The sequence below is a fragment of the Mesorhizobium sp. 8 genome (genome assembly GCF_006351905.1).
Lineage (GTDB): Bacteria > Pseudomonadota > Alphaproteobacteria > Rhizobiales > Rhizobiaceae > Mesorhizobium > Mesorhizobium composti.
Map to the genome: position 1 here is coordinate 3,965,120 of NZ_CP040914.1, position 57,671 is coordinate 4,022,790.

A 57,671-nucleotide genomic window follows, 5' to 3' on the forward strand; every position below is an offset into this window, starting at 1 on the left:
GACCGCGCGCTCGGCCTGCTGGCTATCGTGCGCCGCAATGCCGAAGCCGGCATCGGCCTCTCCGATATCCTGGCCGAAAGCGGCTTGAACAAGCCGACGGCGCGGCGCCTGCTGCTCGCCCTGATGCGGGCCGGACTGGTGGAGCAGGACGCGAAAAGCCGGCGCTACCATCTCGGCGAGGAGGCCTTCCTGATGGGCGCGCTGGCGGCAACGCGCCATAGCCTGCTCGAATTCACCGGCGAGAGCCTGCGGCATATCTCCGACAAAAGCGAGGATTCTTCGTTCTTCTCCGTGCGCCGTCAGAACCTTTCGGTGTGTCTGCAGCGCGAGGAAGGCCGTTTTCCGATCCGCACTCATGTGCTGCAGGCGGGCGCCCATCACCCGCTCGGCATTGGCGCCGGCTCGATGGCGCTGCTGGCGGACCTGCCCGACGAGGAGATCGACCACATCGTCGCCGAGAACGAGGCCGCCGTCGCCGCCCGCTTTCCGCGCTATACGCCACAGGTCATCCGCGAGCAGGTCGAGGCGACGCGCGCCCGCGGCTGGTCACTCAATCCGGGGCTGGTGCTGCCCAATTCTTGGGCGATCGGCATGGTCGTTCGCTATCCCGACGGCCGCACCGCCGGCGCGCTCAGCCTGTCGGCCATCGACAGTCGTATGGGAGCCGAACGGCAGGAAAATCTCGCCGCGCTTCTACGCGACGAGGCCGGCCGCCTGTCCGTGAAACTGCAACGCATTTTTGCGCGCCGCGACGGCCGCGCGAGGAAACCGACGGAGACGTAGAGTGGGGCAGCAAGCGCCATCCGCAAACGAGGCCCTGCCGCGTTCGACGCGGGTGTCCAACCTGGCGCATCTTTTGACGCGGTCGGCGCGCCGGCTCGGCGACGAAATTGCGCTGGCGTGGGGCGAGCAAAGCTGGACATGGCGCGATCTCGATGCGCGCGTCAGCGCCATGGCCGCAGGACTTCGCGACCGTTTCGGCGTGAAGAAGGGCGATCGCATCCTGGTCCAGTCGCAGAACTGCAACCAGATGCTGGAATCGATGTTCGCCTGCTTCCGGCTGGGCGCGGTCTGGGTGCCGACCAATTTCCGCCAGACCCCGGCCGAGGTCGCCTATCTGGCCGAGGCGAGCGGCGCGAAGGGAATGATCTGCCACGCCGCCTTTCCCGATCATGCCGCCACCTGCGCCGCGCTTGCCGCGCCGCCGGCTTTCACGCTTGCCATCGGCGAGGCCGGGTTCGGCGACAGCTACGACGCCGTGGTCGCCGAGTATCTGGGCAGGGCGGTTTCCAACGAGGCGGTCGGGCGCGACGATCCCTGCTGGTTCTTCTTTACCTCCGGCACCACCGGGCGGCCGAAGGCGGCGGTGCTGACGCACGGCCAGATGGGCTTCGTCGTCACCAATCATCTGTGCGACCTGATGCCGGGCACCACGCAACACGACGCCTCGCTGGTCGTCGCCCCGCTCTCGCACGGCGCCGGCGTGCATCTGCTGACCCAGGTGGCGGCCGGCGCCAGGACGGTGCTGACAACGTCGGAGCGCTTCGACCCGGCTGAAATCTGGTCGCTGGTCGAACACTGGCGCATCACCAACATGTTCACCGTGCCGACCATCCTGAAGCGCCTTGTCGAGCACCCCGCCGTCGACGGCGCCGACCACGGCTCGCTGCGCTACGTCATCTATGCCGGCGCGCCGATGTACCGGGAGGACCAGAAGCGCGCTTTGGCGAAGCTCGGGCCGGTCATCGTGCAGTATTTCGGCCTCGGTGAAGTGACGGGAAACATCACCGTCCTGCCGGCCGCGGAGCACGAGGCCGAGGACAGGCCCGGCATGCGTCTCAACACCTGCGGCTTCGAGCGCACGGCGATGGAAATCTCCATCCAGAACGATGACGGCGCCGAACTTGCGGCCAATGCCAGCGGCGAGATCTGCGTCACCGGTCCGGCCGTCTTCGCCGGCTATTACGACAACCCGGAAGCCAACGCCAGGGCCTTCCGCAACGGCTGGTTCCGCACCGGCGATCTCGGCTATCTCGACGAGCAAGGCTATCTCTATATCACCGGCCGGGCCTCCGACATGTACATTTCCGGCGGCTCCAACATCTATCCGCGCGAGATCGAGGAGAAGATCCTCGCCCATCCGGGGGTCGGCGAGGTGGCGGTGCTCGGCGTGCCGGACCCGGCATGGGGCGAGGCCGGCATCGCCGTGTGCGTGCCGGCGCAAGGCGCGACGGTGGGCGAGGCCGAACTGATCGCCTTCCTCGACGGCAAGCTCGCCCGCTACAAGATGCCGAAGCGCTTCATCTTCATCGAGGAGATGCCGAAATCGGCCTATGGCAAGATCACCAAGAAGCTGGTGCGCGAGGCGCTGGAGGCGCGCGGCCTGCTCGCCGAGACGACGGCATGACCGCCCGCCCGCCCATCGCCCATCCGGGGCCGGTGGCGCAACGGCGGCATGCGCTGGCATGGGCAAGGGCGGTGCCGCTCGATTTCACCCTGGCGCGCGGCGAGGCGGTGGAAACCGGGTTGGCGAAGGCGGTCGCCGCCGCCGGCTGCGACAGTGCCTGTGTCGGGATCGACGGCGGCCGCTTCGATCCGTTCCGCTACGTGCTGCCCGCGGCTTCGCCCGATGGCGAACATGCCGCCTGGTATTCCGCGACCATCGCACCTGAAGGTGGCGTCACGGTGGGGCATGCGACGGCGATCGTCGGCCGCCGCGACGGCGCCGGCTTCGTTCATTGCCATGGGCTTTGGCAGGACGAGAGGGGCTCACCTGCGCTCGGCCATATGCTGCCGTCCGAGAGCTTGCCGGCCGAGGCCGTGCGGGTGCGCGGTGTCGGGCTGCGCGGCGCGGTCTTCGAGTCGCGGCACGATCCGGAGACGAATTTCCGGCTGTTCACCGCCGAGCTGGCGCAAGGTGGCGAAGCCGGCGACAGGTCGGCGCTCGCCGTCACCTTGCGGCCGAACCAGGACATTTCACTTGCGCTGGAGGCGATCTGTCGCGACGGGGGCATCCGCCGGGCTACGATCCTTGGCATCGGCAGCCTGAACGGCGCACGCTTCGAGAGCGGCCCGGTGATGGAGTCCTACGCTTCCGAGTTCTTCGTCACCGAGGGGCGACTGGAGGAAACGCCGGCCGGCCCGGTCGTACGGCTCGACATCGCCATCGTCGACATGCGCGGCGCCATCTTCCATGGCCGTCTGGTGCGCGGCGAAAATCCGATCTGCGTGACCGCGGAGTTGGTCGTAGTACCCGATTGAGCCGCGCTCGCGCCACGGAATGCGCGCTGGTTCGCCAATCCGGCCGGTTTTTCAGGAACGCGGCGATCGGCTTTTCCAGAATTTCGTGGACGGCCGCGCCGGTGGCGACGCCAGTGACGATCGCGGCGATGAAGACGACCGGTCCCGGCAGGGAAAGCACGGAGCCGGCCTTGGCCACCACCGAGATCGCCACCATTCTTTGGATTGCCGGAAGGTGTAGTTTTCACCACTTCGGCTCGATCGCTCGTACACTGCAACCGCGTCAATGCTGCAGCGCCCTCATCGCGATGCAAAAAAGAAGACCTCCACTCTCGCCGAGTGTACGGCTGATCTCGAAATGGTTGTGGCCTTCCGCCAGCACGAGTTCACTTTGTTTGCCGGCCGCGCGCAGCGCGGCGTGAAACGTCGTCGCCTGGCGGCGGTATTCGTCGGTCTCGGCCGAGCCGTAAGCCACCACCATCGGGCAGGCGAGACGCGACAGATGGCGGATCGGACTGAATGCGTCGATCTCTGCGGCGCTCAGTTGCAGGTAGGCGCCCCGCGCGCTCAGCATAGTGCCCTGGAGATCGTAGGCCCCGCTGGCGCACAGAGCGGCGCGTACCGAGCCGGGGATGACATGCTCGGGCGTGTCGGCCGTCAGCGCTGCGGCGACCAGATGCGCGCCGGAAGAATGGCCGACGACGACGACACGGCCGCTGTCGAAGCCCAGTTCCGCAGAGTTGCGTAAAAGCCAGCCTATACCGCGCTGCACCTGCCTTACCATGTCCGGCAGTCGAGCGTCGGGAATGCTCGCGAAATCGAGCACGGCGAAGTCGATGCCCGCAGCAACGAACGCCTCGGCGGCGAAGGCGCTGTCCAAGCGGTCCAGCATGCGCCATGCGCCGCCGTGGACGTAGACGACCAGCGGTGCGCCCGGCCTGCCGGCGGAAAACAGGTCGATGCGCTCGAGCGGCGTCTCGCCATAGGCGAAGCTGCGGCAGGCGAGCCGTTCATGCGCGGCAATGCTGGCGCTGCGATACCAGGCGATGATGGCGTCGGCATTCGGCGCCCAGGCGCTTTGCGTGTAATTGAGGTCCAGCCTCGCCTGATCGTAGTCGAGGAAGACATATTCGGGTTTCGGTCGGCTCATGGCTTCCTCTCTCGGGTGCATCAGCGCCGGATCCTCGCTCACCGCTGGTGGACGACGCGGCCGTCAACGATGGTCAGGTCGGCGGTGATTCCGGCGATCCTGTCGGGCATGCAGGTCAGCGGGTCGTCCGACAGGACCGCCAGGTCCGCGAGCCGCCCGACCGCGATGCTGCCCTTGTCGTCCTCCTCGAATGTCAGCGCTGCGCCGCCGCGCGTCGCGCATTCGAGCGCTTCCGCGCGTGTCAGCGCCTGCTCGGGGGCGATTACCGCGCCATGCTTGTCGCGCCGGTTGACCGCGTGTCCGATCGAATGGAACAGGCTGAGCGGGGCGTTGTCGCTGCCGAACGAGATGGGTACGCCCGCCTCGCGCAGCGAGCGCAGCGGCACGATCTCGCCGGCGCGCTCGCTGCCGAGTTTTTCGACCAGTTCGCTGCCGCGCTTGTAGATATAGGCGGTCAGATGCGTGGTCACGGCAAGACCGAGATCCGCGACCTGCCTGACCTGGTCCGGTGTCAGGCTGACGATATGGCCGAGCACCCAGCGCTGCCCGGCGATCGGCGCGGTTTCGTTCACCTCAGCGAAGAGATCGAGCATGTTGGGCAGGATGCCGACGGCGCGGATGCCGTTGCGGGCGGCTTCGACCAGGACGGCCTTGAGGGCGTCGCGCGGCAGCGAGGAATCGTAGTGGAAGCCCGCCCAGCCGGTCTGTGGAAAGGCGGCGCTGCGAAGCGTGCGCTCGACAGAATTGTCGATCTCGCCATAGAGGCCTGCCATCCCGAGCCATTTGTCCCCGAGACCGCGGCCGGCCAGCCAATGGCCCCAGGATTTCAGCAGCGCCCGGCAATCGTCGGCGCTGGTGGAAGCCCATGGCGGGCTGAAAACCAGGGACGCCCGCACTGTCTGGCCCCCGGCCATGTTGACCTTCCGGTAAGCGTCGAGCACCTCGGCGGCGATGCCGTGGCCCTCGAACACGCTGGTCGTGCCGGCGCGGTTGTAGGCTCGCATCGAGGCGGCAAGTGCGGTGACGCGGTCGGCCGGCGCGAAATTCGGTGCGCGCCGCATCAGGCTGAGCTCAACGACGGGCATCTTGTTGGCTTCGATGAAGACGCCGGTCGGCTCGCCGTTGCGCGGATCACGGCAGATTTCGATCGACGGTGCAGGCGGAACCGTCGCGGCATCGATGCCGGCCAGCCGGAGCGCAGCGCTGTTGGCGATCGAAACCAGCGGCAGGTCCGAACGCCAGTAGCCCCATATCGAGCGGATGTAGACGGGATTGTCCGGCGCGGCGCGGTCGAGGTCGTGGCGGTCGGGGAAACGACCCTCGGCGATGCCGGCCAGCACATTCTCGTAACCCGGCGGCTTGCCGATCGGCATGGTGACGATCCATTCGCCGGGCTTCCGGGAACGCGCGATTTCGGCGATACGGCCGACGATGTCCTCGATCGAGCGGCAGTCCGCCAGCGAGGGCAGTAGGTCCTTCAACCCCTCCCGGTCCATGTGGGCGTGGCCGTCGACCAGACCCGGCACCACGGTCCGTCCCGCGAGGTCGATCGTTTCCGTCGCCGCCGTGGCGAGCGCCGAGATGGCCGCCGTCGAGCCAAGGGCGGCGATGCGCGCGCCAGACACGGCCAGCGCCTCGTGGCGGCCGTCGTCGCCGAGGACGTTGCCGTTGACGAGAACGAGCGTCGGATATGTGGATGCGCCGTTCATGATTGTCCGTTTTCCATGGATATTTCCTGCCGTTGAAATCCGTCGTCGGGGCGGGTCGATTGCCGTGTTGCGCCGGGCAGCGCTTAGCCGTCGCGCGCGCTCGCGCCGTTGAAATCGGCGGCAACGAAGACCTGCCGGGTCAATTCGATATGCGCGCCGAGCAATTCGACCGCGCCGTCGATATCGTGGTTAAGCGCCGCGTTCATCAATTCGGTATGCGGCGCCAGTGCGAGCGCGCTGCACAATGCATGGAAGGCGGCGCTGTCGCGCCATTTCTCGCCTCTTGTGGCCGAAAGGCCGGGCGCGATGGCGAGCACGCGGTGATGGCGGCGCAACTGGTCGCGAATCTGGATATAGAAGCGCATCAGCCAGGGCGACTTGCAGGCCGACAATAGCGCCATGTGGAAAGCTTCGTGCCGCTCCTCCCAATCGGTGATGACGAGGTCTTCCGGCCGTTCGGTGGGCGGTGCGCAGCGCGACAGGCGGAAATGGGCGGCCACGAGTTTGGTTTCCCACGCTTCGTCGCCGTTTGCGATGGATGCGGCCAGCATCGGCAGTTCCACCAGCCGCCGGGCGGCGGTCAGGTCGCCCAATTCCTCCAACGATACCGGCGCGACCGTATAGCCCTTGTTGGCGCTGGACGTGACGAGATGTTCGGCCTCCAGCCGCGACAACGCTTCGCGCAGGGGCGTCCAGCCGATGCCGTAGGCTTCGCGCATGGCACCCAGCTTCAGCGGGACGCCGGGCTTCAGTCGTGTTTCGAGAATCTCCTGCCGCAGCGTTCGGTAGGCGAACTCCGTCTTTGTGATCTCGTCCATTTGAGTCCCTTGCTCTTTCAATTTTATATATAATTCCCCTTGAGAAGCAATGTTATATATATCTATTGACATCTTCGATATTACATCGAATGATCGATGCAACCAAGCCACCCAGGTGGCCGTGGCCCACGGGGAGGCATCATGACACCGGTAATCACCAACGCCGCAGGCGTTGCCCTGGATATCGCGCGCCGCGACGAATCCGATCCGCTCGCCCGTCTGAAGCAGCGTTTCCATCTTCCGGCCGACATGGTCTATCTCGCCGGCAATTCGCTCGGACCGACGCCTGTTGCGGCCTTCGCCGACATGGAAGCCGCCATGCGCCGGGAATGGGCAGAAGGTCTCGTGCGCAGCTGGAACGACGCGGGCTGGTTCACACTGGCCGAGAGCCTCGGCGACCGCGTCGGCGCGCTGGCCGGTGCGGCCGCCGGACAGACGATGGTCTGCGATTCGGTGTCGGTGAACGTCTACAAGGCTCTGCAGGCGGGTCGCTCGCTGCGGCCGAAGCGTACCACGATCGTCGCCGAGGGCGGCAGCTTCCCGACCGACCTTTATGTCGCCGAGGGCGTCGTGGCGGGAGCGCCGGGCATGGAACTGCTGCTCGAGGGCGTCGACGGCGCAAGGATCGAAGACCTCGTCGACGAGCGGACCGCCGTCGTGCTGGTGAACCACGTCGACTATCGGACCGGTGAACTGCGTGACATGGCCGCCATGACGCGCTTCATCCACGACAGGGGCGCGCTTGTCGTCTGGGATCTATGCCACAGCATCGGCGTCGTCCCGGTCGAGCTCGACCGCGCGGGTGCTGACCTGGCGGTGGGCTGCACCTACAAATATCTCAACTGCGGCCCCGGCGCGCCGGCCTTCATCTATGCCGCCGCACGCCATCAGGCGACGTTGCGCCAGCCGCTTTCCGGCTGGTGGGGTCACGCCGCGCCCTTCGCCTTCGAGCGCGGCTACCGGCCCGACAACGGCGCCCGCCGCCTGCTTTGCGGCACCCAGCCGATCCTGTCCATGCGTACCCTCGACGCCGGTCTCGCCGCCATCGAGGATGTCGACATGCATGCCCTTCGCGCCAAGAGCATCGCCATCACCGATCTGTTCATGACGCTCGTGGAAGACGCCTGCCGGACCCACGGCGCGACGATCGTCACCCCGCGCGATCCGGCCCGGCGCGGCAGCCAGGTGTCGATCGCCTTCGAGCATGGCTATCCCGTGGTCCAGGCGTTGATGGCGCGCGGTGTCGTCGGCGACTTCCGCGCGCCGGACATGATGCGCTTCGGCTTCTCGCCGGCCTATCTCAGCTATGCCGACGTGCATCGGGCCGCGTCCGCGTTCAACGCCGTGCTGGAGGGGGGCGACTGGCGCGACGCGCGCTTTACGGCGCGACGCGCCGTCACCTGACGCCGGCCGCCGGGAGGGCGGCCGCAGCTGTAGGGATCCTTCAATCCGGGTGAAATGAAAGACAAGGGAGGAAATGCGATGAACCATCTGCTCAGAAACGGTCTTGCGGGCGCCATGCTGATGGCGACCTGCGCGGGCTTCGCCATGCCGGCGCAGGCGGGCGCCACCATCGACGGCATCCGCCAGCGCGGCGAAACCGCCTGCGGCGTCAGCACCGGCATCGGCGGCTTCTCGATCGCCGACAGTTCGGGCCAGTGGACCGGCTTGACCACCGATTTCTGCCGCGCGGTGTCGACCGCCATCCTGGGCGACGCTGCCAAGGAGAAGTTCGTGCCGCTCAGCCCGCAGCAGCGCTTCACCGCCCTGCAGTCCGGCGAGGTCGACATGCTGACCACCGTCGCCACCTGGACGCTGACGCGCGACGCTTCGCTCGGCCTGCTCTATGCCGGCGTCTATTTCTATGACGGCCAGGGCTTCCTGGTCCCCAAGTCGCTTGATCTCAAGAGCGCGCTCGACCTCGACGGCGCCAGCATCTGCACCGCCACCGGCACCACCAGCGAACTGAACATGGCGGACTATTTCCGCGCCAACGGCAAGACGTTCACGCCGGTGGTGTTCGAATCCCAGCAGGAAGCGCGCGCCGCCTTCTTCAGCGGGCGCTGCCAGGCTTTTTCCGCAGACATGTCCTACCTGTCCTCGGTCCGCGCATCCGACGCGCCCAATCCGGACGACTGGCAGATCCTGCCGGAAATGATCTCCAAGGAGCCGCTCGGGCCGGTCGTCGGCCGCAACGATCTCGACTTCTTCACCGTCGCCAAGTGGACGCTGATGGCGCTGGTGGAGGCCGAGGAAAGGGGCGTCACCTCTGCCAATGTGGACGAGATGAAGGACAGCAAGGACCCCGGCATCCAGCGGCTGCTCGGCTCGTCGGGCGATATGGGCGAGAAGCTCGGCCTCGACGCCGCCTGGGCCTATCGCGTGATCAAGCGGGTCGGCAACTACGGCGAGATCTTCGACCGCAATGTCGGACCCCGGACGCCGTTGCGCATGGAGCGCAACGCCAACGCGCTGTGGACGCATGGCGGGCTGATGTACGCCCTGCCGATACGATGAGATGAAGGCCGCCGCAGTCGAAACGGAGCGGCGTGCGGGAGGCTGGAACGAGCCGGCCTTCCGCGCTCTCGCCATTCAGGTGCTGGTGCTGGCCATCGTCGCCGGCGTCGTCGCCTTCCTTGGCCTCAACCTCGTCGGCAATCTCGAAGCGCGCTCGATCCGCACCGGATTCGGGTTCCTGTGGCAGGCGGCCAGTTTCGAGATCGGCCAGAGCTTCATCCCCTACAGCGCCGATGCCACATTTGGCACAGCGCTGCTGGTCGGCCTGCTCAACACGCTGGTGGTCGCGCTGCTCGGCGTCATCCTGTCGACCGTCGCCGGCACCTTCGTCGGCATCGCCAGCCTGTCGCGCAATCCGCTCGTCGCGCCCCTGGCGACGGGCTATGTCGAATTGGTCCGCAACGTCCCGCTGCTGTTGCAGCTCTATGTCTGGTACGCGGTGCTGACCCAGATGCTGCCGGCCGCGGCGGCTGCGCCGAAACTGCCGTTCGGCGTTTATCTGGCCAAGAGCGGCCTGCATTTCCCGATCCTGCATTCGGGTCTTTGGCTGGTGCTCGCCGCGCTTTTTGTCGGCATGGTCGCCGCCTTCGCCTATGGCCTTTGGGCGCGGCGTCGGGCCGATCGCTTCGGCGGCCCGCCGCCACTCTGGCCACGAGCCCTGCTGCTTGCCGGGCTGCCGAGCCTCGCGTTCCTGTTCGTCGCCATGACGACGCCCTTCGACGTGCCGCGCCCCACCCGCTTTGGCTTCTCGGGCGGCGGCCAGGTATCTCCCGAACTGACGGCGCTGCTGATCGGCCTGTCGCTCTACAACGCCGCCTTCATCGCCGAGATCCTGCGCGCCGGCATCATGTCGGTCGATCGGGGACAAGCGGAGGCCGCCGCGGCACTAGGCCTCAAGCGGGGCCAGACCATGCGGCTGGTCGTCATCCCGCAGGCATTGAAGGTCGCGGTGCCTCCGCTCGCCAACCAGTATCTCAATCTCGCCAAGAACACCTCGCTGGCGATTGCCATCGGCTATCCCGACCTGATGTCCATCGGCAATACGATCATCAACCAGACCGGCCAGGCGGTCGAGGTGATCGCCATCATGATGGCCGCGTACCTGGCGATTAGCCTGTCGATCTCCGCCTTCATGAACTGGTACAATGCGCGCGTGGCGCTGGTCGGTACGCAATGAACGCCGCCGTTTCCGGATTGCGCTACAGGTTGTTCGGCAGCATCAGCAATTCGCTGCTGACGGTGGCGATGCTTGCCGCCTTCGTCATGCTGCTGCCGCCGCTGTTGCGCTGGGCCTTCTTCGACGCCACGTGGACGGCCGCCTCTCCGGACGCCTGCCGCGCCAATGGCGGGGCCTGCTGGGCATTCATCCATGAGAAGTACCGGCTGATCCTGTTCGGCCGCTACCCTTATGAGGAGCAATGGCGGCCGCTTCTGGCGCTCGCGCTCGCCGTCGTCCTGGTGTTGGCGAGCTGCTCGCTGCGCTTCGGCTGGCGCATGGTGCTTGGAGGATGGCTGCTCGGCACGGCCATCATCCTCCTGCTGATGCGCGGCGGCACACTCGGCCTGGCGCCGGTGCCGACCGACCTGTGGGGCGGCCTGCCGCTGACGGTCCTGCTCGCCATCGGCGGCATCGTCTGTGCCTTTCCGCTCGCGGTGCTGCTGGCGCTCGGCCGCCGTTCGCGGCTGCCGGTGGTGAAATCGATCTGCGTCGCCACCATCGAGATGGTCCGCGGGGTGCCGCTGGTGAGCGTGCTGTTCATGGCGTCGTTCATGATACCGCTGTTCCTGCCCGGCAGGCTGCAGGTCGACGCCCTGCTGCGCGCTCTGGCGGCGATCACGCTGTTCAGCGCCGCCTATCTCGCCGAGGCTATCCGCGGCGGCCTGCAGGCCGTGTCCCCCGGCCAGGAGCAGGCGGCTGCGGCGCTCGGCCTCACCTACTGGCAGACGTCGCTGCTGGTGGTGCTGCCACAGGCGCTGCGGCATGCCATTCCGGCGATCGCCAACCTGTTCATCGGTCTGTTCAAGGACACCTCGCTCGTCGGTATCGTGGGGCTGACGGACCTGCTGCTCGCCGCGAAGCAGGCGCTGGCCGACCCGCAATGGCGGACCTTCATCGTCGAGGGTTACGTCTTCGTTGCCCTGATCTATGCGGCGTTCTGCTTTTTCATCTCGCGCTACAGCCGCGCGCTCGAGCGCAGGCTGCGGAATGAGCGGTAGATCAGATAACGATGGAACTCTCGGACGATTGCCGATCGGTCAAGTAGGTCCCTTGTGGCGGGTCAAATGGAGCGCGTCTGCATCTCGAAGTTCTGATTGCCCCAGATCAGACGGCTCTTGTCATCACAGGCTATGACGAACCTTCCATAATCTATGTAGCTACGAACATGGCGAACCTTGCTATCGCAGCTCATGCGTAGACGTCGATCTGGCTGAGACAGATCGCGTGGGGGCGATTTCCTTCCCTCCCTATCCATGATGCTCGCCGCCATCGCCGAGATCGCGCGCGTCATCGAACAGGCAGGCTGGCACCGGTCCTTGTCCGCCAGATTGACCGAGTTGGAAACCAGGCAGGACGGTCTCACCGCACGTCTGCAGGACATGCCTCCAGCCACGCCCAACATTCATCCGAATACAGCGGAGGCCTATCGCCGCAGGATCGAACGGCTGACCGAAGTGCCTTCGCATCCTGACGATGCGCTCCAAGCCACCGACGCCATCCGTTGGATCATCGACTTCCTGATGGTCACTCCCGGCGAAAAGCAGGGTCGCTGCACAATCACCATTCAGGGCGAGCTTGGCACGATCCTCGACTGGGTCGGCCGCAGCGACAAACTCGGCTCCAAATCCGAGCGTGGCCTGCCGGCCGTGCGGTCTGATCGGCGGCGGTACGACATGTTTCGATTCCCGGTTGCTTACGAAGGCGGTGCTGTGTTAGAAACCTCCCATTGGTCCTATTGTTGGACCAATGGGAGGTTGACTTGGCCAGAACGAGCGCGGTCCAAAGCGTCGTCTCGACGTTGCGGAGCGAAATTCCGGAAAACTACAAGCCCGGCGACCTGCTCCAGAACGAGCGGGATATCGCCGAGCGGCTGGATGTGAGCCGCAATACGGTCCGCGAAGCTCTTATCCACCTGGAAGCGTTCGGCATCATCGAGAAGACGCAGCGAGGCCCGCGCGTCTGTGCACCCAATATCGGCGCCGTCTTCCATGTCATGGACCAGTATTTCGACCGCAGTCCGAAGACCTGTCAGGATCTTCTCGATTTTCGTCGCATCATCGATCTCGGCCTGCTTCCGCAAGCGCTGGAGAACGCGACGGAAGATGACCTGGCCCTGCTGGAGAAACATGTTTCGCGCATGGAGCGGGCGCTCACGGCACGGGAAGCGGCCGAGGCCGACTATGCCTTCCACAACGAGATCGTCCGCGTTGCCGACAACCGCGTGGCGATGACGCTGTACACGGTGCTGACCCACACGCTCATCTTCTACATGGAGATCGGCAAGAACAGCCGCGAGAACAGCGAGCGCACGATAGAAGACCACCGCGCCATCGTCGCGGCCCTTCGTTCGCGGAATCTTCCGGACGCGCTTCGCGCCCTTTCCAATCACTACGAATACAGCGAGCAGGCCGTGCGGGCGGTTCTGACCCGCAGCGCGACGGCGGCCGAAACGCGGGACATGGCATCATGATCAGGGCATTGCGGATCGAAAAGGAAAAGGTCGCCCGCTTCCACGAAGTGCCGCTCGACGCACCGGCAGAGGGCGAGGTACGGATATCCGTGCATCATGTCGGCCTTTGCGGCAGCGACCTGAACACCTTCAGGGGATTGAACCCGCTTGTCGGTTTGCCGCGCATTCCGGGCCACGAGATCGGCGGGGAGATCGTATCGGCTGGGCCGGGCGTCGACGCGGCCTATGCCGTCGGAAGGCGCGTCATCGTCATGCCGTATACCAGTTGCGGCCGGTGTACGTCATGTCGCAAGGGCAGGGTCAACTCCTGCCGCTACAACAAGACACTGGGTGTCCAGCAGGACGGCGGTCTGGCCGAGGAGGTCAACCTTCCGGCCGAAAAGCTGATCCTCAACGAAACCCTGGCGCCACGCCACCTGGCATTGGTGGAGCCGCTTTCGGTCGGTTTCCATGCGGTCGGCCGCGGACGTGTCACGGCAGACGATACGGTGGCCGTGATCGGCTGCGGCATGATCGGCATGGGCGTGCTGATCGGTGCCGTTGCACGCGGAGCGCGCGTGATCGCCATCGATCCGAGCGAGGAAAAGCGCCGCCTGGCCGTCAAGTTCGGCGCTACCCACGCGTTGCCGGCGGGCGGGGATGAAGTTGTCGCCGAAATCAACCGGCTGACGCATGACGACGGCGTCGACGTTGCCTTCGAGGCGGTCGGCCTGCCCGCGACCTTCACCCAGGCGGTCGATCTGGCCGGCTTTTCGGGCCGCGTCGTCTATGTCGGCTACTCCAAGGCGCCGGTCACGTACCAGACCCAGTTCTTCAACCTGAAGGAACTCGACATCCTGGGCTCGCGCAATGCCACGCTCGACGATTTCCATGCCGTGATTGCGCATCTGGAGACGATCGGCGCGGCGGCCGACGACCTCATTTCGAAAGTCTTTCCCTTCGACCAAGCCGAAGCGGCGCTGCCCTATTGGGACGGCGATCGCGATGTCCTCAAGATCCTTGTCGAGCGTATCTGACACATGACTGAACCGACCCCACTCGAAAAGGCGTTCGGCCTCTCCGGAAAACACGCGCTGGTCACCGGCGGCGGCGGCGGATTGGGACTTGCCATCGCCAAGGCGCTTGCAGCCGCCGGAGCGCGCGTCACCGTCGCCGGCCGCCGCGCCGACGTGCTGGAGGCTGCGAAAGCCGAGATCGGCGGCGACGTTGCCTCCAGAACGATGGACCTTAGCGACTTGGCGTCGCTGAAGGATGCCGCGGCCGATATCGAGGCGAGCCGGGGGGCGGTCGATATTCTGGTCAACAACGCCGGCAACACCGTCAAGAAGCCGTTCGAGGAACAGACGGCGGAAGACTTCGACAGGGTGTTCGACGTCCATGTGCGCGGAGCGCTCGAGCTGACCCGCTGCATCATTCCGGGCCAGGCGGCGCGCGGCGGCGGATCGGTGATCTTCCTCGCCTCGATGACATCCTTCATCGGCCAGCCCCTTGTCATGGGTTACACGACCGCGAAATCGGCGCTGCTTGGCGCCGTGCGCGGCCTTTCCGCGGAATATGCGAACCGCGGCGTGCGCGTGAACGGCATCGCGCCGGGCTGGATCGACACCGCGCTGTTCCGCGCCGCCACCTCGAACGACGCTACCCGGCTGAACAAGATCCTCGGCCGCATCCAGATGGGACGCGTGGGACAGCCTGAGGATATCGGCTGGGCCGCGGTGTTCCTTGCCTCGCCGGCCGCCGGCTACGTCACCGGCCAGACGCTCGTCGTCGACGGCGGAGCCCTGGTCGGCTTCTGAAACCAACCACAACCGTCCAACACAGGGAGGACCCGCAAATGAACATTTTCAACAGATGCCTGCTTGCGGCGGGACTGCTGCTTGCCGGCAGCGCCGCCGGTTTCGCCGACCCGCTATCCATCAAGGTCGCCTATGAGAACAATCCGGGCGAACCTGTCGATCAGGTCATGCACTACTGGAAGGACGAATTGGAGAAGAAGAGCAACGGCGAGATCACGCTGGAGCTTTTCCCGAGTTCCCAGCTCGGCTCCAAGAAGGACGTCACCGAGCAGGCCATGATGGGCCTCAACGTCATCACCATCACCGATGTCGGCTTCCTGGCCGACTATGATCCGGACCTTGGCGTGCTGTTCGGGCCGTATCTCGCCGACGATCCATCGAAGCTGTTCAAGATCTATGACGGCGAATGGTTCAAGAAGAAGTCGGACGAACTGAAGGAGAAGGGCATCCACATCGTGATGCGCAACTACCTCTACGGCGTCCGGCAGTTGATCACCAAGAAGCCGGTCCGCACCCCGGACGACCTGAAGGGCATGAAGATCCGCGTGCCGAACAACAACATGCAGATCAAGATCTTCGAGGCGATGGGTGCCACTCCGACGCCGATGCCGCTGGGCGAGACGTTCCCGGCGCTCACGCAGGGCGTCATTGACGGCGTCGAGAATCCGATCGCCGTTCTCTATGGCCAGAAGTTCCACGAGGAAGCCAAATATCTGAGCAAGATCGGCTATCTGACGAACACGGCCATGTTCGTCGGCGGCGAGGCTTTCTTCAGCAAGATCCCCGCCGACCAGCTCAAGCTGATCGAAGATACGGCTTACGACGCAGGGCTCTACAGCCAGAAGCTGACCACCGATCTCGACAACCAGATGATCGGGAAAATGAAGGAGGCGGGCGTCGAAGTCATCGATGTCGATACAGCGCCCTTCAAGGCCCTGACCGAGAAGGTCTACACCGAATTTCCGGAATGGACGCCGGGTCTCTACGACCAGATCAAGGCCGAGCTGAACTGAAACCGCTCCCAGGCGAAAGGGGCGGCCGGATGCGGCCGTCCCCGATCGTCGCGAGCCGGCGCCCTGCGTTTGCAGGGATGGCCGCAGAGATACCAGGAGCATCGTCATGGAATCCATAGCGCGCCTCGCGCATCGGCTCGCAGCCATACCGCTGCTGATCCTCCTCGTCGTGTTCAACGTCGCGGTGGTGATGCGGTATTTCCTCGGCCGGCCGCTGCAGTCCACGGAAGAAATCTCCGGCCTGCTCATGATCTGGATCATCATGCTGGGCGCCATCGCCGCCGAACAGGACGACCAGCACCTGCATATCCCGCTGCTGCTGGAGATGTGCTCCGCCAAGGTCGCAGCCGCCATCAATCTGGCGATGTCGCTGCTGTCGGCAGCCTTCCTTCTCTATGTCTCTTATGTCGGCCTGCTTTTGGCGATGAATGTCCACTTCAAGGTGACCGGCATTCTGAGAATCTCCTACTTCTGGATCGACATCGCCGTGCCGGTCGGTTTCGTCGTCATCGCCATCTATATGGCCCAGCACGCCATTCGCAGTGCGCGTGCAGCGTTTTCGGGGCACGCGCAATGAACCTGTCCATCGTCATCCTCATCATGCTTGCCCTCTTCGCGCTGAATCTGCGCCTCTACGTGGGCATCCTCATGGCGGTTTTCGCCTACTTCATCTTCATCAACCAGATTCCGATCCAGATTGCCGTCCAGCGCTTCATCGGGCCGGCCCAGAACAGTTCCCTGCTGGCGATCCCCTTCTTCATCATGCTTGGCACGGTCATGTCGCATACGGGGATCGCGGAGCGCATGATCAAGGTGGCCGACCTGTTCGTCGGGCGCCTGCGCGGCGGCATGGCGCTCACCAATATCCTGGTGTCCACCCTCATGGGCGGCGTCAGCGCGTCCAATCTCGCCGACAGCGCCATGCTCACGCGCATGATGGTTCCGGAAATGGAAAAGCGCGGCTACGACAGGGCCTTTTCCTGTGCCGTGACGGCCGCCGGGTCGCTGATCACGCCCATTATCCCGCCCGGCATCGCCCTCATCATCTACGGCCTGATTGCCGACGTCTCGATCGGCAAGATGTTCATGGCCGGCATCATCCCCGGCATCGTCGGCGCCGCCATCTTGATGTTCGCCGCCTATACGACCTCCGTGCGGCGCGGCTACAAGGCGAGTCGCACGCATCGTCTGACGAGCAAGGAACTCGTCGATACGCTGGCCTCCGCCTGGCCCGCCGTCGTCCTCATCCTGGCGATCCTCGGTGGCATCAGGGCCAACATCTTCACGCCTACCGAGGCGGGTGCCGTCGCGGTGACGCTGGTTCTGATCATCGGCTTCGTCATCTACCGCGAAATGCGTGTCAGCCATGTCGTCGACGCCCTTATCGAGACCACCAAGTCGACGGCCTCGGTGCTGCTCGTCATCATGGCGTCCTCGGCCCTCGCCTGGGTGTTCTCCATGGAGCAGGCCGGCCAGTCGCTGGCCCAGCTGATCTCGTCGCTGACGTCCAATCCTTATGTTTTCCTTCTCCTGCTGAACATCGTGCTGCTGTTTCTGGGGATGCTGATCGAAGGCACCGCACTGATGATCGTGCTGGTGCCGCTCCTCCTGCCGACCGTGAAGGCGCTCGGTATCGACCCCATCCATTTCGGCATCGTGATCATCGTCAACCTGTCGATCGGCACGCTGACGCCGCCGGTCGGCACGGTCATGCTGATGGTCTGCAACATCGCCAAGGTGAAGGTGAGCGATTTCACGCGCCAGGCCTTCAGCATGTATGCGGGCCTGTTCGCCTTCCTGCTGCTGGTCACCTACGTGCCGATCCTTTCCACTCTTCTGTCCCGTTAGAGGAAACCGCCTATGTCCGAGCAATTCCAGAAATCCGACAAGACCGTCTTCCAGGTCCTCAAGGACGAGCTGTTCACCGCCGTCGTCGGCGACGTTCTCGACGTGATGGGCTATCAGCACCAGTTCCTGCCGGCCGGCATCGCGCCGCTGCGCTCCGACATGAAGATCGTCGGTCGCGCAATGACCGTGCTGGAGGCGGACGTCTTCTCCGAGGGATCGCCATCGTCGGTCGGGCCTCTGGCCAACAAGCCGTTCGGCTTGATGATGGAGGCGCTCGACGACTTGCGCGAGGATGAGGTCTACATCGCCACCGGCGCGTCGCTGCGCTACGCGCTTTGGGGCGGCCTGATGTCGACGCGCGCCCAGCACCTCAAGGCCGCCGGAGCCATCGTGGACGGCTACCTGCGCGACAGCTGGGAAATCGAGAATCTCGGCTTCAATGTCTTCTCGCGCGGCATCTATGCGCAGGACCAGGGTCCCCGCGGCAAGGTGATCGATTATCGCTGCCCGATCCGGATCGGCGACGTGACGATCGTCCCGGGCGACCTGGTCTTCGCCGACCGTGAAGGCGTACTCATCATCCCGAAGGCGGCCGAGGCCGAAGCGATCCAGCGCGCGCTCGACAAGGTGCGCACGGAAAACAAGGTGGCGGTCGCCATCCGCGAGGGCATGAGCGCATGCGAGGCGTTTTCCACTTTCGGCGTAATGTGATGCCGGCCTCCGACGCAGTCTCGCCCGGCATGCCGCCCGATCGCTATGACGAGCGGCTGTTGCTGCTGGCCGACAGCGACAACGTGCTGGTGGCGAAGCGGCCGATCGGCGACGGGGAGGAGATCGTCGTTGCCGGGCGGCTCGTGCGCATCGGCAAATCCGTCCTGCTCGGCCACAAGATCGCCCGCCGCGCCATCGCGCCGGGCGAGAAGATCATGAAATACGGCGTGCCGATCGGCTCGGCCACGAGCCGCATCGACACCGGCGAGCATGTGCATGTCCACAACATGCAGAGCGATTATACCAAGACCCATGTCATCGAGGCATCGGACGAGGAGAAGGCGAAATGAGCAACGAGGCCGAACTGCGCGGGTATCTGCGGTCCGATGGCCGCAAGGGTATCCGCAACGTGGTGGTCGTCGCCTATCTGGTCGAATGCGCGCATCATGTCGGCCGCGAGATCATCGCCAATTTCAGGGGCCGCGATGTCCATCTCATCGGCTTTCCCGGTTGCTTCCCCAATGAATACGCGCAGAAGATGATGGAGCGCCTGTGCACGCATCCCAATGTGGGCGCCGTGCTGTTGCTTTCCCTCGGCTGCGAAAGCTTCAACAAGTTCTCGCTGTCCCGGATCGTCGCCGAAAGCGGCCGCCCGGTGCAGACACTGACAATCCAGAACAATGGCGGGACGCTGTCGACGATCGAGGATGGCACCCACTGGGTGAGCGAGCAGCTCGACGCGCTGGCCGGCGCCGAGACGGTTCCGATGCGCCTCGACGAACTGATGATTGGCACCGTATGCGGCGGCTCGGACGGCACCAGCGGCCTGACCGGGAATCCAGCCGTGGGTCGCGCCTTCGACCGTCTGGTGGATGCAGGCGCCACCTGCATCTTCGAGGAGACGGGAGAGTTGATCGGTTGCGAGGAGATCATGGCCGCGCGGGCCTTGACGCCGGAACTCGGCGACGAGTTGCGCGCCGCGGTCGACAAGGCCGCGCGCTACTATGCGACGCTCGGCTACGGCAGCTTCGCGCCGGGCAATGCCGATGGCGGGCTCTCCACCATCGAGGAGAAGTCGATGGGGGCCTACGCCAAATCCGGCTCTTCAAAAATCTCAGGCATCATCAAACCTGGCGATATTCCGCCCGCCGGAGGTCTGTTCCTGATGGATGTCGTTCCCGATGGCGAGGTTCGCTTCGGCTTTCCGAACATTTCCGACAATGCCGAGATCGTGGAGATGATCGCTTCCGGCTGCCACATGACGCTGTTCGTGACGGGTCGCGGTTCGGTGTCCGGATCGGCCATTTCGCCGGTCGTCAAGGTCTGCGCCAATCCCGATACCTTCCGCAAGCTGGCCGGCGACATGGACGTGGATGCCGGACGCATCCTGGAAGACCGTGCCACGCTGGAAGACGTCGGCTCCGAGATCGTCGATTTGATCAAGGATGTCGCGCGCGGCAAGCTGACGAAGTCGGAGCATCTTGGCCACCGTGAGTTCATCCTCACCTATAAGAGCTTCGAGCCCATCGGCCCCGCCTGCCTGCCGTCCGCCGCCTGAAAGCGGCGGTGAAAACTGGGTCGGTTGCTCGGCCGTTGACAAATGGACCCGTCTCAGCCTGCTATCGGGAGCGTCATTTCCACCTTCGTGCCTTTGCCGGGGCAGGAGACGATATTGGCTTCGCCGCCGCTTTGCCGCACGAAGCCGTACACCATGGCAAGGCCGAGGCCGGCGCCGCCTTTTCCCTCGCGTGTGGTGAAATAAGGTTCGAACGCCTTGTCCACGGCCTCGGGCGACATGCCAATGCCTTCGTCCGTCACCGAGACGACGACGCTTGCTTCCCTTTCCGCGCAGCTTATGCGGATCCGGCCGCCTTCCGGCATGGCGGCCGAGGCGTTGAGGCATAGATTGAGAATGGATTGCTCGAACAGAGCCGCATCGAGCAGCACCGTCGGCAGTTGGTCGGGGATGTCGAAGGCAAGCCGGCAGTTCTCGCCGATGGCGATCTCCAGCACGTCGGCCATGCCGCGCAGCAGGGCGCCGAGTTCCAGCACGTTGGGATGGATCGGCTGTTGGCTGCCGACCGAAAGCATGCTCGCGGCCAGCGAGCGGCCCCGGTCGGCGGCCTTGCGGATGCGCGCAAGGTGCCGCTTCTGGCGCGGACTGAAGCCGCCTTCCTCGCGCTCCAGCAGGCCGAGACTGCCGGTGATGATGCCGATCATGTTGCCGACCTCGTGGCTGACCTGGTGTGTCATGCGCATGATGCCGTCGAGACGATAGGCCCTGGCCGCTTCCGCTTCCCGCCGGTCCATCTCGGTCACGTCGCGCGCCAGGAGCACGATGCCGCCGTCCGTCTGGCGCGACAGCGAAACCTCCGTCACCCGCGCGGCCCGCCGATGGCGCGTAACGAAGCGGCCGTCGAGCAGGCCGGCTTCGCCGCCGCTTGGCAGCAGAGCGGGATCGATGTCGGGTATGGGCGCGACGAAGGCCCGCAAAGGCAGCTTGCGCGCAGATCCGGACCAGCCGACGAGTTCGATCACGCGCCGGTTCATGGTGATCGGCCGGCCGGCAGGATCGAACAGGGCGATGCCCTCGTTCATGTTGCGGAAGGTGGAGCGGATCGTCCGGGCCGCCGCCTCGGCGGTGCGCCGCAGCCGCGAAATGCGCCCGACGCTCTCGCGGAAGGCGCGGAAGGCTTCCAGAAGCCGGACCAGTTCCGTTTCGGTGCCGTTATAATCCGGCGTTTCCACGTCCTTGCGCCCTTCGGCCAGCGCGTTCATGCCACCGGAAAGGGAAACGATGCCGCGCGATACGCGCATGACCGAGCGGATCGACAGGACAGCCATGGCCAGAACCAGCAGCGAGGCGACGGTGACGACGGCGAGCAGGTGGCTCAGGGCGTCGGAGGTGGCCACAAGGTCGTCGTTGAGGCCGCGGGCAACGGCCTCGCTCTGTGTTTCGGTGGCGTGCGAAAGGTCGCGCGAGACCAGATGCAGCCGTGCCACCGCCGCGCGGATGGAAAACATCTCGAGCAGGTATTGCGTCTGCGCCTCGAAGACGCGCTCATACGGCGCAAGCTCGAGCCTGGAGACCCTTGCGTCAGGTGCGGCGCGTTCGAGGCGCGGCGCTGTCTCGGCGACGTAGCGGCGGCGCAGTTCGCCAAGCTGGAAGAGACTGTCGGAACTGGCGGCCGCTTGCACCACGGCATTCAGCCGGCGGCGGAAATCCCCGTCGGCAACGCCGCGCCCGGCGGCGATCTCGCCCAGCGCCCCCGCCGCTTCGGCCTTGTGCTGCTGGGCGGAATCGGCGTCGCTGGCAAGCGTCGTCGTCTGGGTGCGGATGGTTTCCAGAAGCTCGACGATGTGGGTGCTGGCGAAGCCCCTTGCCGCCGTTTCGCCGCTCTCCGGCTGCATGGCGCGCAGCAACGCATCGACCTGGGCGACCACCGAACGGCTTTCGCTGGAGACGCGGTAGGGCGACGTCGCGTTCATCAGGAAGGGAGCGCTGGAAACGAGGTCGGAGACTTGCCGCGACACCAGCGACGCCTTGGCAAGACTGGAAAAAGCCTGCAGGCCATAGGCCGCCATCTCCTGCCGCGCCCGTTGCAGGCCGAAGACGGCAATGGTCGCCAGGCTGAAGACGAGCACGCAGATGAAGACGATCGCGAAGGGCAGGCGGAAGGCGATCGAGGAGAGGAAGGAGCGGCTGATCACGAAGCGGGCTCGCCGTCATCCGTCTCGAGAACATAGCCCTTGCCGCGTCGCGTCCTGATGTGGCGCGGCAGGTCGGGATTGCGCTCGATCTTGCGCCGGAGTCTCAGCACCAGCACGTCCACGTTGCGATCGATGTAGCGGTCGCTTTCGGTGCCCAGGCGTTCGAGGATATGGGCGCGGCTGACCGGCACGTTCGGCGTTTCGGCAAGGATTTCCAGCAGACTGAATTCGGCACTGGTCAGCGATTTCGCCGGATCGGCCAGGCACAGCGCGTTGCGCCTGGTCAGGTCCACCGACCAATCGCCGAGCCTGAGCGCGGCGGGCTCGGAGCCCCGCTCGCTTTCCCGATCGGGCTTCAGGGAGGGGATCGTTCGGCGCAGCACCGCCTTGATGCGCGCCGTCAGCTCGATCGGCTCGAAGGGCTTGACGACATAGTCGTCGGCCGCCGTTTCCAGCCCCAGCACCCGGTCGGCGGCGCTTCCCGCCGCCGTCACCATGACGATGCCGATGTTGGTGCGGGCGCGCAGGCGCTGCGCGAAGGTGCGCCCCGATGTACCCGGCAGGTTGTGGTCGACGAGCACGAGATGCACGGTTTCGCGCGCCAGCACGGTCTCGGCCGCTTCGGCAGACGAGGCGGCGAGCGGCGTCCAGCCTTCCGCCTCCACGAGGTCGGAAACAAGCTCCGCCATCTCCGGATCGTCTTCGACGATCAGGATGCGAATCCGATCGTTCAGCACTGGCCTTCCTCCCGCCGGCATCATAGGCAGGGCGGCGGCAATGTTCAAAGCGGCTCGCATTATACGGTCTTGTCAAATTTGTCATGTTTGTCATTTTCCGCCGCCGCGCCGCCGCTCTGCTGTAAGAAAGGTAACGATTCTTCGATTGCGGCGGGGCACGAATGTGCCATCCTGAACGCGGAGGAAGGGACGGCGACGTCCCGAACGGGAGGATCAAGTGAGAGGCATCACCGCTCTCGGCGCGGGCGTGGCCCTTTGGCTGTGCGGCACGGCGGCATCCATGGCGGCGCCGGCGCTGACCGTGCTGTGCGCGGTGGACGAGGCGTGGTGTTCTGCCATGCAGCGCGTCTACGAGGCGAAGTCCGGCCTCGAGATCTCCATGACGCGCAGGAGCACCGGCGACATCCTCAACCAGATCCGTGCCGAGAAGGCGGCGCCGACCGCCGACGTCTGGTGGGGCGGCACCGGCGACACGCATTTGCAGGCGGGATCGGAAAACCTGCTGGAGCCGTATCATCCCGCGCATGAAAGCGACATGCTGCCCTGGGCGCAGAATTTCTTCGCCCTGTCCGGCGGGCGCTCGGCCGGCATCTATGCCGGGGCGCTTGGCTTCGCCTACAACGCCGACCTGCTGCGTAAGTTGAAGCTGCCGGCCCCGGCCTGCTGGAAGGACCTGGCCGACGCCGCCTATCGCGGCCGCATCGAGAGCGGCAATCCGAACTCCTCGGGAACCGCCTTCACGACGCTGGCGACGCTGGTGCAGCTCTTCGGCGAGGACGAGGCGTTCCGCTTCCTGGCGCAGCTGAACCGCAATATCGCCCGCTACACCAGCGCCGGCGCGGACCCGGTGAAGGCAGCGGCGCGCGGCGAAACGGTGATCGGCATCTCCTTCATGCATGACGCCGTCACCCAGAAGCAGGCCGGCTATCCGCTGGTCATCGTCGCCCCCTGCGAGGGCACGGGCTACGAGATCGGCGCCGTCAGCATCGTCAAGGGCGCGCGGCATCCGGCCGAGGCCCGGCGCTTCGTCGACTTCGTCCTCAGCCCGGAGGGACAGAGCACTGGTGCGGCCGCCGGCCAGAACCAGGTGCCGTCCAACGCCCGCTCGGTGCTGCCGGCGGCCGCGCCCGACATCTCGATGATCAAGATGGTCGACTACGATTTCGCCACTTTCGGCTCGCCGCAGGAGCGAAGTCGGCTGCTGCAGCGGTTCGACGCGGAGATCGCCCCGACGAACTGACCCAATCCCGCAGGCACTCCCGAAACCCGAACTGACGAACGCGCCGCCGAGGGGCGAGCCGAAAGCCTTTTTGCGTCCCGTTCACAGGCAAACCGATTACAAACGGAGGATACCGATGAAAACGAAGACCCTTTCCATGCTGCTGTTCGCCGGCACGGCTCTGGCCGCGGTGCCGGCCCAGGCGGCGGGCGAACTCAATCTCATCTGCTCGGCCGACGTCGTCATCTGCGAACAGATGAAGGGCGATTTCGAGAAGGCCCACAACGACATCAAGGTCAACATGGTGCGCCTGTCCTCGGGCGAGACCTACGCCAAGGTGCGCGCCGAGGCCCGCAATCCGAAGACCGACATCTGGTGGGCCGGCACCGGCGATCCGCACCTCCAGGCGGCTTCCGAGGGCCTGACGTTGGAATACAAGTCGCCGATGCTCGACCAGCTCAACGACTGGGCCAAGAAGCAGGCCGAAAGCTCCGGCTACCGCACGGTCGGCGTCTATGCCGGCGCGCTCGGCTGGGGTTACAACACCGACATCTTCAAGGCGAAGGGCTATAAGGAGCCGAAGTGCTGGGCCGACCTTCTGGCGCCGGAATTGAAGGGCGAGATCCAGATCGCCAACCCGAATTCCTCGGGCACCGCCTACACCGCGCTCGCCTCCCTCGTGCAGATCATGGGCGAGGAGAAGGCCTTCGACTATCTGAAGCAGCTCAACGGCAGCGTCTCGCAATACACCAAGTCCGGCTCCGCGCCGGTCAAGGCGGCGGCGCGCGGCGAGACGGCGCTCGGCATCGTCTTCGTCCACGATGCGGTGGCGCAGGCCGTCGAAGGCTTCCCCGTCAAGTCCGGCACGCCCTGCGAAGGCACCGGTTACGAGATCGGTTCCATGTCGATCATCAAGGGTGCGCGCAACCTCGAAAACGCCAAGACCTGGTACGACTGGGCTCTGACGGCGGAGGTGCAGTCGCGCATGAAGGACGCCAAGTCCTTCCAGCTTCCCTCCAACAAGAATGCGGAAATCCCCAAGGAGGCGCCGCGCTTCGAGGACATCAAGCTGATCGACTACGACTTCAAGACCTATGGCGATCCGGCCAAGCGCAAGGAACTGCTCGAGCGCTGGGACCGCGAAGTCGGCGCAGCCGCCAACTGACGCGCCAATAGGCGGCGCCCGCCCCCAGAACCCCAGGGCGCCGCCTCTTCCCAACACTGACAGCGAGGTCCGCCATGACGCGCCCCAATCGAAGGCTGGACATCGTCCTCGTTCTGGGCGTGGCGGCGCTCATGCTGCTGCCGTGGTATCGGATCGAAGGCGGCTTCTTCGGTTTCGGCTGGCTGGGCGGCTTTCCTCTGTCGCCGGAGGCCGCGCCCGGCCTGGTGCAGATCGCCGCGCACGGCCGGTTCTGGCTTGCCGGCGTCGTCCTGTTCCTGCTCGCGGCCGGCATGGCGCGCGGCATGGCGGACCCGATGCGCCGCGGCGCCATGCTGGCCTGGGCAGGGGGGCTCGGCCTGCTGTTCCTCTGCCTCCAGGGCCTCGCCATCGGCTTCACCGGCTGGACCTGGACCGTCAGCGAGAACCTGTTCGGGCCGCTCGCCGACGGCCAGCCGTCGATGGGTGCCGGCGCGGTGCTGAGCGCCGTCGTCTTCGTGCTGGTGTTTTCATTCGGCCTGGCCGAGCGCGGCGTCATGAAGGGCGACGCCTTCGTCGTCAGCGCCATTGCACTGCTCGTCTTCCTGGTCGCCGTCTTCGTCTTCTATCCCGTCGGCAGCATGTTCGTTGGCGCTGTGCAGGACTTCGACGGCTCGTTCAATCCGGACGGCTTCGTCCGCAACATGCAGGATCCGGGCATCTGGAGCCTCGACTGCGTCGTCGGCGGCGCCCGGTGCGGGGTCGCCTGGCGCACGCTGTGGCTCGGCATCGTGACCGGCCTTTCCTCGACGCTGCTCGGCCTCGCCTTCGCGCTCGTCGCCACCCGCACGCGCTTTCCCTGCAAGAAGGCGCTCAGGCTCCTGACCATCCTGCCGATCATCACGCCTCCCTTCGTCATCGGCCTTGCGCTGATCCTGCTGTTTGGCCGCGCCGGCTTCGTCACCCAGGCCGTCGCCAGCCTGTTCGGCGTCGAGCCCGGCCGCTGGCTCTATGGGCTGACCGGCATCTGGATCTCGCAGGTCCTGTCCTTCACGCCGGTCGCCTTCCTGGTGCTGATTGGCGTCGTCGAGGGCGTCAGCCCGTCGATGGAGGAGGCGTCGCAGACGCTGCGCGCCGACCGCTGGCGCACCTTCGTCAAGGTCTCGCTGCCGCTGATGAAACCGGGACTGGCCAACGCCTTCCTCATCGGCTTCATCGAGAGCATGGCCGATTTCGGCAATCCGCTGGTGCTCGGCGGTAGTCACGGGGTGCTATCGACGGAGATTTTCTTCGCCGTCGTCGGCTCGCAGAACGATCCCTCGCGCGCCGCCGTGCTTGCCATGGTGCTGCTCGCCTTCACTCTGTCGGCGTTCCTTGCACAGCGGCTGTGGCTGTCGGGCCGCAACTTCTCCACCGTCACCGGCAAAGGCGACAACGGTGTCCATGCGGCCTTGCCGCGCTGGCTTTCGACCGGCCTCTACGCGGTGGTCGTTCCGTGGATCGCCTTCACGCTCGTCGTCTACGGGATGATCCTGTTCGGCGGCTTCATGAAGACCTGGGGCCTCGACAATTCGCTGACGCTGGACCACTACGTCAAGGCCTTCTCGGTGAACCTGTCGGGTGGAACCGTCTGGACCGGCGTCGCCTGGAACTCCTTCTGGACGACGATGGAGATCGCGCTGATCGCCGCGCCGCTGACGGCCGCCGTCGGCCTGCTCACCGCCTATCTGATCGTGCGGCAGAAATTCGCCGGCAGGAACGTCTTCGAGTTCGCGCTGATGATGAGCTTCGCCATTCCCGGCACCGTCATCGGCGTCAGCTATATCATGGCCTTCAACCTGCCGCCGCTGGAGATGACCGGCACGGCGCTGATCCTGATCGCCTGTTTCGTCTTCCGCAACATGCCGGTGGGGGTGCGCGGCGGCGTGGCGGCCATGAGCCAGCTCGACAAGAGCCTCGACGAAGCCTCGCTGACGCTGGGCGCGGGCAGCTTCCGCACGGTGCGCAGGATCATCCTGCCGCTGCTGCGCCCCGCCATCACGGCCGCGCTGGTCTATTCCTTCGTCCGCGCCATCACCTCGATCAGCGCCGTCATCTTCCTCGTCAGCGCCGAATACAACATGGCCACCGCCTATATCGTCGGGCTGGTGGAGAATGGCGAATACGGCGTCGCCATCGCCTATTCCTCGATGCTGATCGTCGTCATGCTCGTCGTCATTTCCGGCTTCCAGTTCCTTGTCGGCGAGCGGCGGCTGAGGCGCGACAATCGCCTCGCCGGCGCCCCTCGCACCCTATCCCCCGAGCAGGAGAGAACCGCATGACCATGCAAAAGGCCGGTTCCGTCGTCTTCGAGAACATCCGCAAGAACTACGGTGCCGTCACCGTCATTCCGGACCTTTCCTTCACCATCGAGCCCGGCACGCTCGTCACCCTTCTCGGCCCCTCCGGTTGCGGCAAGACGACGACGCTGAGGATGCTGGCCGGCCTGGAGCATCCGAGCGCCGGCCGGGTGTTCATCGGCGGCAAGGACGTCACTATGCTGCCGGCCAACGAGCGCGACGTCTCGATGGTCTTCCAGTCCTATGCGCTGTTCCCGCACATGAACTCGCTCGACAACGTCGCCTACGGCCTGGAAGCCTCCGGCCTTTCGCGCAAGGAGGCGCGGGAAAAGGCGGAGGACGGGCTTTCGCTGGTCGGCCTCGCCGGCATGGGCCACCGCCTGCCGGCCGAGCTTTCCGGCGGCCAGCAGCAGCGCGTCGCCGTCGCCCGCGCGCTGGTGCTGGAGCCGCAGGTGCTGCTGCTCGACGAGCCGCTGTCGAACCTCGACGCGCGCCTGCGCCGCAAGGTGCGCACCGACATCCGCGAACTGCAGCAGCGCCTCGGTTTCACCGCTGTCTATGTCACGCACGACCAGGACGAGGCACTGGCCGTCTCCGACCGCATCATCGTCATGAAGGAAGGCCGCATCGCGCAGGCCGGTGCGCCGCGCGAACTTTACGAAATGCCGGCATCCTCCTTCATCGCCGACTTCATGGGCGAGGCCAACGTCATCGCCTGCGAGGTGATCGACGTTGCCGGCGGCGAGGCGCGCGTGCGCATCGGCAAGCTCGAGCAGCGTGTGCCGGCGCGAAACGCCAGGCCCGGCGCGGCCAGCCTTGCTGTCCGTCCCGGCTCGATCACCGTCGCCGAAGGGCAGGGGACAGGCCTTGCCGGCCGCGTCCTGCATTCGGCCTATCTCGGCGGCCATGTGGAATACGAGATGGAAACCGAAGTCGGAACCCTCTTCATCGTCGACCACGCCGTCGACCGCACGCTTCCCGCCGGCGCCGACGCGACGCTGGGTTTCAAGACCCGCGGCATCGCCCTTATCGAACACTGACCATCGCAAGGAAACACAATATGACATCGCAGGAACTGGACGCGCGCTTTGCCGCCGCAAAGGCCATCGCGCAGGAGGCCGGGGCCATGGCGCTCGACTATTTCAATCGGCGCGAAACGCTGACTATCGAGACCAAGCACGATTTGCAGGACGTCGTTTCGATCGCCGACCGCAACACCGAAAAGCTGATCCGCCGGCGCGTCGAGGCGGCATTCCCGCAGGACGGGTGTCTCGGCGAGGAATTCGGCCATGTCGCCGGCACGTCCGGCTACACCTGGATCGTCGATCCCATCGACGGCACCGCGCCCTTCGTCAACGGCATGCCCAACTGGTGCGTCTCCGTCGCGGTCGCCCATGCCGGCAAGCCGGTGATCGGCATCATCGCCGCGCCCTGCCATGGCGAGCTTTACGCGGCGGCGGCCGGCAGGGGCGCCGAGCTCGACGGCAAGGCGCTGAAGCTCGATTCCTCCCGCACCGTCCAGAACGGCCTGACCGGCATCGGCGCCAATTCCCATGTCACGCCCGATTCGGTGGGAAAGATGGTGAGCGAGCTTCTGCGGATGGAGGGCAATTTCATCCGCAACGGCTCCGGCGCGCTGATGCTGGCCTATGTCGCTGCGGGCCGGCTGGTCGGCTACTACGAGCCGTATATGCACGCCTGGGATTGCTTTGCCGGCTTCTGTCTCGTGCAGGAGGCCGGCGGCTGGTATCACGATTTCCCGATCGAGGGCGCGAGGCTGACCGAGGGCGCGCCGGTGGTGGCGGCGGCACCCGGGGCGCGCCACGCTCTCGAAAGGCTGGCGGGGCTGGCCTGAGGCTTGCAACAGTGCAGCGGTCCAGGAGTTCTGTCGCAAACTCGAACTTGACGCGAACAAAGGCTTCTGCCCGGTTTTGTCTGGCCAGGATTTCGAAGCTCTGCGAATGACGATGCTGGCCGGCGCGCTCGACCTGGGCGCATGCGCTTGACCTCCGGTGGAATATATCGCCATAGCGCTTCTTCCAGTTGCAAAAGCTCGCGTCGCTGATACCCGCCTTGCGGCAGCGAGATAGGGGACCTTTCCAGGGATGGCTGTTTAAGCAGCTTGCAATGCCCGCCGCCTGGCGCGGCGTGCCAGATAGGCTGGCAGGATTGCGACGGCTGCAGCCAGGATCCAGAGCACGATGCAGATGGTGCTGGAGAACAGGATCGAGACGTCGCCGCCGCTGATCGCCAGCGCGTTGCGCAGGTTGACCTCGGTGATCTGGCCGAGGACGAAGCCGAGGATGATTGGCGCCATGTCGAATCCGGCCTTGCGCAACAGCCATCCCACCATGCCGATCCCCATCATCAGGAAGACGGAAAAGATCGAGGAGTTGGTGGAATAGACGCCGACGACCGAAAGCACCAATATGCCCGGCACCAGCAGCCAGTTCGGCACCGTCAGCACGCGGGCGAAGATCTGCACCAGCGGCAGGTTGAGCGCGAGCAGGATGAAGTTGCCGACGAACATCGAGGCGACGAGGCCGCCGACGATCTCCGGCCGCTCTGTCAGCAGCATCGGGCCGGGCTGGATGTTGTAGAGCATCAGTGCGCCGAGCATCACCGCCGTGGTGCCGGAGCCCGGAACGCCGAGCGTCAGCATCGGCACGAAGGCGCCGCAGGCCGTGGCGTTGTTGGCGGCTTCCGGCGCCGCCAGGCCGCGCACGTCGCCCTTGCCGAACGTTCCCTCGGTGTCGGAGAGACGCTTTTCAGTGGTGTAGGAGATGGCGCTGGAGACGGAAGCCCCGGTGCCCGGCAGCACGCCGACGATGAAGCCGATCACCGAAGCGCGGATCGTCGCGCCGGTGCATTTCACCAGGTCGCTCATGCGAGCCGTCATGCGGCCGAGCTCGCGGATCACCGTGATGCCACGCCCCTCGTTCTCGAGGATGATCAGCGCTTCCGAGATCGAGAAGAGGCCGATCACCAGCACGACGAATTCGATGCCCTCGCTGAGTTCCGGCTGGTCGAAGGTGAAACGATAGGCGCCGGAGGTCGGATCGAGGCCGACGGTGGCGAGCACCAGGCCGATGGCGCAGCCGATCAGCGTCTTGGCCGGCTGGCTGCCGACCATCGAGCCCAGCGTGGCGAAGGCGAAGACCATCAGCACGAAATATTCGGCCGGACCGAAACCGATCGCCAGGCCGGACAGGATGGGCGCGAACAGTGCCAGGCCGACGGTGCCGAAGATGCCGCCGAAGAACGAGGAAATACCGGAGATCGCCAGTGCTTCGCCCGCCCGTCCCTGCTTGGCCATCGGGTAGCCGTCCATCGCCGTCATGACGGCGCCGGCGTCGCCTGGCACGTTGAGCAGGATGGAGGAAATGCGCCCGCCATATTCGGCACCACAATAGATCGCGGCCAGCAGGATCATCGTGCTCTCGGCGGGAAGCCCCATCGTGTAGGCGATCGGCAACAGCAGCGCGATGCCGTTGATCGGGCCGATGGCCGGCAGCGCGCCGACCAGCGTGCCGACGAAGCAACCGATGAAGCCGATGATGAGGTTCTGCGTGGTCAGCGCGACGGCGAAGCCGTGCCAGAGATAGTCGAGGTTCATGTTCGGGACCTTTCAGGTTCCAGGCGCGCGCGGCCGATTTGGCCTAGTGGCCAAACAGGGCGCCGGTCGGCAGATAGACTTCCAGCACGTAGGAAAAGACGAACCACCACAGCACGGCCTGGCCAACGGCGCCGAGCAACGCCTTGAACGGTGGCGCGCCGAAGATCAGCGCGGTGCCGAAGGTCAGGACGAAGGTGGAGACCAGGAAGCCGGCGGGCTCGAACAACGCGACGGCGGCGAGCATGACCAGCGGGATTCCCAGCACGCGCAGCAGAAGCCTCCCCGTCGGATAGCCTTCAGCTGGGCCGGGCGAGAAGAAATACCAGATGCTGAGCAATGCCAGCATCGCCGCCAGGCCGAGTGGGAAGACACGCGGTCCCAGCGGATCGGAGGCGAAGGCATAGTCGATGGCGGTCGCGCCGAGGCCGTAGGCAAGGGCGAACAGCAACAGGCAGGCCGCCGTGGCCCGGCCGATCAGCCGCATCGACTGGGGCGAAGGTTCGTGGTGCTCGGACATGGATGTCTCCACAAGAGGGCGTCCGCACCCGCCGGCCGGCGACGCAGTGCAGGGGAGGGGCGGCTCTCCGGCGATCGAACGCTGGCCGATCGCCGGAGATGGTTTTCGCGGTGAAGAATGAGGCCGCTGAGGCGGGGCCTACATGCCCGCTTCCTTGGCCAGGATCTTGAACTGCGCGACGTCCTTCTTCACGCGTTCGTCGAAATCCTTGCCGAACGACTTGAACTCGAACAGGCCGCGTGCTTCGCGCTCCTTGGCGAATTCGGGCGTCGCCATGGCGTTCTTGAATGCCTGCACCCACCAGTCGTAATCGGCGTCGGAAACCTCCTTGCCGACATAGAAGCCGCGCCACACCGGCCAGTCGATGTCGAAGCCCTGTTCGCGCGCCGTCGGCACGTTGGCGAGGTCGCCGGGCAGCCGTTCGGGCGCCATGACGGCAAGGATGCGGATTTTTCCGGCCATATGGTGCTTGACCATTTCGGCGGCGTCGCCCGAACCCACCTTGACGTGGCCGCCCTCGAGCGCGGTCAGCACGGCGCCGCCACCCTCGAGCGCGACGTAGCGGATCTGCTTCGGGTCCTGCCCCGCCGCCTTGGCGAGCAGCGATCCCTTCATCCAGTCCTGCGAGCCGACCGCGCCGCCGCCGGCGATGGCGAAATCGGCGGGATTGGCCTTGTAGGCCTCGACCAGGTCCTTCAGCGTCTTGTAGGGCGCGTCCGCCGCGACCACCAGCACGCCGTAGTCGGCGCCGATGGCGCCCAGCCAGCGCACGGCGTTCTCGTCGTAGTGGCCGAACTTGCCCTGCGCCAGAAGCAGCGCGGACCCCGACGACGCCGCGGTAATGAGGCTGCCGTCCTTGGAGCGCTTGGAGATGACGTGGTTGTAGGCCACCGCGCCGACACCGCCTTCCATGTAGGTAACGGCCATCGGCGCCGCGATCTGCTTGGTCTTGAGCAGCGCGTCGGCGGCAAGGCGGCAGGTGAGGTCGAAGCCGCCGCCGGGCTTGGCGCCGGCGAGGCATTCCGGCTTTGCAGGCTCCGCATTTGCGGATGCCGCGAAAGCGAAGGCCGCCACGGCTGCGCCGAGGATCGCCTTGATGAGACTGTTTGACATAAGTCCTCCCGTTGAATCCGGAGCGGCCGGTTTCACGGAACGCCAGCATGCCGGCGCGTGCACAATGGTCTTGCGCGACAACCGATATATGCTGGCTTCCTCCCCGGACCGGACCCATCGCTCCCTCGATCAGGCCGGCGCGGGGGAAGATAGCGGCCGTTCCTGTCACGATCCTGTCACGCTCGAATTCTTCCGGTTTCCCTGCAAGATGAGCGCGGCGAATCTTGCCGCTCCCCTGACCGCGTGTAATCATCCGCGCGTGCGCATCCTTCTTGTCGAAGACACTCATGACGTGGGCGAAGCCATCTGCCGGCGCTTCCAGCAGATTGGTCATACCGTCGATTGGGAAACCGATGGCACCGCGGCGTCCGACATCCTCGCCCATACCGCCTATGACCTGCTGATCCTGGACGTCATGCTGCCCGGCATGGACGGCTTCTCCATACTGAAGACGCTGCGCCGGGCGCGGATCGGCGTTCCGGTGCTCGTGCTGACCGCCCGCTCCGAGATCGACGACAGGGTCGGCGCGCTGGATCTCGGCGCAGACGACTATCTGGTCAAACCTTTCGATTTCCGCGAGCTGGAGGCGCGTGCGCGGGTGTTGCTCAGGCGCAGCAGCGGCGGCGATGCGACCAACGTCATCGTCTGCGGCGACATCAGGCTCGACCGCACCAACCGCAACGTGACGGTGGGCCGGCGCGAGGTGCAACTGAAGCGGCGAGAGATCGCCCTTCTGGAAATCCTCGCTTCGCGGCCGGGGCGCGTCTTCAGAAAGGACGAGTTGCTGGACCAGCTTTTCGGCTTTGACGAGGCCGCCGGCGTCAACGCGATCGAACTCTATGTCGGCCGGCTGCGCAAGAAGCTCGAAGGCGCCAGCGCGCGCATCGTCACGCTGCGCGGCAGCGGCTACCAGCTCGTCTCCGACGATGCGCACTAGCAATTCGCTCTTTGCCCGGCTGATGCGCCGCGTCGGCATCGTGCTGGCGCTGGGTGCGGCCGCGCTGACAACGGCGGCATGGTTTTATGCCCGCACGGCAGCCAACGAGGCTTACGACCGGCTGCTGCTCGGCGCCGCCTTCCAGATGAGCGAGGGGCTCGTCGTGGCCGACGGCAGGTTGCGCTTCCTGCTGCCGCCCTCGGCGTTCGAACTGCTGGGGCTGGCTGAGCGCGACCGTATCTTCTACCGCGTGGTCGACCCCGATGGCGCGACGCTGACCGGCTATCCCGACCTCGGGCCGAAGATCGATCTCCATGCCAGTCGCGGCGGCCCGGTCTTCTCCAACGGCAGCTATCTCGGCGTGCCGGTCCGCAACGTCACCGTGGCGCGGGCCATGAGCATGCCGCGCGGACCCGGCTGGGCCTACGTCATGGTGGCGCAGACCACCGAGGCCCGCCAGGCGCTGGCTTCCGAGCTGACGACCCGCGCGGTCATCCTGGTCGGCATTATGAGCCTGGTGGCCGTCATCGGCACGGCGCTCGCCGTCCGCTATTCGCTACGCCCGGTAGGCGAGCTCGGCACCGCGCTGAGGCGGCGCGACCCGCAGGACCTGACGCCGCTGAAAGTCTCGGTTCCCTCCGAGCTTTCCCCCTTCGTCACCTCGATCAACCATTTCATCACCCGGCTGGACGAGCGCGTGAAGCTGTTGCAACGCTATATCGCCGATAGCGCGCACCAGATCCGCACGCCGCTCACTGCCCTGTCGGCGCAGGTCAGCCTGATCGACGAGGCGAAGCTGGCGCCCGAGGACCGCCGCCATCTCGAACGCGTGCAGAGCCGCACCGCCGAACTCGCCCGCTTCACCAACCAGCTGCTCAACCACGCGATGGTGATCCATCGCTTCGATTCGATCCAGTTGGCTCCGGTTTTCCTCAACGACGTCGCCCGCAAGGCATTGCGCAACGCCGTTCCCATCACCGTCGACCCGGACCTCGTCGTGTCCTTCGAGCCGGCCGACGAGGAGCTTGCCGTGCTGGGCGACATGCTCAGCCTGCGCGAAGCCATCGTCAACGTCGTCGACAACGCCCTGCGCCACGGCGCGGTCGCGCGCCTGGAGGTGCATGTCAGGCAGGCCGGCGAGTTCGGCGCCGTCGACGTCCTCGACGACGGCCCCGGCATCCGGCCGGAAGATTGGCCGATGGCAACGAGCCGCTTCTATTCCGGTCGCTCTGATGCTGAGGGTGCCTCGGGCCTCGGCTTCGCCATCGCCGCGGAGGTCGCCGCCAGGCTCGGCGGCCGCCTGCGGTTCCGGCAACGATCCGAAAGTGAGCTGTTTTGCGTTTCCATCGAACTGCCTCTGGCGGAGAGGCCGAGCTGATGCGCAGAACCCTGATCTTCGCATTTGCGGCGGCGACGCTCCTGCTGCCCATGCTGGCGAACGCGCTCGAGGGCGATCACAGGATCTTCCCCGCGAAGGGCTCCGAAACCGGGCGCCTTCTCATCCACGGCGCCACGGATCTCGATGCGATGCAGCCGCTGATCGCCGACTTCCAGGACCGCAATCCCGATATCGCCGTCGAATATACGGATATGGTCACTAACGACCTGTTCCGGCAGGCACAGCAAATCTGCGCCGCAAAAGCCGAGGGTGCGGACATTCTCCTGTCGTCATCGGTCGACCAGCTCGTTAGGCTGGCCAACGATGGCTGCGCGCAATCGCACCGCTCCGCCGAGACGATGGCCGTGCCGGACTGGGCCAACTGGCGCGACGAGGTCTTCGGCTTCACCTTCGAGCCCGTCGTTTTCGTTTACGACCGCCGCACCGTGCCCGCCGAGGACGTTCCGCGCAGCCACGAGGCGCTGTCGAACCTGCTGAGAAGCAAGGCGGAAGCCTATCGCGGCCGCGTCGGCACCTACGACATCGCGGCCTCCGGCGTCGGCTACCTGCTGGCCTTCAACGATTCGCGCCAGGCACCCACCGCAAACGGCCGGCTGCTGGAAACGCTGAGCCGGACCGACACCGTCATTCGCTGCTGCAACAACGAGGTGCTGGGCGAGCTTGCCGCCGGCAGGATCAGCCTCGCCTACAACGTGCTCGGCTCCTATGCCTATGCCGCCGCACGCGCCAACGCTGCCCTCGGCATCGTCCTGCCCCGCGATTACACGCTGATCCTGTCGCGCGGCGCGCTCATCCCGTCGCACGCTCCGCACCCGGATGTCGGCAAGCGTTTCTTGAACTACCTGCTGTCGGCCCGCGGCCGCGGCGTCGCGCGGGAAAAATCCTTCTTCTTCGCCGAGGACGCGCCGCTGCCCGACGGCGTCGACGGACCGCCCGACCTGATGCAGTCCGGCATCGGCCGGCCGATCCGTATCGGCCCCGCCCTGCTCGCCGCGCAGGATGAGGTGCAGCGCAGGACCTTCATTGCCGACTGGATGGAACTGATCCGGAAAAGCCGTACGGATCGCTAACCGGCGTATTCAGTGTTGAGTCCAATAATTACGCTGGAGAGATTCCAGTTGCGGGTCACGTTCGAGGCTCTTGGCCATGACGAATGCGGAGCGCCTGCATGACTGGCCACGAGACCTATTCAGCGCCGTTCATTACCGCACACGACGATCCGGGCCAGCTTTGAGACACGGCCTGCCGCAAGGACATTCCGGAGAAATGCCGGCGTGACCGTCGCGCATGCGCCGGTCACGCCATAAGTTTCCTTAGTCCTTGCGGCTGAGAAGGTCCGCCGGCAAGTCGCGCTTGTGGAACTTCTTGAACATGGCGGGAAGCTCGCCGCTCTTGAACTTCTCGGTGATCCAGTTGTTGAGCCATTCCTTCAGCTTCGGCTCGTTCTGCGGCAGGGCGATGCCGAGGTCGAGCGACTTCTGCACGAACTTGACGTCCAGCGGATCGCCGCCCTTCTTCTCGTTCATGGCGGCGAGCACGGCCGTCTGCGTCGAGACGAGGTCGACCTGGCCCGACGCCACGGCGGTAATCAGCGTCGCGTCGTCCTCGAAGCGGACGATCTCGGCATCCTTGGCATTCTCGGACACCATCATGTCGTTGACCGTCGCGCGCGTGACGCCGATGCGCTTGCCGGCGAGGTCCTTGTAGTCCTTGATGGCGGCGTCCTTGGGGCCGGCGACGATGATGTCGAGGGTCGCATAGGGGATGGTGAAATCGACCGCCTTCTTGCGCTCGGGCGTGATGGCCAGGTTGGCCACGAGAATGTCGGCCTTGTGCGCCTGGATGGTCGGCACGCGCGCGGCGTTGGTGATCTGCACCAGCTCCAGCTTCACGCCGAGGCTGTCGGCGATCATCTTGGCGGTCTCCACGTCGGAGCCGGCGGGTTGCAACTGGGCATCGACATAGGCGAAGAGCGGCACGCCCATGGCGGTCGCGACACGGATCTTGCCGGCCGCCTTGATGTCCGAAAGCGCGTCGGCGCGGGCGGCCGGCATGGCCATGACGAAGGCGGCGGCCAGGGCGGCCATGCCGAATGCGAGTTTGAATTTCATAGATGTTTCCTCCTTGGTTATCATCGACCGTCCCGCTCCTCCGCGGGTGCCGGCTTCACAGTTCGTTGGCGAGAAAATTCTTCAGCTCCGGCGTCTGCGGGCTGCCCAGCATCGCACCGGTGCCGGTTTCCCAGACCTTGCCGGTGTGCATGTAGATGACGCGGTCGGCGGCGCGGCGCGCGAAGCCCATCTCGTGCGTCACCATGATCATCGTCATGCCGCCCTTGGCGAGCTTCTCCATCACCCGCAGCACCTCGCCGGTCAGTTCCGGATCGAGCGCCGACGTCACTTCGTCGAACAGCATTACTTTCGGCGACATCGCCAGCGAGCGGGCGATGGCGACGCGCTGCTGCTGGCCGCCGGACAACTGCTCGGGATAGGCGTCGATCTTGTCGGAGAGGCCAACCTGCTCCAGCGCGGTCCGGGCGAGCGCGTGCGCCTCGGCGCCCTTGACGTTTTTCACGCGGCGCGGCGCCAGGACGATGTTTTCCTCCACCGTCAGGTGCGGGAAGAGGTTGTAGCTCTGGAAGACGATGCCGACGTCCTGCCTGAGCGCGCGCAGGTCGAGATCGGGCGCCTCGACGCGCCGGCCGCAGACCTCGATCGAGCCGGACTGGATCTTCTCCAGCCTGTTGATGCAGCGAAGCGCCGTGCTCTTGCCCGAGCCGGAGCGGCCGATGATCGCCACGACCTCGCCGGCGCTGACCTCGAAGGAAACGCCGCGCAGCACCTCGACCAGGCCGAAGCTCTTGTGCACGTCCTCAAGCTTGACGACGACTGACATTGAGCCTCCTTTCGAGCGCCTGGCTCCAGATCGACAGCGGATAGCAAAGGGCGAAGTACAACAGCCCGGCGATGCCGAAGATCAGGAAGGGCTGGAACGTCGAGTTGTTGATGACCTGTGCAGCGCGCGTCAGCTCGACGAAGCCGACCACCGAGGCGAGCGAGGTGCTCTTGAGCACCTGCACGAGGAAGCCGACCGTCGGCGGCGTGGCGATGCGGGCCGCCTGCGGCAGGACGACGTCGCGCAGCGTTTGCCAGCGCGTCAGCGCCAGGCATTCGGCCGCTTCCGTCTGGGTGCGCGGCACCGCCTCGACGCAGCCGCGCCAGATCTCGCCGAGGAAAGCGCTGCAATAGATCATCAGGGACAGGCCGGCGGCGAACAGCGGCGGCATCTCGACGCCGAAGATGCCGAGGCCGAAATAGACCACGAACAGGATGATGAGCAGCGGCGTGCCCTGGACGATCTGGACATAGACGAAGACCAGGCGGCGAAGCGCGGCCGAACGGGATATGCGCGCCAGCATGACGATGAAGCCGGCCGCCCCGCCGACGACGAAGGCCAGCGCCGACAGCACGACCGTCCAGCCCATGCCCTCCAGCAGGTAGTAGAAATAGTAAAGGCTGAAGCCGCCGTTCATGTCGTCTCCTAGAGCGGGGTGCCGAGGCGGCGCCGGCGCGGGAACAGGCCCTGTCCCAGCAGCCAGAAGCCCGATTTCAGGAGAACGGTGAGCACCAGATAAAGCAGCGCCACCACGATGTAGGTTTCCAGCGAGCGAAAGGTGATCGACTGGATGTTGTTGGCGACCGCCGTCAGCTCCTCGGCCGAGATCTGCGAGGTGATGGAAGACGACAGCATCATCAGCACGAACTGGCTGGTCAGCGCCGGATAGACGCGCTCCAGCGCCGGCCGCAAGATGACGTACCAGTAGACCTGCGGCACCGACAGGCCGAGCGATTCGGCCGCCTCGATCTGGCCGGGATGGACGTCCTCGATGCCGGCGCGCACGATCTCCGTCGTATAGGCTCCGACATTGATGACCATGGCGAGCACGGCAGCGGCCAGCACCGGCATCCTGACGCCGACGCTGGCGAGGCCGAAGAACAGGAAGAATATCTGGATCAGGAAAGGCGTGTTGCGCACGAGTTCGACATAGCCGCCGGCGACGACCCGCAGCCAGGCATGGCGGCTGCCGCGCGCGATCGCGCCGGCGACGCCGATGCAAAGGCCGAGCACGGTGGCGGCGAACGTCATCTCGAGCGTCGTCAGCGCACCGGCCAGGAACTCCGGCCAGTATGCCCACAGGCTCGAGAAGTCGAATGTGTACATCATCGGGCGAGCCAGCCTCCGTCCACCGGCAGGACCGTGCCGTGCACATAGTCGGACGCCTGCGAGGCGAGGAAGACCGCGGCACCCCCCATGTCGGCGGGCTCGGCCCAGCGGCCGGCCGGGATACGCGCCAGGATGTCGCGCGAGCGCTGCTCGTCCTGCCGCAGCGCGGCCGTGTTGTTGGTGACGACGTAGCCGGGCGCGATGGCGTTGACGTTGATGCCCTTGTGCGCCCATTCGCAGGCGAGCAGCCGCGTCAGCCCGGCAAGACCGCTCTTGCTCGCCGTGTAGGACGGAATGCGGATGCCGCCCTGGAAGGAAAGCAGCGAGGCGATGTTGATGATCTTGCCGCCCTTGCCGCGTTCCAGCATGGCGCGGGCTGCCGCCTGCGAAAGGAAGAAGGCGGTCTTGAGATTGACGTTCATCACGTCGTCCCAGTCTCGCTCGGTGAAATCGAGGGCATCGGCGCGGCGGATGATGCCGGCGTTGTTGACGAGGATGTCGACCGCGCCCTTCCAGGCCACGGCCTCGGCGACGATGCCGGCGACCGGCGCGATCGAGCCGAGGTCGGCCGAAACGGAGCGGACCTCGACGCCGGCCTGCGCGCACAGTCTTTCGGTGTCGTCCATGGCCGAACGGCCGACCGCGACGATGGCCGCGCCGGCCCGCCCCAGCGCCAGCGCGATGGCCTGCCCGATGCCGGTGTTGGCGCCGGTGACGATGGCCGTGCGCCCGGACAGGTCGAACGGGTTCCGGCTCTCCACGCTCACCGGAGCGCCTCCATCGGCACCATGTCCATGTCGTCGAAATCCTGGTTGTCGCCGGCCATCGCCCAGATGAAGGCATAGTTGGAGGTGCCAACGCCGGAGTGGATCGACCAGCCGGGCGAGAGGATCGCCTGCTCGTTGGCGACCATCAGGTGGCGGGTCTCCTGCGGCTCGCCCATCAGGTGGATCACGCGGGCGTCGGCCTGCAGGTCGAAATAGAGGTAGGCTTCCGAACGCCGGTCATGCGTATGGCACGGCATGGTGTTCCACATGTTGTTCGGCTTCAGGACGGTCATGCCGAGGACGAGCTGGCAGGAGGCACACACGTCCGGATGGATCATCTGGTAGATGGTGCGCTCGTTCGCCTGCGCCGGGCTGCCGAGTTCGCGGACATTGGCCATCGCCCGCGAGATCTTGACCGTCTTGTGGCGCGCATGTGCCGGCGCGCTGATCAGGTAGAACTTGGCGGGGCTGGCAGCGTCGACGCTCTCGAAGCGGACCTCGCCCGCGCCCATCGCCACGTAGAGCGCCTCGTGCGCATCGAGGTCGTGGACGGCGCCGTCGGCCCGCACGCGCCCGGCGCCGCCGATGTTGACGACGCCGAGTTCGCGGCGCGCCATGAAGCTCGTCGTGCCGATCGGCTTCGGCGCCGTCAGCTCGAGCGCTTTGGAGACAGGCATCGCGCCGCCGACCACGAGACGGTCGATATGGCTGTAGGTGAGGGCGATCTCGTCCGGCTGGAACAGGCTCTCGATCAGGAAATGACGGCGCAGCGCGGCGGTGTCGAATCCCTTCGCCGCTTCCGGATGGCTGACTTGCCTGACTTCGATCTTCATGACTGCTCCAGAAATGATCCGACCGTCACGCCCCGCGCGCTGGCGCCGGGGCGTCGACGAAATAGTCGGGGTTGAGGTCCTTGATGTCGCCGATATCGGTGATGAGCGTGCTCAGATGCCCGTTCATGAGCGCGGCGGCGGCGACCGGGTCACGCGCCTCGATCGCTCTGGCGATGGCCGTATGCTCTTCGATGACGCGCAGCATCCGGCCCTCCTGCGGCAGCGTCAGGCGTCGGTAGCGGTCGACCTGCACCTTGACCTGCTGAACGACCGCCCAGATGCCCGGATAGCCGGCCATCTCGGCGACCGCGGCGTGAAAACGCTCGTCTGCCTGATGGAAGGCTTCCCGGTCGCCCGCGACCTCGCTTTCGCGCATTTTCTCGATGACGGCATGGAGGCCGATGACCTGGCTGCGGCTGGCGCGGCCGGCAGCAAGACGCGCCGCCGTCTCCTCGAGTGAGGTGCGGATGACGATCGCTTCGGGTAACGCGCGCAGCGGGATATGGGCAACGAAGGTGCCCGATTGCGGGAAAATGTCGACAAGCTTTTCGTTCGCCAGCCGCAGCAGCGCCTCGCGCACCGGCGTACGGCTCACGCCGTAGGCTTCGACGATCTCCTTCTCGACGATCGGCTCGCCCGGCGCGCGGCGCATGGAAATGATGTCGTCGCGCAGTTTCGCATGGATCAGCGAGGCGGCGGTCGCCGGCCTGTTGGGCTCGCCGGCGCGGCCGCCGGCGAGCGCGTGTCGGCCGCGTCCCTCACGCCCGGCTGCGGCGGCTTCGCTCATTCCGGGGCCCTCCGCGTGGCGGGCTGCGGGGCGCCGCCGGGACGACCCGCCAGGCGGGGCATGCGCTTCATCGTCAACTCCGCTCGACATCGGGAAAGGTCACGATCTCACTAACTAATATATCTAATATACTAGTTAGTGAGATGTGCAAGAAGGAATCCAGTCAGGGGCGTTGCCCTATGACGACGGCCGCGAAATGCAGCTGGTGACGGGGCTTGGTCGATGGCGTCGGGCTCAGACGCCTCACGCCGGCAATTCCCTCAGGCTCGGCACCCTGGAAGCACAGATGGCAAGCAGTTGAATCAGGAACCCTACGGCAGCCACCATCAAACAAGCCTCTACTCCGAACCGAGACGCGACAATGGCGCCCAGGACGGCCCCAACAGGCCTCGCGCCGGCTGTGGCGGTCATGATCAGGGCAGATACCCGCCCCAGCATGGAATGAGGCGTGACGGCCTGCCGCAAGGTGGTGGTGGATATCGTCCAGAGCATTGGTCCCATGCCAAACAGGAAAAAACTCAACGCGGGTAGGAAAGCGCTCTGGACCCAGGCTGTGAGCAACATCACCAGGGCGGCGCAGAAACCGAAGAGCGGACCTGTCACGATCACGATGCCGAAAGAGAAGCTTCGCGCCGCGAGAGGCGCAAGGAGCGCGCCGATGACCATGCCCACGCCATAGGTTCCAAGGGTGAAGCCCACCTCGGTTGGTGACAGGCCGAGATTCTGGACTGCATAGGCGACGAATATCGCCTGCAGAACGAACCAGGCCGTATTGAAAAATACGGCCGTGATGATGATCGGCCGCAACAGGTCGTGCGAGGCAACGAATGCCGCTCCTTCCTTCAGGTCGAGAAGCAGGTTGCGCTTCATCGCTCGGCTTAATCCGTCTTCAGTCGGCAAACCGCGCAAGAGCATGACCGCAAGAATGGAAAGACCGGCAGCAAGAACATAGGCCGTTGACGCTCCGGCCCACCCTACGATTGCCCCTCCCAATGCTGGTCCTGCTGCGTATGCAGGGCTGCGGGCCAGTTCCAACCAGCGGTTGGCGTCCCCGAGCCGGGCGCGTGGCACGATCGACGGGATCAAAGCCGGCGCAGCGACGCTGTAGCAAACGGTTCCTATGGCTCCGAGAAAGCCGAGAACGGCAAGAAGCGGCAGATTGAGCGCCCCGGTGGCAAGCAGACAAAGAATCGCCATCAAGGAAATGGCACGCAATGCTTCGCATCCCACCATCAGCATACGGCGGGACGCGCGATCGACCAGCAGCCCGGCTGGGATGGACAACAGCAGGAAGGGCAAGGTTTGCGCGGTTTGCAACCATCCGGTTTCTGCCGGTCCAGCCGACAGCAACAACACGGCGACGAGAGGGGCCGCTGCCAGGGCGATCTGCTCGGAAAACTGAGCAAAGAGATTGGACCAGGCCACTCGCTGGAAAGCAGCCGGCAATGTGGGTGTGGTGTCGATCTGCATCGCTATTGGCGTCTCCGTCGATGAACCGTCAGGAGACACGAGGAGTTCGGGGAAACCATCCGATTCCTGCCTACAAAAGTAAAAATTCCGAATTTCCTGCTGTTGTGGCGACGGTTCGTCGTATCACCTCGGTGACAAGTTCGAACGCTACATCTCGAAGGATCGGCACAACGCCCATCTACGCCGCAGGGACTACACCGCCATCGGGACAAGATGGCGCGTTCCGTATAGCGCCCTGGCAGCTCGGCTACCCGGCGGGGACGTGACGAACCTCCGTGCCACGAAGGATATCTGTCGATGGTGGCCTTCAAAACCGCCACCTGATCGCGGCATCGGCTGAGAAACCGCTCCCGCATCGTCATACCGAAGTGGCTTTGGCGACCGAGATGGCGTGATCGTCAGCTCTTCCCTATCTGGCCTCCGGCAGTCAGGTGGCTGTGGTCGGGTTACGACGCAAAGAGTCCGGCATGCACTCCCTCCGGAAGAACATCGCGGCGATCAGGTCAACAGTAAGCGGATCGCCGGCGACCTCTCATCAGCCATCCCTTTCGGGCGTGCTGCCGTCAAGGAACTGCTGCAGCCGCGGCACGACGAAATCGAGGAACACGCGCACGCGCTGCGGCATCCTTGCTCCCCCGAGGAAGACGGCGTGTATCTGCTCCTCGTCCGACGCGATCACGTCGGCCAGTACCTCCACCAGCAGCCCGGAGGCAAGATCGGCCCGCACGTGATAGTCGCCCATGCGCGCGAGCCCAACGCCCGCGAGCGCCATGCGGCGTACCGTCTCGCCGTTGTTGGCCAGCAGCGAGCCCTTCACCGCGCGGTCGACGATGCGCCCGCTTTCCTTGATCGGCCAGACCGGGGCGGCACGCCGGAAGTTGAAACCCAGGCAATTGTGTCGCGCAAGATCGTCGACAGTGCGCGGGATGCCATGCTGTTCGAGATAGGCGGGCGAAGCCACGATCTTGCGCCGCGCCACGCCGATCCGGCGCGCGACCATGCCGGAATCGGGCAGGGGGCCTACCCGGAACGCGATGTCGGTGCGGTCGAGATAGAGGTCGACGATCTCGTCCGACAGCGAAAGGTCGACCGTGACGTTGGGATAGGTGCGCCAGAAATCCGGCAAGATCGGTTCCAACCCCAGCACGCCCAGCGCGACGGAGATATTGACCCGCACCGTGCCGCCGGTCGTCGTGGCCCCCTGCGCCAGTTCCCGCTCGACCTCGTCCAGGTCCTGCAACAGGGCCTGGCTGCGTTCGTAGTAGATCTGCCCCTCCGCTGTCAGCGACAGCCGTCTTGTGGATCGTTCGATGAGGCGAACGCCGAGCCGGGTCTCGATGCGCGAAACGAGCTTGCTGACCGTCGATGGCGTCATACGCAGCAAGCGTGCTGCCTCGGAAAAGTTGCCCGCCTCCACCACCCGCAGGAACACCTGCATCTCGCCTGCACGATTGTCCATCGCTGTATTATCTTTGATTTCGTTTCACAGATGAAGTGGAAACCGGGCGGATTATCAAGTTCCGGGCGATGCCCTATTTCATGCCCACGAACGAAGTATGTCTCCCGAAAGTGAAATGCGGCTTTTGGAGGCGTACGCGAACTGGACGCTTCCAGAAGGAGATTTTGATGCAAACCGTTACCGCGCACGGCGCGACCATCCCCGCCCTCGGCTTTGGTGTGTTCCGCATGTCGGAGGAAGAGGTGGAGCGTGTCATTCCGGCCGCGCTCGAAGCGGGCTTTAGCCATTTCGACACCGCGCAGATCTACGGCAACGAAGCCGCGCTCGGCCGAGCATTTGCCCGTGCCGGCGCCCGCCGTGGCGACCTGTTCCTGACCACGAAAGTCTGGGTCGACAAGTACAGCCCCGACAGCTTCGCGGCCTCGGTCGACGAGAGCCTCGACAAGCTGAAAGTGGACCAAGTCGACCTGCTTCTCCTGCATTGGCCGGCCGACAAGGTGCCGGTCGCGGCGCAGATCGAGATGCTGGACGCCGTGCAGGCCGCCGGCAAGACCAAGTTCGTCGGCGTCTCCAACCAGAACATCGCGCAGATGCGGGAATCGGTCGAGCGTTCCAGAACACCCATCGTGACCAACCAGGTCGAACTGCATCCCTATTTGCCCCAGCATAGGCTTGCCGCCGCGGCGAAAGCAGCGGGTGTCGTTCTCACCGCTTATTACGGTATGGCCGACGGCGCGGTGCCGAAGGACCCGGTGCTGCAAGAGATCGGCGCCAAATACGGCAAGAGCGCCGCGCAGGTCGGTCTGCGCTGGCTGGTGCAGCAGGGTCATATCGCGCTCTCCAAGACCGCCAAGCCCGAGCGGGTCAGGGAGAACATCGCGATCTTCGATTTCGTCTTGGACGAGGCCGACATGGCCGCCATAGCCAAGCTGGCCAGGCCGGATGGCCGGATCGTCAGCCCCGCCGGCCTCGCGCCGGAGTGGGACGCCTGAGGCCTGCCTGAAGGCAGGCAGCGGCCGGCCCGGAGCACGCACAATGCAATCGTTTTAGCCGCATTCACATCGCGAGGCGATCCCGCCTCGCCGCGGAATGCCTTGAGGAGCCTTCATCATGGACGTACAGACGTCAGCGGTCGCACCGGCCGGAACATCCTCCGATGCCCGCTGGGCGCTTCTCGCTCTTGCGATCGGCGCATTCGGCATCGGCACGACCGAATTCTCGCCGATGGGACTTCTCCCCGTCATCGCCAAGGGCGTCGATGTGTCGATCCCGACGGCAGGGCTTCTCATCAGCGCCTATGCGATCGGCGTCATGGTCGGAGCGCCGATCATGACGCTCGCCTTCAGCCGTTTCGGCAAGCGCACGGCGCTGATGTTGCTGATGGGCATCTTCACCGTCGGCAACCTCATGTCGGCAATGGCGCCGGGCTACTTCACGCTGCTGGTCGCCCGGCTGGTCACCAGTCTCAACCATGGTGCCTTCTTCGGCCTCGGCGCGGTGGTGGCGGCGAGCGTGGTGCCGAAGGAAAAGCAGGCAAGTGCGGTGGCCGCCATGTTCATGGGGCTGACCATCGCCAATATCGGCGGCGTGCCGGCGGCCACCTGGGTCGGCCAGCAGATCGGCTGGCGGATGGCCTTCGCCGGGACGGCGCTGATCGGCATCGCCGCGATCGCGGCGCTGTGGACTGCCCTGCCGAAGGGCGAGCGCGGCGCCATGCCCGACGTGAAGCGCGAACTTCTCGTGCTTGCCCGGCCCGCCGTGCTGCTTGCCATGGCCACCACCGTCATGGGCGCGGGCGCCATGTTCACGCTCTACACCTATGTCGCCCCGACACTGGCGACGCTGACAGGCGCCTCCGCCGGCTTCGTGACACTGGGGCTGGTGCTGATAGGTACGGGCTTCACCATCGGCAACCTTCTGGGCGGGCGGCTGGCCGACTGGTCTCTTGACGGTGCCACCAAGATATTCCTCGCTGCGCTGGCCGCGATCATGCTCGTCCTGCCGCTGGCATTCGCCAGCCATGCGGGGGCGGCCATCGGCCTGCTCTTCTGGGGTGCGGCGGCCTTCGCGATCGTTCCGCCCGTACAGATGCGGGTGATGCAGGCGGCCTCGGACGCGCCGGGGCTGGCTTCCTCCATCAATGTCGGGGCCTTCAACCTCGGCAACGCGCTGGGCGCCGCGATCGGCGCGGCGGTCATCGGCATGGGCCTCGGCTATGCGGCCATTCCGATCGCCGGCGGCCTGCTGGCGGTTGCGGGCTTCGGCATAGTGCTCATCGGTGGCCGCGAAAAAGCACCGCAACTCGAAACATGCGGAGCCTGAAGCAGTGCTTCAGCGCTTCGCGCAAACCGAGCTGATAGGCAGGGCCGGGGGAATTTTCAGAGGGTTGACGCGTGCTTGATCTTTTTCAGCAGTGGGTTTCCACAACGTGACGTATGTGCCTTGCACGATCTCGATCGGAATGTCGGTTCCCATGATCGGCCAGCATGCTGACCCATGGTTGCAAGATGACGCAATTCCGGGAAACCGGGGGCTGCCGTTAGATGGATGCTTATTGCACGGTGGCAATCGCCGTGAATGTGTATCCGACACCGTAAACCGCCTTGATTGGGGCCGGCAGTTTTGAATGAAGCTCGATCTTGCGGCGCAAACGGCTGACGACGGCATCAAGGTGCCGATTATCGAAGCTGGACTTGGGGCGTGTGAGCATCTCCATCAACCTTTCGCGCTGGCATACCTCGCCGCAGCATTTGCATAACACGTTCATGAAGGCGAATTCCGTCGCGGTCAGCTTGAGCGCATGCTGATTGGGAGCAGTCAGCGTCCAGCTCGTGCTGTCCAGTATCCATTGGTCGTCGTGGTCGGTCGTTGTGTGAGGCGGGTTCCCGGTTCGCCGCAGCAGGCTGCGGATCGCGGCCTCGACCTCGCGCAAGGTGCTGTCCTTGACGAGATAGATGTCGGCGCCGCTCTCGAAGCCGCGGATGCGGTCGTCGCTATCGCCGAGCGCCGTCAGCATGATGATGCCGCAGGAATGCGACCGCCGGATTTCCCCGGCAAGGTCGAAGCCGTTTCCGTCCGGCAGCCCGACGTCGAGGATGACGACCGAAGGCGCGTTGTCCCCGGCAAGGACGCGCCGCATGTCCCGCGCCGTCGCGACGCCCGTCGTCTTAAAGTCCTTCAGCTCCAGGAAGTCGGCCAGATCCGTGCGCAGCCGGGGTTCGTCCTCGACGATCAGGACATGGGTCAAACCATTGCCTCCTCTGCCGGCCGGGCCTGCCGGGCGGCGTTCGCCGACAGCGGCACGCGAACGATGGCCACTGTTCCGTGCGGGCTCTCGGGGCGGCCATTGAGCCGACCGTTGATGTGGCCGTTGGGCCGGCTGTTGGGAACGAGTTGCAATGTGCCGCCGTGATAGGCGAGCAGCCGGCGTGCCGTGTAGAGCCCGAGGCCGGTGCCGGCGACCGCCTTGGCGTTGGAGGCCCGGAAGAAGCGCCGGCCGATCCGACCGCGCTCGGCGTCGGGGATGCCTATGCCGTGATCCCTGACCTCGACCATGAAGAACCCGTGGGCCTTGCCGACGTCGATGAAGACGGGCGCGCCGTCGGGCGAATATTTGAGGGCGTTGTCGATCAGGTTGATGATGACGGTCGCGAGCATGTCGGGATCGACATGAAAGCAAACCGCGTCGTCTTCCACCCTGAAGCGCAGGCGGTCGCCATGGGCCGTCATATCGAAATGCAGCCGCACGTCGGCGACCAGCGCGCCGATCCGCGTCGCCTGCGGCTGAAAACCGCTTTCGCGATCAACCGTCATGAAGCGGTTGATGAGGGAAAACAGGCGGTCGAGCGCCTCGCCGATGCCGGAGAGCCGCTCGCGTGTCGCTTGCGGGGATCTGTCGCCGACAAGGCCGATCATTTCGACCGCGTTGCGGATCACCGCCAGCGGCGTGCGGAATTCATGGCTGACGACGCGCATGAAATCCGCCTGCTCGTCGCGCAGCGCCCGCTCGGCTTCGAGGCTTTCGTTCAACTGGCTTTCCAGCCGCCGCCGTTCCTCGACTTCCCGCATCAGCGCCTCATTTTTCTCCCGCAGGTCGGCCGACAACCGCGAACTGACCATGAAGAGCATGCAGGCAAAGAAGGCGATCAGGAACAGCGTGCCTTGCAGCAGATACCAGGCGTTCCGGTCGGCGAGCACGGGGGCGCTCTGGAAGTCGACCGGCAGCCGGAATTCGATGAGGCTCTGGGCGAGGCTGGCGATCATGTATTCGGCGAGGACGGCGACGGTGACCCAGCGCAGCAGCGGCGGCTGCGTCCGGTCGCGGACAAGGCCGAGGCACATCACCGACATCATGACCACGGTGAAGAAAGTCGAGGTGTGGATGCGGATGGCGAGGTTGCCGGGGTCGAAGACGACGGCGGCGCTCCAGGTGACGACCTGGAAGATCAGCAGAGAGATACCGATCCAGGTGTAGCGCGGCTGCCCCAGGAAGCGGGCAAGGCCTTCGGCAAGCAGCACGAGACCCAGCTTGATGACAGTGTTGTGCAGGATGACGGCCAAGGCAGCAGGCTCAGCGCCACGCACGATCATCAGGAGAAGGCCGACAGCTATGGCCGCGAAACCTGCCGCCAGGAATTTGAGTTCGTAGAGATGGCTCCACGCCCGCCACACGAATATCCAGGCGACCGCCTGCAAGCTCGCCGTCGCCAACGCGACAACCAGTACGGTTCTGAGATCAAGCATCCCCGCGCTTTCACACCGGGCCCCCAGCCACGACCCCAAGCAGATTCGAAACCGAATTTTGCAGGTGTTGGACGGGTGCGCAAGCGTTGCCGGCTCTTGCAAGAATTGGTCAGAATTCAGTGGAATTGATCGGTGGAATGGCCGCGCGTCCCGACATTACACTTGTCGGGACTTGATGCGGTGGCTCTTTCCGCATGGTGGCGCGCGCCGCCATGCGCGCAAAGGGCTGGAGGGAAGCTGGCCTGCGAAGCCACGAGGGGCATCGCCGGCGAGCTTCGTGTCGCTTGCCGCCGCATTGCCGCGGGCCATCCGATGGCCGGCACAGACATGCGGGGGCCTCATGCCGGTCGTCTCGAGACGCAAATTCCACCCGCAGGCGCGCACGCTGGCGCTTCTGTGCTCGACCGCGCTGAGCGGAACTGTGGCGATTTTCTTTATCGTATCTGGATTGGGCGTCGGGACGGGCGCTGCGTCGGCAGGCGAGTTCGCCGCCAATGACGACGTCAGCCTGCGGCAGGCGATTCAAGACGCGAATGCGGATATCGACCCCACCTCGACGATCACGCTGACGGACAATATTACGCTCGATCCCGCCACGCTCCCGACCATCAGTCATTCGATAACCATCGATACCGGCGGCTTTGCCCTCAAGGCCCAGGATGGCGATATCCCAGGCGGAGACGGGCGCACTGTGACCCTCCCCTTCGATCCGGGAGGGTTGCAGATGACGGTCATCGGAGACGGGCACATTAACGGCGGCGATGGCGCCAATGGCGCCAATGGTGTCGTGGGGGCCGATGGCGGCGACGGAGGCTGGGGCGGTGATGGGCTGCATATCGACAGCCTTCAGTCACTCGAGATTGCCGACGGTTTCGTGGAGGGCGGTATTGCCGGATGGGGCGGTGCCGCAGGCGCTGGCGGCAACGGAGGGAATGGCGGCATTGGCGGAAACGGCATCTGGCTGGGTTCCGGCGACCTGGTCAATGACGGCACGATCTACGGCCAGATCGGGAGCATTGGCACCGGAGGCGTCATTGGCGGCAACGGCGGCAACGGCGGAAATGGCGTCGTTCTCGGCTCCGGCACGCTGACCAACAACAACATCATCAGTGCCGGAACCGCCGCCGCCGCCGGCGCCGGCGACGATAGTGGCGGCAACGGTGGCTTGGGTGGCATCGGTGTCGCTCTCGGGTCCGGCGCACTGATCAACAACGGCACGATCTACGGCAGCACCGGCGGTACCGGCGGTACCGGCATCAGCGGCGATGGCGGCATCGGTGGCGCGGGCGGTGCCGGCGTTACTATCGACGATGGTCAGTTGACCAACCGCGGGACGATAACCGGGGGCTTGGGCGGCAATGGCGGCGATAGCCGCAGCACCAGCGGCGGCATCGCTGGTGCTGGCGGCATGGGCGGCATGGGCGTCTTTTTCGGCACGGAAAGCCAAGGCGTAGTCGATGCCGATGTGACCGGCGGCGCGGGCGGAAATGGCGGGAATGGCCGCGGTGCTGATAGCAGCGACGCCTTCGGCGGTGCGGGTGGCGCGGGCATCGTGTTTCGGGGCGGCGGTTCGATCAACGTTAACGCCGCCGTGGCCGGCGGTGACGGAGGCAAGGGTGGGAGTGCGGATGTCGCCCTCGGCGGCGCGGGCGGGGTCGGCATCGAAGGCGCCGGCCTGACAATTACGATGGGTGCAACCGGCAGCGTTTCGGGTGGTATAGGCGCGGGCGCGGCCAGCAACGGCTTTGCCGTGAATCTCACAAGCGGTTCGAATGTTATAAGCTTGTCCGGCGTAACATCTCAGATGACGGGCGGCATCAATGTTGCCGCTGGAGATCTCGAATTCGTCACGAGCGGGGATGCGACGATCTCCAACGTCATTTCGGGCGGCGGCAGCCTGCTGTTCGACAGCGCCGGCAGAAAGCTGACCTTGACGGGCATCAACACTTACACTGGGGGCACGCAACTTCTTGGCGGCACGCTTTCCGTCTCCTCTAACGCCAATCTTGGCGATGCGTCCGGCGACCTGACCTTCGGTGGCGGTACGCTGCGGAACACGGCAGCCCTGGCGACTGCACGTGACGTCACGCTGGACGCGGGCGGCGGCACGTTCCAGGCCGATGCCGACCTGGCGCTGAACGGTATGATCTCCGGCGCAGGCAGCCTGACCAAGGCTGGAACTGGTGTACTGACGCTGTCGAACGCCAACAGCTATGACGGAGGCACCACGATCTCGCAGGGACAGCTCACGGCGGCCGCCACCGGCGCGCTCGGCACCGGCGCCGTGGACGTGAAGGATGGCGCTGCGCTCGCCTTCATCGACGACAACACCAGCGCCGGGAACCTCGCCATCACGCTGGGCGATCACTCGACCATACGCTTCAACGATGCTTCTTCGGCGGGAACGGCAACGATCGCCAATACGCAAGGCTATATCAATTTCTACGATAGCGCCGCCGCCGGAAGCGCGACGATCGTGAACGATTTCGGCGGAACCTCGTTCAATGCCCACTCGTCCGCAGGCAATGCCGACATTACGGCCAAGAATAACGGAACGATCGACTTCTACGACACTGCCACGGCCGGCACCGCAACGCTCACCAGCATGGCCGATGGCTTGATCCGGTTCCACGGCGACACTACGGCGGATGACGCCACCGTCGTGGGCAAAGCCGGCGGGTTGATCGACATTTCCGACCTGACCTCCAGCGGCATCGGCATCGGTTCGCTGTCGAGCGACGGCGAGGTCGTTCTCGGCTCGAAAGCCCTGACGCTGGGCGGGCTCGGCAAGGACGACACCATCGGCGGCACCATCGAGGACGGAACGGACGGCACTGGCGGTTCGCTCATCAAGACGGGTACGGGCACGCTGACACTGAACGGGATGAACACCTATACGGGGCTGACCACGATCACTGACGGCAAGCTCGTGGTCGGTGACGCCGGCCACGCGACGGCGAGCCTCGCCGGCGGCGTCCGGGTCAACAAGGGCGGCACGCTCGGCGGCATCGGCACCGTCGGATCGACGACGGTCGCGTCCGGCGGCACGATCGCGCCGGGCAATTCGATCGGCACGCTGACCGTCAAGGGCGACATCGCTTTCGACGCCGGCTCGACCTATCTGGCAGAGATCAATCCGGCGCACGGCGGCGATCTGATCGACGCCTCAGGCAAGGCGACGATCGCCGGCGGCACCGTCCATGCGCTCAAGGCGGCCGGAATCTATACGCCGGGCAGCCGTTGGACCATTGTCGGCGCTGGCGGCGGAGTGACGGGAACCTTCGATGCGCTCGACCAGAACATGCCCTTCGTCGACCTCGCGCTCGCCTATGACGCCAACCACGTCTACATCGACGCCGCGCGCAACGGGGTGGCCTTTTGCGACGTGGCGATGACCTTCAACCAGTGCTCGACCGGCAACGGCCTGGAAAGCACCGGCGGCGGCAATCCCGTCTATGACGCGGTCGCAGCCCTTCCCGATGCCGGGAGTGCCCGTGTCGCGCTCGATGCGCTGTCGGGCGAGATATACGCCTCCGCCAAGTCGGCCTTGATCGAGGACAGCCATTTCGTCCGCGATGCGGTGAACGACCGCATCCGCTCGGCCTTCGGCGATCTGTCTGCATCCACCATGCCGGTCATGGCTTATGGCGAGGGCGGTCGGCGTCTCGTCGCGCCGGACAGTGTCGGCCCGGTCGCCTGGGGCCACGCCTTCGGCTCATGGGGCTCCTTCGACGGCGACGGAAACGCGGCCGCGATGGACACCGCCACCGGAGGCTTCCTCGCCGGCATCGACGGTGAGGTCGCTTCGGGCGCCCGCCTCGGCTTCCTCGCCGGCTACAGCCATTCCACCTTCGACGTCGACGCCCGAGCCTCTTCCGGCTCCAGCGACAATTACCATCTCGGCCTCTATGCGAGCGGCAGGTGGGATGCGCTGCGCTTGAGCGGAGGCCTTGCCTATACATGGCACGACATCGAGACGGGCCGTTCGGTCGCCTTTCCCGGTTTCCGCGACAGCCTGACGGGAGACTATAGCGCCGGCACCTTCCAGGCCTTCGGCGAGGCCGGCTATAAGATCGGCATAGGCGCGACCTCCCTCGAGCCCTTCGCCAATCTTGCCTATGTCAATCTCACCACAGACGGCTTCACCGAAAAGGGTGGTGCAGCGGCGCTGACTGTCCGTGGCGAGACCACAGAGACTACTTTCACCACGCTCGGGCTTCATCTGTCTTCGGCCTTCGATCTCGGCGGCATCAAGGCGACGGCGCGCGGCACGCTCGGCTGGCGCCATGCCTTCGGCAACCTGACGCCGATCTCCACCCATGCCTTTGCCGCCGGCGACGCTTTCACCGTCGCCGGCGTGCCGATTGCAAAGGACGCAGCACTCGTCCAGGCCGGGCTTGATCTTGACCTCAGCGAGACCGCGACCCTCGGCTTCGCCTATCAGGGCCAGTTCGGCAGCGGCGTCACGCAGAACGGGTTCAAGGCTGATCTCAGCGTCAGGTTCTAGGAAGTGCGGACTCTTGGGAAATCCCTAGCGTCCACGCTTCCTGGTCGTTGTGCCGGCGACAAAGGCTCTTGTGATTGCACCAACGAAGGTCATTAGGTGCCTGGACGGCTGCCGTGGTAAGCGGCTTGCGAAACAGAGACCGCAATCATGACGCCGACCGACGACGCAGCATCCCTGCCGACCACCATCCATCCTGCCCTGGCTTCCGCCCTGGCGGCGAAGGGTTACAGCCAGTTGACGCCGGTCCAGACGGAGATGGCCAACGGCGGCCATGGCGAGGCCGACCTTCTGGTCTCGGCGCAGACCGGCTCGGGCAAGACGGTTGCCTTCGGCATCGCGATCGCCTCGACGCTGCTCGGCAACGCGGAACAATTCGAAGCGGCGGGGCGACCGCTCGGGCTGGTCATCGCGCCGACACGCGAACTGGCGATCCAGGTGCGGCGGGAACTCGACTGGCTCTACGCGGCAACGCAAATCGAGACCGCGACCTGCGTCGGCGGCATGGACATGCGCAAGGAGCGTCGTGCGCTGGAGCGTGGTGCGCATCTTGTCGTCGGTACGCCGGGACGGTTGCGTGACCACATCACCAAGGGCGCGTTGGACCTTGGCGTGATTCGCGCCGTGGTGCTGGACGAAGCCGACGAGATGCTTGACCTCGGTTTCCGCGAGGATCTCGAATTCATCCTCGGCGCTGCACCGGCCGGGCGCCGGACGCTGCTGTTCTCGGCGACGGTGCCGCGCGGCATCGCGGAACTGGCCGGGAATTTCCAGAGGGACGCGGTGCGCATCACGGCGACCGCTTCCACCGAACAGCACGCCGACATCGAATACCAGATGATGCTGGTGCGGCGCGACGAACGCGAACATGCCGTCATCAATGCGCTACTCGATTCCGACAGCGGCGGCGCGCTGGTGTTCTGCCATACGCGCGAGGCGGTGCGGCACCTGACCGCGCGGCTGGCCAACCGCGGCTTCTCCGTCGTCTCATTGTCGGGCGAGATGGCACAGTCCGAGCGATCAAACGCCCTGCAGGCCATGCGGGACGGCCGCGCGCATGTCTGTGTAGCGACCGACGTCGCAGCGCGCGGCATCGACCTGCCGAATCTCGACCTGGTGATCCATGCGGACGTACCGAGCAACCCCGCGACGCTGCTCCACCGTTCGGGCCGGACGGGACGAGCCGGACGCAAGGGGATTTGCGTGCTCATCGTGCCCGAGCACAGGCGCGGCGCCGCCCAGCGCGTGTTGGCACTCGCCAAGCTTTCGGCCGCTGTGCGGGCCGCTCCCGGCATAGCCGAGATCGAGGCACGTTACCGCAGGCAGATCCTCGACACTGCCCTTGCGGCCGCCGAACCAGACGGAGCGGAAGCGACGTTCGTGGCTGAACTGCTCGCGACGGCAACGCCGGAGCGTATCGCCGCCACCTTCCTGCGCCAACAACTAGCGGCGCGACCGATGCCGGAGGACCTTTCTCCGCTGCCTGTCGCCGACATGCAGGCGAGAAAGCCCAAACGCGACAGGCGGACCGAAGGCGAGCACGGCGCGCCGCCAACGCGCGAGGCGCGCAAGCCCGATATGGAGGGCGGCGTCTGGTTCACGCTGTCGCTCGGTCGCAAGCAGCGCGCCGACCCGAAGTGGCTGCTGCCGATGATCTGCAAGGCCGGCGGCGTGTCGAAGCGCGACGTCGGCTCAATCAGGATCGACGACACCGAAACCCGCTTCGAGGTCGCCGCCGACAAGGCGGCCGGTTTCGCCGAGCAGATCAAGCGACCGGGCGGCATCGAGCGGGGTATCGTCATCGAGCCTGCCGCGGAGGGGCGCAAGGCATCGTGGCGGGCGAGGCCGAAGTTCCGCAAAGACGGAAAGCTCGACCAGAAGCCGTTCAGGAAGCCGCACCGCAAGGGCGGTTCGGCTGAGCATCACGCTTCCGGCAAACCGAAAGGCAAAAGGCCGAAACGCCCGGCGTAACCAAGAGTGACGCTTCCATGGGGTGAAAGCGGCGGTTGCGGATGCCGGATTCCAAACGAACACGGGTTGCTGGCGTCTCCCGTTCGATTTCTATTCACTTTGGCGCACGGGGAGCGATGACGAGGGAACAAAGGTGTCCGCCACGTTTCATTCTCAGCCGCATTTGTTCCGGCGCGACATGACCTTTGTGGTGGCAATCGCAGGTCCTGCTTTCTCCTTTGCCAGACGAGCCTGCCTCGGCGGTGCCGCCAGCCCAGAAGGCATTCCACACCTGGTCGATTTTCGAACGAAGATCGCCTGCGAGCCCTACGTCCCTCCCAGACAACGAAATCGCTGTCGGAGGAACTCGCAGCCCACGCCGGCGTCACGCCAGACGAAAAAGGCGGCGCCGGAGCGCCGCCCTTATCTGGTGCAGACTGGCTGCTTGTTAACCGCCAGACCACGATCTCTGAAACGATACAATAACGGCTGATGGACGGCCGTCAAGCGGAAGGAGATATGGTCCAGCGGCAACTACTAAGCAATGGGAGAATGCAAACACAGTGTCCCAAACCATAGTGCCATCTGCAATAAGGCGAGTGCGCACCCGCGTGGCAAGGTTTGGACCCGTTGCCCGGTCGAGTTTGGACCCCGACCCAAATCACATTGCGTCTGGGGATATCAGGGTGTTTCCTGAACGTCAAATGCTTAGTAGGGAATTTTGACAGCTTAAATTTTGTGTCCTATAATTTGACCGTTCAGCATCCTGCGGTAGGATGTCGTGGGGCAAAACAATCAGGGCGGGTATCATGCGCTGGAGGCTTGGGGCCGATCTCGGCACGAATTCACTTGGCTGGGCAGTCATCGAACTGAACGAAGACGACTCGCCTATCGGCATAGTCACCGCCGGGGCACGCATCTTCAGCGACGGTCGCGACCCGAAATCAGGCGCCTCGCTCGCCTTCGACCGGCGCGCCGCGCGCGCCATGCGCCGCCGCCGCGATCGTTTCAAGCAGAGACAGGCGGCGCTTCTCAAGTACCTGACCGAAGCCGGTTTCCTGTCGGCCGCCGAGGTGGAGCGCAAGGCGCTGGAGGGGCTCGACCCGTTCGAACTGCGCGCCAGGGCATTGCGGGAAAAACTGCCGTTGCACCATCTCGGGCGCGCGCTGTTCCACCTCAACCAGCGGCGCGGCTTCAAAAGCAACAGGAAGGCCGATCGCGGCAAGAACGATGACAGCGGCAAGATCCGGGTGGGCGTGGCCCGGCTGCACGAGGCCATGCGCGATGCCGGCGCCGAGACTTTTGGCGACTACCTGCACGGCCTGCGCGCGGCCTCGTCCGATCCCAACGCGATTGCGAGCGTGCGCACGCGGCTTCGGCCCGAGACGGGCGAAGGCGCGCGCGGCGACGGCTACGATTTCTATCCCGACCGCCAGATGCTGGAGGAGGAGTTCAATCTCATCTGGCAGCGGCAGGCGCAATACTATCCCGAGACGCTGACGCCCGAGAACGAAAAACGCTTCTTCGAGATCATCTTCCACCAGCGGCCGCTGAAGGAGCCGAAGATCGGCACCTGCACGCTGGTTCCTGGCGAGCCGCGTCTGCCGAAGGCGCATCCGCTGTTCCAGCGCCGGCGACTTTTGGAGGAGATCAATGCGCTGAGGATCGTTACCGCCGGCGCGAACCCGGCGTCGCTGAAGCTGCAGCAGCGCGA

Annotated in this window: 49 protein-coding genes (2 of these 49 running past the window's edge); 30 read left to right on the plus strand and 19 right to left on the minus strand. The window is 65.4% G+C overall.

Features of this window, described 5'->3' with window-relative positions; genetic code table 11:
* The 3 genes in view from FGU64_RS19175 to FGU64_RS19185 are tightly spaced (at most 1 nt apart) and all read left to right on the plus strand, a layout consistent with a single transcriptional unit that may run on beyond the window.
* Positions 1–783 carry the 3' portion of an IclR family transcriptional regulator gene (locus FGU64_RS19175; protein WP_139954609.1) on the plus strand. The gene continues 39 nt to the left of window position 1, outside the view, so only the last 783 of its 822 coding nucleotides appear in the window; its start codon lies beyond the left edge, outside the window; its stop codon occupies positions 781–783.
* Between the two features lies 1 nt (position 784).
* On the plus strand, positions 785–2,407 hold the full coding sequence (locus FGU64_RS19180; protein WP_139954610.1) for an acyl-CoA synthetase: 1,623 nt from the start codon (positions 785–787) through the stop codon (positions 2,405–2,407).
* Positions 2,404–3,261, plus strand: coding sequence for a DUF296 domain-containing protein (locus FGU64_RS19185; protein WP_139954611.1), 858 nt, complete (start codon positions 2,404–2,406; stop codon positions 3,259–3,261). Before FGU64_RS19180 ends, FGU64_RS19185 begins: the two co-directional genes overlap by 4 nt.
* A gap of 262 nt (positions 3,262–3,523) precedes the next feature.
* Here the strand turns inward: FGU64_RS19185 and FGU64_RS19190 are convergent, their stop codons facing one another.
* The 3 genes from FGU64_RS19190 to FGU64_RS19200 form a co-directional block, all read right to left on the minus strand.
* Positions 3,524–4,390 (minus strand): alpha/beta hydrolase, encoded by an 867-nt coding sequence (locus FGU64_RS19190; protein ID WP_180375572.1) that lies wholly within the window; start codon positions 4,388–4,390, stop codon positions 3,524–3,526.
* A 38-nt stretch (positions 4,391–4,428) separates the two neighbouring features.
* Positions 4,429–6,099, minus strand: coding sequence for an amidohydrolase family protein (locus tag FGU64_RS19195; RefSeq protein WP_139954613.1), 1,671 nt, complete (start codon positions 6,097–6,099; stop codon positions 4,429–4,431).
* An 83-nt stretch (positions 6,100–6,182) separates the two neighbouring features.
* The gene (locus FGU64_RS19200; RefSeq protein ID WP_136360029.1) at positions 6,183–6,917 is read right to left on the minus strand and encodes a GntR family transcriptional regulator; all 735 of its coding nucleotides are present in this window, start codon (positions 6,915–6,917) and stop codon (positions 6,183–6,185) included.
* 141 nt (positions 6,918–7,058) lie between these two features.
* On the opposite strand from FGU64_RS19200, the gene kynU reads away from it, so the two are divergent.
* From kynU to FGU64_RS19265, 14 genes are all read left to right on the plus strand, one after another.
* Positions 7,059–8,321, plus strand: a complete 1,263-nt coding sequence (kynU, locus tag FGU64_RS19205) for a kynureninase (RefSeq protein WP_139954614.1) — start codon at positions 7,059–7,061, stop codon at positions 8,319–8,321.
* A gap of 78 nt (positions 8,322–8,399) precedes the next feature.
* Complete coding sequence (locus tag FGU64_RS19210; protein ID WP_139954615.1) at positions 8,400–9,434, plus strand: amino acid ABC transporter substrate-binding protein; 1,035 nt, start codon at positions 8,400–8,402, stop codon at positions 9,432–9,434.
* 1 nt (position 9,435) lies between these two features.
* Positions 9,436–10,611 (plus strand): ABC transporter permease subunit, encoded by a 1,176-nt coding sequence (locus FGU64_RS19215; RefSeq protein WP_139954616.1) that lies wholly within the window; start codon positions 9,436–9,438, stop codon positions 10,609–10,611.
* Positions 10,608–11,651, plus strand: a complete 1,044-nt coding sequence (locus FGU64_RS19220; protein ID WP_139954617.1) for an amino acid ABC transporter permease — start codon at positions 10,608–10,610, stop codon at positions 11,649–11,651. The genes FGU64_RS19215 and FGU64_RS19220 overlap by 4 nt, the downstream gene beginning before the upstream one ends.
* A gap of 255 nt (positions 11,652–11,906) precedes the next feature.
* Complete coding sequence (locus FGU64_RS23575) at positions 11,907–12,533, plus strand: hypothetical protein (RefSeq protein ID WP_246671151.1); 627 nt, start codon at positions 11,907–11,909, stop codon at positions 12,531–12,533.
* Complete coding sequence (locus FGU64_RS19225) at positions 12,452–13,123, plus strand: FCD domain-containing protein (protein WP_246671375.1); 672 nt, start codon at positions 12,452–12,454, stop codon at positions 13,121–13,123. The genes FGU64_RS23575 and FGU64_RS19225 overlap by 82 nt, the downstream gene beginning before the upstream one ends.
* Positions 13,120–14,139 carry a zinc-binding alcohol dehydrogenase family protein gene (locus FGU64_RS19230; RefSeq protein WP_139954619.1) on the plus strand — a complete coding sequence of 340 codons (1,020 nt, stop codon included), beginning with the start codon at positions 13,120–13,122 and terminating at the stop codon, positions 14,137–14,139. The genes FGU64_RS19225 and FGU64_RS19230 overlap by 4 nt, the downstream gene beginning before the upstream one ends.
* 3 nt (positions 14,140–14,142) lie before the next feature.
* Positions 14,143–14,919, plus strand: a complete 777-nt coding sequence (locus FGU64_RS19235) for an SDR family oxidoreductase (protein WP_139954620.1) — start codon at positions 14,143–14,145, stop codon at positions 14,917–14,919.
* Positions 14,920–14,957: 38 nt separating this feature from the next.
* Complete coding sequence (locus FGU64_RS19240; RefSeq protein ID WP_136360037.1) at positions 14,958–15,932, plus strand: C4-dicarboxylate TRAP transporter substrate-binding protein; 975 nt, start codon at positions 14,958–14,960, stop codon at positions 15,930–15,932.
* Positions 15,933–16,038: 106 nt separating this feature from the next.
* Positions 16,039–16,509, plus strand: coding sequence for a TRAP transporter small permease (locus tag FGU64_RS19245; protein ID WP_136360038.1), 471 nt, complete (start codon positions 16,039–16,041; stop codon positions 16,507–16,509).
* A complete protein-coding gene (locus FGU64_RS19250) occupies positions 16,506–17,780 on the plus strand; it encodes a TRAP transporter large permease (protein ID WP_139954621.1) in 1,275 nt (424 codons plus the stop codon). Before FGU64_RS19245 ends, FGU64_RS19250 begins: the two co-directional genes overlap by 4 nt.
* 12 nt (positions 17,781–17,792) lie before the next feature.
* Positions 17,793–18,491 (plus strand): RraA family protein, encoded by a 699-nt coding sequence (locus FGU64_RS19255; RefSeq protein WP_136360040.1) that lies wholly within the window; start codon positions 17,793–17,795, stop codon positions 18,489–18,491.
* The gene (locus tag FGU64_RS19260) at positions 18,491–18,841 is read left to right on the plus strand and encodes a UxaA family hydrolase (protein WP_246671152.1); all 351 of its coding nucleotides are present in this window, start codon (positions 18,491–18,493) and stop codon (positions 18,839–18,841) included. Before FGU64_RS19255 ends, FGU64_RS19260 begins: the two co-directional genes overlap by 1 nt.
* A complete protein-coding gene (locus FGU64_RS19265; protein ID WP_139954622.1) occupies positions 18,838–20,049 on the plus strand; it encodes a UxaA family hydrolase in 1,212 nt (403 codons plus the stop codon). The genes FGU64_RS19260 and FGU64_RS19265 overlap by 4 nt, the downstream gene beginning before the upstream one ends.
* Positions 20,050–20,102: 53 nt before the next feature.
* Here the strand turns inward: FGU64_RS19265 and FGU64_RS19270 are convergent, their stop codons facing one another.
* Together FGU64_RS19270 and FGU64_RS19275 are read right to left on the minus strand one after the other, a co-directional pair.
* On the minus strand, positions 20,103–22,202 hold the full coding sequence (locus FGU64_RS19270; RefSeq protein ID WP_139954623.1) for an ATP-binding protein: 2,100 nt from the start codon (positions 22,200–22,202) through the stop codon (positions 20,103–20,105).
* Positions 22,199–22,939, minus strand: a complete 741-nt coding sequence (locus FGU64_RS19275) for a response regulator transcription factor (RefSeq protein ID WP_136360043.1) — start codon at positions 22,937–22,939, stop codon at positions 22,199–22,201. Before FGU64_RS19275 ends, FGU64_RS19270 begins: the two co-directional genes overlap by 4 nt.
* Positions 22,940–23,156: 217 nt before the next feature.
* Here FGU64_RS19275 and FGU64_RS19280 point away from each other — a divergent pair, with 217 nt between their 5' ends.
* The 5 genes from FGU64_RS19280 to FGU64_RS19300 all read left to right on the plus strand — a co-directional run bounded on the left by FGU64_RS19280 (position 23,157) and on the right by FGU64_RS19300 (position 29,493).
* Positions 23,157–24,179, plus strand: a complete 1,023-nt coding sequence (locus tag FGU64_RS19280; protein WP_139954624.1) for an ABC transporter substrate-binding protein — start codon at positions 23,157–23,159, stop codon at positions 24,177–24,179.
* A 115-nt stretch (positions 24,180–24,294) separates the two neighbouring features.
* Complete coding sequence (locus FGU64_RS19285; RefSeq protein ID WP_139954625.1) at positions 24,295–25,323, plus strand: ABC transporter substrate-binding protein; 1,029 nt, start codon at positions 24,295–24,297, stop codon at positions 25,321–25,323.
* 74 nt (positions 25,324–25,397) lie between these two features.
* Positions 25,398–27,620 (plus strand): iron ABC transporter permease, encoded by a 2,223-nt coding sequence (locus tag FGU64_RS19290; protein ID WP_139954626.1) that lies wholly within the window; start codon positions 25,398–25,400, stop codon positions 27,618–27,620.
* Positions 27,617–28,678 carry an ABC transporter ATP-binding protein gene (locus FGU64_RS19295; protein WP_139954627.1) on the plus strand — a complete coding sequence of 354 codons (1,062 nt, stop codon included), beginning with the start codon at positions 27,617–27,619 and terminating at the stop codon, positions 28,676–28,678. The genes FGU64_RS19290 and FGU64_RS19295 overlap by 4 nt, the downstream gene beginning before the upstream one ends.
* A gap of 20 nt (positions 28,679–28,698) precedes the next feature.
* Positions 28,699–29,493 carry an inositol monophosphatase family protein gene (locus FGU64_RS19300; RefSeq protein ID WP_136360048.1) on the plus strand — a complete coding sequence of 265 codons (795 nt, stop codon included), beginning with the start codon at positions 28,699–28,701 and terminating at the stop codon, positions 29,491–29,493.
* 258 nt (positions 29,494–29,751) lie between these two features.
* Here the strand turns inward: FGU64_RS19300 and FGU64_RS19305 are convergent, their stop codons facing one another.
* The 3 genes from FGU64_RS19305 to FGU64_RS19315 all read right to left on the minus strand — a co-directional run bounded on the left by FGU64_RS19305 (position 29,752) and on the right by FGU64_RS19315 (position 32,884).
* Complete coding sequence (locus FGU64_RS19305; protein ID WP_139954628.1) at positions 29,752–31,254, minus strand: tripartite tricarboxylate transporter permease; 1,503 nt, start codon at positions 31,252–31,254, stop codon at positions 29,752–29,754.
* Positions 31,255–31,297: 43 nt separating this feature from the next.
* The gene (locus FGU64_RS19310) at positions 31,298–31,771 is read right to left on the minus strand and encodes a tripartite tricarboxylate transporter TctB family protein (protein WP_210239043.1); all 474 of its coding nucleotides are present in this window, start codon (positions 31,769–31,771) and stop codon (positions 31,298–31,300) included.
* A 138-nt stretch (positions 31,772–31,909) separates the two neighbouring features.
* Positions 31,910–32,884, minus strand: a complete 975-nt coding sequence (locus tag FGU64_RS19315) for a tripartite tricarboxylate transporter substrate-binding protein (protein WP_139954629.1) — start codon at positions 32,882–32,884, stop codon at positions 31,910–31,912.
* Positions 32,885–33,143: 259 nt separating this feature from the next.
* Here FGU64_RS19315 and FGU64_RS19320 point away from each other — a divergent pair, with 259 nt between their 5' ends.
* The 3 genes from FGU64_RS19320 to FGU64_RS19330 are packed head-to-tail and all read left to right on the plus strand — an operon-like array spanning position 33,144 to position 36,290.
* Complete coding sequence (locus tag FGU64_RS19320; RefSeq protein ID WP_139955456.1) at positions 33,144–33,821, plus strand: response regulator transcription factor; 678 nt, start codon at positions 33,144–33,146, stop codon at positions 33,819–33,821.
* The gene (locus FGU64_RS19325) at positions 33,811–35,199 is read left to right on the plus strand and encodes a sensor histidine kinase (protein WP_139954630.1); all 1,389 of its coding nucleotides are present in this window, start codon (positions 33,811–33,813) and stop codon (positions 35,197–35,199) included. The genes FGU64_RS19320 and FGU64_RS19325 overlap by 11 nt, the downstream gene beginning before the upstream one ends.
* Entirely contained in the window at positions 35,199–36,290 is a 1,092-nt protein-coding gene (locus FGU64_RS19330) for an ABC transporter substrate-binding protein (RefSeq protein ID WP_139954631.1), read from the plus strand. The genes FGU64_RS19325 and FGU64_RS19330 overlap by 1 nt, the downstream gene beginning before the upstream one ends.
* 243 nt (positions 36,291–36,533) lie before the next feature.
* Here FGU64_RS19330 and FGU64_RS19335 read toward each other — a convergent pair whose 3' ends face one another.
* The 9 genes from FGU64_RS19335 to FGU64_RS19375 all read right to left on the minus strand — a co-directional run bounded on the left by FGU64_RS19335 (position 36,534) and on the right by FGU64_RS19375 (position 44,760).
* Positions 36,534–37,331: a transporter substrate-binding domain-containing protein gene (locus FGU64_RS19335; RefSeq protein ID WP_139954632.1), complete on the minus strand. Its 798-nt coding sequence runs from the start codon at positions 37,329–37,331 to the stop codon at positions 36,534–36,536.
* A 55-nt stretch (positions 37,332–37,386) separates the two neighbouring features.
* Complete coding sequence (locus tag FGU64_RS19340; RefSeq protein ID WP_136360054.1) at positions 37,387–38,115, minus strand: amino acid ABC transporter ATP-binding protein; 729 nt, start codon at positions 38,113–38,115, stop codon at positions 37,387–37,389.
* Positions 38,093–38,752 carry an amino acid ABC transporter permease gene (locus FGU64_RS19345; protein ID WP_139954633.1) on the minus strand — a complete coding sequence of 220 codons (660 nt, stop codon included), beginning with the start codon at positions 38,750–38,752 and terminating at the stop codon, positions 38,093–38,095. Before FGU64_RS19345 ends, FGU64_RS19340 begins: the two co-directional genes overlap by 23 nt.
* Positions 38,753–38,760: 8 nt before the next feature.
* On the minus strand, positions 38,761–39,444 hold the full coding sequence (locus FGU64_RS19350) for an amino acid ABC transporter permease (RefSeq protein ID WP_139954634.1): 684 nt from the start codon (positions 39,442–39,444) through the stop codon (positions 38,761–38,763).
* Complete coding sequence (gene kduD / locus FGU64_RS19355) at positions 39,441–40,211, minus strand: 2-dehydro-3-deoxy-D-gluconate 5-dehydrogenase KduD (protein WP_139954635.1); 771 nt, start codon at positions 40,209–40,211, stop codon at positions 39,441–39,443. The genes FGU64_RS19350 and kduD overlap by 4 nt, the downstream gene beginning before the upstream one ends.
* Positions 40,208–41,044 (minus strand): 5-dehydro-4-deoxy-D-glucuronate isomerase, encoded by an 837-nt coding sequence (kduI, locus tag FGU64_RS19360; protein ID WP_139954636.1) that lies wholly within the window; start codon positions 41,042–41,044, stop codon positions 40,208–40,210. Before kduI ends, kduD begins: the two co-directional genes overlap by 4 nt.
* Positions 41,045–41,069: 25 nt before the next feature.
* The gene (locus FGU64_RS19365; RefSeq protein WP_139954637.1) at positions 41,070–41,831 is read right to left on the minus strand and encodes a GntR family transcriptional regulator; all 762 of its coding nucleotides are present in this window, start codon (positions 41,829–41,831) and stop codon (positions 41,070–41,072) included.
* Positions 41,832–42,074: 243 nt separating this feature from the next.
* On the minus strand, positions 42,075–43,301 hold the full coding sequence (locus tag FGU64_RS19370) for an MFS transporter (protein WP_139954638.1): 1,227 nt from the start codon (positions 43,299–43,301) through the stop codon (positions 42,075–42,077).
* 535 nt (positions 43,302–43,836) lie between these two features.
* Positions 43,837–44,760, minus strand: coding sequence for a LysR family transcriptional regulator (locus FGU64_RS19375; protein WP_139954639.1), 924 nt, complete (start codon positions 44,758–44,760; stop codon positions 43,837–43,839).
* Positions 44,761–44,927: 167 nt separating this feature from the next.
* Between FGU64_RS19375 and FGU64_RS19380 the strand changes: the two genes are divergently transcribed.
* The gene (locus FGU64_RS19380) at positions 44,928–45,752 is read left to right on the plus strand and encodes an aldo/keto reductase (RefSeq protein WP_139954640.1); all 825 of its coding nucleotides are present in this window, start codon (positions 44,928–44,930) and stop codon (positions 45,750–45,752) included.
* Positions 45,753–45,870: 118 nt separating this feature from the next.
* Positions 45,871–47,082 (plus strand): MFS transporter, encoded by a 1,212-nt coding sequence (locus FGU64_RS19385; RefSeq protein ID WP_139954641.1) that lies wholly within the window; start codon positions 45,871–45,873, stop codon positions 47,080–47,082.
* Positions 47,083–47,311: 229 nt separating this feature from the next.
* Here FGU64_RS19385 and FGU64_RS19390 read toward each other — a convergent pair whose 3' ends face one another.
* A complete protein-coding gene (locus FGU64_RS19390; RefSeq protein ID WP_139954642.1) occupies positions 47,312–48,007 on the minus strand; it encodes a response regulator transcription factor in 696 nt (231 codons plus the stop codon).
* Entirely contained in the window at positions 48,004–49,503 is a 1,500-nt protein-coding gene (locus FGU64_RS19395; RefSeq protein ID WP_139954643.1) for an ATP-binding protein, read from the minus strand. Before FGU64_RS19395 ends, FGU64_RS19390 begins: the two co-directional genes overlap by 4 nt.
* 340 nt (positions 49,504–49,843) lie before the next feature.
* Between FGU64_RS19395 and FGU64_RS23765 the strand changes: the two genes are divergently transcribed.
* The 3 genes from FGU64_RS23765 to cas9 all read left to right on the plus strand — a co-directional run.
* A complete protein-coding gene (locus FGU64_RS23765; protein WP_139954644.1) occupies positions 49,844–54,010 on the plus strand; it encodes an autotransporter domain-containing protein in 4,167 nt (1,388 codons plus the stop codon).
* Between the two features lie 147 nt (positions 54,011–54,157).
* Positions 54,158–55,978: a DEAD/DEAH box helicase gene (locus FGU64_RS19405; RefSeq protein WP_139954645.1), complete on the plus strand. Its 1,821-nt coding sequence runs from the start codon at positions 54,158–54,160 to the stop codon at positions 55,976–55,978.
* 788 nt (positions 55,979–56,766) lie between these two features.
* Positions 56,767–57,671, plus strand: the start of a protein-coding gene (gene cas9 / locus FGU64_RS19410; protein ID WP_139954646.1) for a type II CRISPR RNA-guided endonuclease Cas9. The gene runs 2,365 nt beyond the window's last position; only the first 905 of its 3,270 coding nucleotides appear in the window; its start codon is at positions 56,767–56,769; its stop codon lies off the right edge, out of view.

What these genes read in the sequence shown, in the direction of transcription:
- FGU64_RS19385 (WP_139954641.1), top strand. Translation starts at nt 45,871, where the DNA reads ATGGACGTACAGACGTCAGCGGTCGCACCGGCCGGAACATCCTCCGAT.
- FGU64_RS19290 (WP_139954626.1), top strand. Translation starts at nt 25,398, where the DNA reads ATGACGCGCCCCAATCGAAGGCTGGACATCGTCCTCGTTCTGGGCGTG.
- FGU64_RS19315 (WP_139954629.1), bottom strand. Translation starts at nt 32,884, where the DNA reads ATGTCAAACAGTCTCATCAAGGCGATCCTCGGCGCAGCCGTGGCGGCC.
- FGU64_RS19245 (WP_136360038.1), top strand. Translation starts at nt 16,039, where the DNA reads ATGGAATCCATAGCGCGCCTCGCGCATCGGCTCGCAGCCATACCGCTG.
- FGU64_RS19380 (WP_139954640.1), top strand. Translation starts at nt 44,928, where the DNA reads ATGCAAACCGTTACCGCGCACGGCGCGACCATCCCCGCCCTCGGCTTT.
- FGU64_RS19345 (WP_139954633.1), bottom strand. Translation starts at nt 38,752, where the DNA reads ATGAACGGCGGCTTCAGCCTTTACTATTTCTACTACCTGCTGGAGGGC.
- FGU64_RS19235 (WP_139954620.1), top strand. Translation starts at nt 14,143, where the DNA reads ATGACTGAACCGACCCCACTCGAAAAGGCGTTCGGCCTCTCCGGAAAA.
- kduI (WP_139954636.1), bottom strand. Translation starts at nt 41,044, where the DNA reads ATGAAGATCGAAGTCAGGCAAGTCAGCCATCCGGAAGCGGCGAAGGGA.
- FGU64_RS19200 (WP_136360029.1), bottom strand. Translation starts at nt 6,917, where the DNA reads ATGGACGAGATCACAAAGACGGAGTTCGCCTACCGAACGCTGCGGCAG.
- FGU64_RS19210 (WP_139954615.1), top strand. Translation starts at nt 8,400, where the DNA reads ATGAACCATCTGCTCAGAAACGGTCTTGCGGGCGCCATGCTGATGGCG.
- FGU64_RS19370 (WP_139954638.1), bottom strand. Translation starts at nt 43,301, where the DNA reads ATGCAGATCGACACCACACCCACATTGCCGGCTGCTTTCCAGCGAGTG.
- FGU64_RS23575 (WP_246671151.1), top strand. Translation starts at nt 11,907, where the DNA reads ATGATGCTCGCCGCCATCGCCGAGATCGCGCGCGTCATCGAACAGGCA.
- FGU64_RS19350 (WP_139954634.1), bottom strand. Translation starts at nt 39,444, where the DNA reads ATGATGTACACATTCGACTTCTCGAGCCTGTGGGCATACTGGCCGGAG.
- FGU64_RS19190 (WP_180375572.1), bottom strand. Translation starts at nt 4,390, where the DNA reads ATGAGCCGACCGAAACCCGAATATGTCTTCCTCGACTACGATCAGGCG.
- kynU (WP_139954614.1), top strand. Translation starts at nt 7,059, where the DNA reads ATGACACCGGTAATCACCAACGCCGCAGGCGTTGCCCTGGATATCGCG.
- FGU64_RS19330 (WP_139954631.1), top strand. Translation starts at nt 35,199, where the DNA reads ATGCGCAGAACCCTGATCTTCGCATTTGCGGCGGCGACGCTCCTGCTG.
- FGU64_RS19185 (WP_139954611.1), top strand. Translation starts at nt 2,404, where the DNA reads ATGACCGCCCGCCCGCCCATCGCCCATCCGGGGCCGGTGGCGCAACGG.
- FGU64_RS19295 (WP_139954627.1), top strand. Translation starts at nt 27,617, where the DNA reads ATGACCATGCAAAAGGCCGGTTCCGTCGTCTTCGAGAACATCCGCAAG.
- FGU64_RS19405 (WP_139954645.1), top strand. Translation starts at nt 54,158, where the DNA reads ATGACGCCGACCGACGACGCAGCATCCCTGCCGACCACCATCCATCCT.
- FGU64_RS19230 (WP_139954619.1), top strand. Translation starts at nt 13,120, where the DNA reads ATGATCAGGGCATTGCGGATCGAAAAGGAAAAGGTCGCCCGCTTCCAC.
- FGU64_RS19300 (WP_136360048.1), top strand. Translation starts at nt 28,699, where the DNA reads ATGACATCGCAGGAACTGGACGCGCGCTTTGCCGCCGCAAAGGCCATC.
- FGU64_RS19285 (WP_139954625.1), top strand. Translation starts at nt 24,295, where the DNA reads ATGAAAACGAAGACCCTTTCCATGCTGCTGTTCGCCGGCACGGCTCTG.
- FGU64_RS23765 (WP_139954644.1), top strand. Translation starts at nt 49,844, where the DNA reads ATGCCGGTCGTCTCGAGACGCAAATTCCACCCGCAGGCGCGCACGCTG.
- FGU64_RS19310 (WP_210239043.1), bottom strand. Translation starts at nt 31,771, where the DNA reads ATGTCCGAGCACCACGAACCTTCGCCCCAGTCGATGCGGCTGATCGGC.
- FGU64_RS19240 (WP_136360037.1), top strand. Translation starts at nt 14,958, where the DNA reads ATGAACATTTTCAACAGATGCCTGCTTGCGGCGGGACTGCTGCTTGCC.
- FGU64_RS19305 (WP_139954628.1), bottom strand. Translation starts at nt 31,254, where the DNA reads ATGAACCTCGACTATCTCTGGCACGGCTTCGCCGTCGCGCTGACCACG.
- FGU64_RS19215 (WP_139954616.1), top strand. Translation starts at nt 9,436, where the DNA reads ATGAAGGCCGCCGCAGTCGAAACGGAGCGGCGTGCGGGAGGCTGGAAC.
- FGU64_RS19365 (WP_139954637.1), bottom strand. Translation starts at nt 41,831, where the DNA reads ATGAGCGAAGCCGCCGCAGCCGGGCGTGAGGGACGCGGCCGACACGCG.
- FGU64_RS19260 (WP_246671152.1), top strand. Translation starts at nt 18,491, where the DNA reads ATGCCGGCCTCCGACGCAGTCTCGCCCGGCATGCCGCCCGATCGCTAT.
- FGU64_RS19325 (WP_139954630.1), top strand. Translation starts at nt 33,811, where the DNA reads ATGCGCACTAGCAATTCGCTCTTTGCCCGGCTGATGCGCCGCGTCGGC.
- FGU64_RS19250 (WP_139954621.1), top strand. Translation starts at nt 16,506, where the DNA reads ATGAACCTGTCCATCGTCATCCTCATCATGCTTGCCCTCTTCGCGCTG.
- FGU64_RS19375 (WP_139954639.1), bottom strand. Translation starts at nt 44,760, where the DNA reads ATGGACAATCGTGCAGGCGAGATGCAGGTGTTCCTGCGGGTGGTGGAG.
- FGU64_RS19340 (WP_136360054.1), bottom strand. Translation starts at nt 38,115, where the DNA reads ATGTCAGTCGTCGTCAAGCTTGAGGACGTGCACAAGAGCTTCGGCCTG.
- FGU64_RS19265 (WP_139954622.1), top strand. Translation starts at nt 18,838, where the DNA reads ATGAGCAACGAGGCCGAACTGCGCGGGTATCTGCGGTCCGATGGCCGC.
- FGU64_RS19335 (WP_139954632.1), bottom strand. Translation starts at nt 37,331, where the DNA reads ATGAAATTCAAACTCGCATTCGGCATGGCCGCCCTGGCCGCCGCCTTC.
- FGU64_RS19255 (WP_136360040.1), top strand. Translation starts at nt 17,793, where the DNA reads ATGTCCGAGCAATTCCAGAAATCCGACAAGACCGTCTTCCAGGTCCTC.
- FGU64_RS19195 (WP_139954613.1), bottom strand. Translation starts at nt 6,099, where the DNA reads ATGAACGGCGCATCCACATATCCGACGCTCGTTCTCGTCAACGGCAAC.
- FGU64_RS19395 (WP_139954643.1), bottom strand. Translation starts at nt 49,503, where the DNA reads ATGCTTGATCTCAGAACCGTACTGGTTGTCGCGTTGGCGACGGCGAGC.
- FGU64_RS19220 (WP_139954617.1), top strand. Translation starts at nt 10,608, where the DNA reads ATGAACGCCGCCGTTTCCGGATTGCGCTACAGGTTGTTCGGCAGCATC.